We start from the raw sequence: 57,671 nt of genomic DNA on the forward strand, positions 1-57,671 counted from the left end.
ATAGAGGCGTTCTACGGTACAAATGTGGATAAAAATTCGAAGGAAATGTTTCATAGATGCGTTCTACGGTACAAATGTGGATAAAAATTCGAAGGAAATGTCTCATAGAAGGGCTCTACGGTACAAATTCAGTTAAATATTCGAAAGAAATGTCTCATAGAAGGGCTCTACGGAACAAATCCAGTTAAAAATTCGAAAGAAATGTCTCATAGAAGGGTTCTACGGAACAAATCCAGATAAAAATTCGAAAGAAATGTCTCATAGGAGGGTTCTACGGAACAAATCCAGTTAAAAATTCGAAAGAAATGTCTCATAGGAGGGCTCTACGGTACAAATTCAGTTAAAAATTCGAAAGAAATGTCTCATAGAAGGGTTCTACGGAACAAATCCAGTTAAAAATTCGAAAGAAATGTCTCATAGAGGCGTTCTACGGTACAAATGTGGATAAAAATTCGAAGGAAATGTTTCATAGATGCGTTCTACGGTACAAATGTGGATAAAAATTCGAAGGAAATGTCTCATAGAAGGGCTCTACGGTACAAATTCAGTTAAATATTCGAAAGAAATGTCTCATAGAAGGGCTCTACGGTACAAATTCAGTTAAATATTCGAAAGAAATGTCTCATAGAAGGGCTCTACGGAACAAATCCAGTTAAAAATTCGAAAGAAATGTCTCATAGAAGGGTTCTACGGAACAAATCCAGATAAAAATTCGAAAGAAATGTCTCATAGGAGGGTTCTACGGAACAAATCCAGTTAAAAATTCGAAAGAAATGTCTCATAGGAGGGCTCTACGGTACAAATTCAGTTAAAAATTCGAAAGAAATGTCTCATAGAAGGGTTCTACGGAACAAATCCAGTTAAAAATTCGAAAGAAATGTCTCATAGAAGGGTTCTACGGAACAAATCCAGATAAAAATTCGAAAGAAATGTCTCATAGGAGGGTTCTACGGAACAAATCCAGATAAAAATTCGAAAGAAATGTCTCATAGGAGGGTTCTACGGAACAAATCCAAAGAAATTTCAAAAGAACTGTCACATAGATTCGCTCCACAGGACAAATCAAGATAATCTTTCGAATGCTGCCCTTTAATAGCTGCTCTATAGCACAATAAATACGAAATACTTAATAACCCCTGTAAAAAGCAAAGATAAATCCATTCTTAATAGTAAAATATGGTTCACTTAAGATTAAGTTAAGACTCCAATTGTAGTATAGAGATATAAATAAGCAAACACATAAAGGAGTCGTTACGATGAGTGCGGTTATAGAGATAAAAAATATCAAAAAAAGCTACGGAAATGTGAAGGCAGTCGATGACATTTCATTACAAGTAAAGCGTGGAGAGGTGCTTGGAATAATTGGGGCAAATGGCGCGGGTAAATCGACTACATTAGAAATCATGATGGGTCTACGTAAACCAGATGAAGGGACCGTTACAGTACTAGGCATGGATATCGCAAAAGAATCGGAGCAAATCAAACAAAAAATTGGCATTCAGCTCCAGCAAACAGCACTTTATGATCGTATTAAAGTAAAAGAAGCACTAGAGTTATTTAGTTCTTATTATGAGAAAAAGAGAGACATAAATGAAATTATTGAAGTACTGGGGCTAAGACCGTATCTTAACAAATTCGTGAAAAATCTATCAGGCGGTTGGCAACAACGTACATCTCTTGCACTTGCATTAATCAATGATCCAGACATTATTTTCTTAGACGAACCAACAACAGGATTAGATCCCCAAGCAAGACTTGAACTTTGGGGTTGCATAAATCGCTATCGAAAAGAAGGAAAAACAATTATTCTTTCCACTCATTATATGGATGAAGCTCAAAAGCATTGCGATCGCATTGCGATCATTAAAAAAGGAAAACTTATTTCTGTTGATGAGCCAAAGCGTTTAATTAGTACTTTAGAAAATGACGGTGCGACGTTAGAAGACGTTTATTTACAATATGCGGTAGGAAACTAAAGGAGGAAAACTATAATGCAATCAATTTTAACTCATACAAAAATGGAAATGAAATTATTCTTTAGAGAAACCCTTGCTTTATTATTTACATTTATCGTACCTGCTGTAAGTTTTGTCGTGTTTGCAATTATGTTTAAGGGAACTTCGTATAAAGGAGGATTAGATTATTTCCAGGCTTATATCCCGAGCATGATTGCCATTATTATTTTCACAACAGCTTTTTTCTCGATGGGACTTCAAGTTGTCATTGATAGGGAGAAGGGAGTATACAAACGACTGAAAGGTACTCCACTTAATCAACGCGCAATTTTTACTGCAACGATTATTAAAGGTTTCTTTGCGATTTATATAGGTGCAATTGAGATTCTCCTTATTGCAAAATTCGGTTTTTCAACAGATTTAACAGGCCATGCTTTACAGTTTTTCCTGGCGTTAACTTTTTGTTCCGTTACATTCTTTTCAATTGGATTTATCGTATCGAGTTTGGCTAAAAGAATGAATACTGCTTTAGGGATTGCATTAATTGCTATGTATCCTATGATGTTTCTATCAGGAGCAACTATTCCAATTGAGGCATTTCCGGAAATTTTACAAAACGTATCACATATCGTTCCTTTGACATATGTTGTTAATGTTTTAAGAGATGGCTGGAACGGTACATTATTTACTACTGATGCATTAGTCGATATAGCAATATTGGTAGGAATATTAATCATTTCCACAATCATAAGCATGAGATACTTTAAGTGGACGGATTAATACCCTAGTAAAAAGTAAATAAAAAAAGTGATCAGCACTGTTACTTGGCTTGATCACTTTTAAATTTATTTATTCTGCTTCGCTACCAGAAATCTCACTTGTTTTAACGTTCAAGCCAACATCTACCTTATCGCCTTCAACAGTTTCAACAAGGAACTTTTTGCCCTCTAATTCGCCTTTATCTACAGAGGCGTATCTTCTTGCAACTTCTTTATCAGTTTTAGTGTCATCTTGTTTAAGACTTACAACAATTTTAACTATGTCATCATCTATTTTTTGTAAAGCTTTGAAGTCCATACTATGATCGATATACTTAGGGTCATTTACTTGAACAAGTAATAAGTCCTTTGTTTCCCAGTCAACTGTGCTTTCATATCCAGAAGGAATTGTTTCTGATGTGTAAACCCAAATGCCACCTGTTGGTTGACGGTCTGGGCTTCCCCAGAACCAGTTTATATTTTGGAATGTAATCTCTGGATAAACGGGAGATGTTTCAACAGCTTCGATTAAATCAGAGTCATCATATGATTCTTCGTCATTTTCTTTGGAGCTTTCTTTGTTCTCTTTGTTGGATTCTTGATCGTTATCTTTTTCTTGTTCTGATGTAACCTCTGATTGCTTGTCATTTTGTGCTTCAGTTTCATTAGATGCACTGCATCCCACTAATAATAACATCAGAAGAAAGGCATAAAATAACGATGGTAAAAACTTAATTTTCAAAATAAAACCCTCCTAAATAATTGATGGTTCCAAGTGCCTTCGAACCAAAAAACGCTCCACCTTATCATAACTGTTCCATTCAATAGTAATAAATTGGTTAAAGGCATCAATTTTATTGAAAAAGTTATAGTGATAAATAACTAAACTTTTAAGGTGTTCACTCAAAAAAGCTATTGCTTATGAAATAAAACAATTAAGACACAATGGTACAATTGCACTGTTGAAAACATCTAGAGGAATTCCAAATTTTTCAAATGTTTTCAGAAAACTATTGCTTAGGATGAAAAAAAGCAATTATACTTAGGGAGATATTATTTAAAGAAGGAATGAGTAAATGGAAATCATAAAAGTAAGAGATTATGAAGAATTGAGCCAAAAAGCCTCTTCATACATCTTAAGTAAAGTAAAACAAATTGAATCTCCAGTATTAGGACTTGCAACTGGTTCAACACCAGAAGGATTATATAGTCAACTAGTGGATGAATATAAAAAGGGCAATATTTCATATAAAAACGTAACGACTTTCAATTTAGATGAATATACAAATATCGATTCAACTGATCCAAACAGTTATCATTTCTTTATGAATAAACATTTATTAGGTCATATTGATATACCTAAAACGCAGATCAATCTTCCAAATGGTAGTGTGCAAGATTTGGAGGCTGAGTGCCTTGAATATGATGAAAAAATTACTCGTGCAGGTAAAATTGATCTTCAAATATTAGGAATTGGTGTAAATGGACATATCGGATTTAATGAGCCAGGCACACCTTTTACGAGTAGAACGCATATTGTGACATTGGATGAATCTACACGTGAAGCGAACTCAAGATTTTTCTCTTCCATTGATGAAGTGCCAACGCATGCAATCACAATGGGGATTGGAACAATTATGGAGAGTAAGGAGATTTTATTGCTTGTATCAGGAGAGCAAAAAGCAGACACGTTAAATCGTTTGCTAAATGGTGAAGTAAGTGAAGATTTCCCTGCTTCAATTTTACACAATCACAGTAAAGTAACAGTTATTGCAGATGCTGCTGCTTGTAGTAAATTAGCTGAGTAAAATTAAAATAGAAAGCAAGCCAACTATTCATTTTGATGTGTAGTTGGCTTATTATTTTTGTGGACAGCGGTGGATAGATTAGGAAATACATAGCTGTAAACTCTTTGCTTAATAATGTTAAACCTTGTACGATAAAACTAACTAACCGAACGTGAAAATAGGTGATCACATGTTACCAGAAATAAAGCTCTCTGTCAGAAATCTAGTTGAATATGTATTTAGTAGTGGAAGTATTGATAATAAATTTCGAACAGCAACTACGATGACCGAAGGAACGAAAGCCCATAAAGCAATTCAAAGTACATATGAAGAAACAGATCAAAAAGAAGTTTTTCTAAAGACAGAAATCCGACATGAAGATATGAATTTTGTTATTGAAGGTCGTTGTGATGGGTTGCTTTTTCGAGGTGATGAAATCATTATCGACGAAATCAAGTCTACTTCAAGAGAACTAGCGAGTATCGAGGAGGATTCTATCCCAGTACACTGGGCTCAAGCGAAAGTGTATGCCTATATTTATGCTAATGATACAAACAGAGATTGTATGAGTGTTCAATTAACTTACATACACATAGTAACCGATGAACAAAAGAAGTTTCAAAAACGGTTTACATTTCATGAGCTTGAGCAATTTGTTCTTGAGTTAGTAAAAGGTTTTTATCCCTATGCACAATTAATGTACAAGCATAAAATACGTAGAGACAAGAGCATATCAGATTTACCATTTCCTTTTGAAACTTTCAGACAGGGGCAACGAAAGTTTGCAGGTGCAATTTATAAAACAATAACAGAAGAATCTAATCTTTTTGCAAATGCACCTACTGGAATAGGGAAAACAATTTCAAGCATTTATCCGACCATAAAAGCCCTTGGAGAAGGAAAGCTTGAACGAATGTTTTATTTAACTGCGAAAACAATTACGAGGCAAAACGCTGAGGAAGCTTTTTCGGAATTGAAGAATAAAGGATTAGTTTTTAGTGCAGTTACCATTACAGCAAAAGATAAAGTGTGCTTTAAAGAAAACACCCTCTGTCAAAAAGACTACTGTGAGTTTGCAAATGGTTACTACGACCGAATAAATGATGCAGTATTAGACATATTCTCCCATGAAACATTTATTAGCCGAGCAACAATTGAAGATTATGCGAGGAAGCATACGCTTTGCCCATTTGAATTTTCCTTAGATTTAGCTTTTGTAGCAGATGCAATAATATGTGACTATAATTATATTTTCGATCCGAAAGTATCTTTGAAACGCTTTTTTGATGAGCATAAAAGAAACTCAGTTTTATTAATCGACGAAGCGCATAATTTAGTGGACCGTGCTAGGGAAATGTATTCTGCGGAATTAACAAAAAAGCCTTTCCTTACATTGAAACGTGACTATAAAGGCTCTCAATTGTCCGTTTCTTCAAATAAAGTAAATAAATATTTTATTGAAATAAAGAAAAAATGTACAGAAGACGGACAGCTAGTTTTGAAAGAGTTGCAAGAGGATTTAGTTGAGCTGATAGATGAATTCGTAAAGTGCGCGGAAATAGAATTGCTGCAACCAGCAAAATTAGACGACCAACAATTGTTGTTAGATACCTATTATGCCGCAACTGCTTTTGTCCGAACATCAAAGATTTATGACGAACGATTCGTAACTTATGTAGAAGCTGATAATCAAGAGGTTCTACTTAAAATGTTTTGCCTAGATCCATCCTACCAATTACAGCAGATTCGAAAAAGGTTTCGCGCAACTATTTATTTTTCTGCTACACTATTGCCATTCCAGTACTTCATGGATATGCTTGGAGATTCAAAAGAGGATTATACACTAGCAATTCCTTCACCCTTTGCAAGGGAACAAACAGAAGTATTCATTCAACCAATATCTACACGATATAGAGCTAGAGAACATTCAAAAAAACAAATACTCGATATGCTTGCTAGGCTAGTAAATTCACGACAAGGAAACTACCTAATTTTCTTTCCATCCTATCAGTATATGAAAAGTGTGTATGAGGAATTTAGAACAGCTTTTCCAGATATCAAGACTATCATTCAAAATAACAGCATGGACGAGTTAGAACGAGAACAATTTTTAGAAGAATTTAAGGAAGATAACATTACTACATTAATAGGATTTGCCGTATTAGGTGGCATCTTCTCGGAAGGTGTGGACTTAAAAGGAAACAGATTAAACGGTGTAGTCGTTGTCGGGGTAGGCTTACCGCAACTATGTCTAGAACGGAATATTATAAAGGATTACTTTCATTCAACAGGGAAAAACGGATACGATTATGCATACACCTTCCCAGGGATGAACAAGGTACTTCAAGCAGGTGGCAGATTAATACGGTCTGAGACGGATACTGGTGTTATTGTTCTGGTAGATGATCGATTCCTAACACCAAAATATCAAAACCTTTTACCTGTGGAGTGGAAGGATTTTGAGATAGTTCAAAATTAAAAAAGGGAATGAGGTGCAATAAACCTCATTCCCTTTTTGGATCTTTGTTATTGCAGTTTCCCTCTTGCTAATACTGGAACAGTCTCCACTACCTCATCACCAGAAACGAGGTACGCAACGTCATATAGGTTACAAACTGGACAGATGTGGTTTGGAATAACTTCTACTTTATCGCCAATCTTTACTTCATTTCTAAACTTTTCATTGTAAATAATCGCATGCTCATCATACATTTGACTAATATGCACTTGATCGTAATGTTTCAATGTACCAACACCTGTTGTAGCACAAATTCCTTCACTACGGGACTGCATTGTTAGCCCCTTGGCACCAACATCTGTAATAACACGCTCGGAAGTAGGTTTACTAATTACAGTAGTTAGTACTGTCGCAGCACAGCGGTCGTATGTTCCAATAGCATTGCCTTGGGATACGTCCATAAGGATATAAGTACCTACACGTAACTCAGTAACGCCCGCCATTACGTCAAAACCAAACATGAAGGGAGGGGTAGACCCAATACTAACAGTTTCTAACTTACATCCTAAATCTTCTGCTAAACGTGCAAAATGAAGTGTGCGAGTTTGCGCGTAATTATAAAGTTCTCGGCAATGCTCAACGTCTTTTGCTTTGTACGTATTACCATCATGGGAGAAGATTCCTTTTAGGTTCACATGAGAGCAATTCAAAATGTATTTCACTAATTCGATATAATCATGTTCTTCGATAACACCCGAACGATTTTCACCAACTTCAATCTCAATTAGCACTTGTGCAGGTTTGTCGCTATCACTAAATACTTTTTCAATTACTTCGATTTGTTCAATATTGTCAACACCAAATGAAATATCAATCGTTTCAGCTAATTTCTTAATACGATTAAGTTTTATTTCTCCAACAACTTGGTTCGCAATGAAAATATCATTAAGCCCATTTTCAGCCATTACTTCTGCCTCGCCAACTTTTGCTACTGTAATTCCTTTGGCGCCAGCTTCGACTTGTAGCTTAGCAAGTGCAGGCATTTTATGTGTTTTCGTATGTGGACGTAGAGCTACATTATGTTTATCCGCAAAGGATTGCATAAATTGAATGTTATCCATCATAATATCTCGATTGATTATTAAACTTGGTGTATCTAAATCTTTCACTTTCATTTTCAATTTCTCCTTCATTAAATTAATCTATAAAAGGTCTAATAGATAAATCTATTAGTTACTCTTAATTCCTGCACCACAAAGTGGCAAAACTACTTTTTGATCTATTAATTCAGGGTATTTAGCTACATATTTTGAATATGCTGCGTAATTCACAGCAGAAGTGATTTCGACATAAAATCCTTTTAGTGCTAGTTCTTTTCTAGCTTGCATTGTTTCTTCATCGGTGATTGTAATAATGTCGCCATTTGTTTCGCGGACTGCTTTCAAAATTTCTGATCCTCTAGCAGGTGCTGCAATAGCAATACCTTCTGCTAAAGTGCCATTGTTTTCAACAGGCGATACTAAATTTTCTCCCTCTAAGAATGCTTTTTGAATTGGTGCACATGCAGTAGCCTGTACAGCAAGAATCTTCGGCATTTTATCGATTTGGCCATTATCTAATAGTTCTTTAAATGCTATGTAAGCGCCAATTAGCAACGTTCCATTACCTACTGGAATGATAAATGCCTCAGGTAATTTGCCATCCATTTGCTCATAAATTTCATAGACATATGTTTTTGTACCTTCCCAGAAAAGTGGATTGAAAATATGACTCGCATAAAAGACTTGCGTATCTTCAACCATAGCGATAGCAGCATTTGCAACGTCTTCTCTCGTTCCAGGAATTTTGTGAATGACAGCACCATGAGCTTCAATTTGTTTTATTTTTTTATCAGAAGTTGAATCAGCTACGAAAATATCACATTGGATTCCTGCTCGCGCTCCAAAAGCAGCAATGGCCGAGCCGGCGTTTCCGCTACTATCAGCTACTACTCGATCAATCCCAAGTTTTTTTGCCATAGCAATAAGGACAGCAGCACCACGGTCTTTGAATGAAAGAGTCGGCATATAGTATTCTGCTTTGGCGTAGAGATTTTCAGCAAGTTTAATAAGTGGTGTATCTCCTTCGCCCATAGTCACTTCCTGCCAAACGTCTGCTTCCTCAAGCGGTAATGTATCGATATATTTCCAAAGTGAATGATTTTTTGAAATCGACGTTTTAGAAAAATCGACCGGTTTTTTATCGAATTCTAAATTTAAAAGCCCACCACAATCACATTTCCATTTATGACTTTCTAAAGGGAATGTTGATTTACATTCAACACATATATAGTTCATGACCATCATTCCTTTTCATCTTTGTAAGCAATTGCTTCAAGTTCAATTTCAAATCCAAAATGTAATTCTTTTGTTGGAACAATCGAACGAGCAGGTTTATGATCACCGAAATATTGTTTGTATACTTCATTAACTGTGTCCCAATGGGAAATGTCAGAGATAAATAGAGTGACTTTCATTATATTCTCTTTTGAAGTTCCAGCAGCTTCTAAAACGGTGTCTAGATTTTCTAATACTTGTTTTGTTTGTGAAACTATATCTCCTTGGCATTTTTCGCCAGTAAAAGGGTTAACAGGAAGCTGACCAGAGATAAATACGAAGTTACCTTTTTCAGTCGCTGGGGAGTAATGGCCACCATTTGGCTTTGCACCCTCAATTGTAATGAATTCCATCTAACATTTCTCCTTAATATATAATTTGTTCTATGACTTGTATAAAAAAATATATGCACACTTCAAAAAAATAGGACAGGTGAGAGGACCTATCCTTTATGATTTTTTTCCTTTATTTCGTCAATATAACTATATACTGTGACTTTTGAAATGTTCAACTTTTCGGCGACTCGGTCGATTGTGCCACGAATGAGAAAGACCCCTTTTTGTTCCATAAATCGGATCATTTCAATCTTTTCCTCTCTTCTTAGCAAATCGACTGGTTTGTTGCCAATCGTCTTATCAATTAAATCATTTGCAATTTCATTGATATGGTCCATTTCGTTCGTATTTTCAAAGGGTAAAGTAGATTCAGATAATTTGTTAGGTACATGGGGAACTAGGCTACTAAGCCAATTAATATTTTCTGTAATTTTTGTTGTATCAATATTAATGCACAATGCCCCTTTTACCTTTTTATCATGATCTCGAATAAGTACTGTGGAAGATTTAATCAAGCGACCATCATCTGTATGAAAATAATAATTTGCTGAATAATCATTTGTGAAATTTTGTGAAAGCAATACGTCAGTGATTAAATGATTAAAACTCTGACCAACTTGTCTTCCCGTTACATGATTGTTAATAGTGTACACGACTGAATTCTGAGGAATCGTCAAATCGTGAATAACAACCTCAACATCTGAACCAAATGTTTTGGCAATAACATCAGCGACAGGAATGTACTGTTGTACGTTAGAATCCATAGATTTTTCCTTTCAGATAAGAAAATTTTATATAATTAATTTAATTATATAAAAAATTATACGAAATACAAATAAATTTTTATATAGCAATTAAAAAGACTCTATTCATAAATGTTGGGACCTACTGCATAGTATGTTTTAAACAATAGAGATTTTGTACTGGCAATAGTTAATCATCACCATTTAGTTACAGAAGAAATTAATATAAAAATTTATACATTAGAATCACACACTTATTCATCGCATTTAACCAAATGTTGAAGGGAGTGAGTGGACGAATAAAAATTGTATTAAAAAATCGTTAATTATAGGAAGTTAGTGTTTCGAGATTTATTATCTTGTATTTCAATGCATTTTTGGATAGCGAACTTATAAATTTGTGTTCTATTTTTACTTTAGGATGTTATTTTAATAAAATTGGGGGTTAAAGATGAAGAAGATTGGCTTGCTCTCGCAGATTTTAATAGCATTTGTCATTGCCATTATTTTAGGTGCCATTATTGGACCTAATATTGAGGTTGTTAAACCACTTGGTGATCTATTTTTAAGACTTATTAAATTTATCATTGTTCCTTTAGTTCTTGCTTCTCTAGTAATTGGTATAGCTGGCGCAGGTGACTTAAAGCAGATTGGTAGAATGGGTGGTGTCTCATTTACTTATTATCTCGGAACTACTGCAATTGCTGTAGTCATTGGACTAGTGCTAGCAAACATATTTAGACCAGGTGACGGAGTAAATATGACACTTTCAGGGGAAGCGGCTGAGCCTACAGCAGCTCCAAATGTAGTTCAGACGTTATTAAATATTATCCCAACAAACCCCATTGAATCCCTTGTAACAGCGAATATGCTTCAAATTATCTTCTTTGCGCTTTTCCTAGGTATTGCAATTTCTATGATTGGTGATAAAGCGAAACCTGTATATAATTTCTTTGAAGGTTTAGCAGAAATTATGTACAAGATTACTGGAATTGTTATGAAAGTTGCACCAATTGGGGTATTCGGTCTAATTGCACCAATCGTAGGACAGTATGGAATTTCAGTACTTCTTCCTCTTATCAAATTAATCTTAGTCGTTTATGCAGGATGTATTCTCCACGCATTAATAGTTTATTCAGGTTCAGTTAAACTATTTGCAAACTACAATCCACTTAAATTTTTCAAAGGTATTGCACCTGCGAGTTTAGTAGCTTTTAGTACTTCAAGTAGTTCTGGAACATTACCGATTACGATGAAAAGTACTGAAGAAAATCTAGGTGTTTCTAAAAAGGTAAGTAGCTTTGTCCTACCATTGGGAGCAACCATTAATATGGATGGAACGGCATTATACCAAGGGGTATGTGTATTGTTTGTAGCCCAATTTATGGGGATTGAATTATCTATTATGCAACAATTGATTATCGTATTAACAGCTACACTTGCATCAATCGGTACAGCTGGTGTTCCTGGAGCTGGATTAATAATGTTATCAATGGTTATAACAGCAGTAGGTCTCCCTTTAGAAGCGATAGCATTAGTTGCTGGAGTAGATCGAATTCTAGACATGATACGTACATCTGTGAATGTTACTGGTGATGCTTCGGCTGCAATTGTTGTGCAGGCAATAGAAGATAAACGGGATCTAAAAGCTTCAAGTTAATGAAAGCGCTTAAAGAGCGAAGTATATGAAATGTTAAAAAGGTTGTTGAATTGGGATACCTAATTCAACAACCTTTTTTATATACTTGAGTTATCTGTTATTAGGGTAAAAATCATTATAAGATATTTGTCTAGTAAAATGACCAAATCTTATAGATAACTATCTCGTAAACTTTACACTGATGAAAGAACCTAAGAAAATATTTATTCTAGTTTTTTATAAAAAATTAATCTATTAGTCTAAGCGATATCTTAACAATCTCATATCTTATAGTAGTCAATTATGAGAGGGGGGATTGTTAATGGGTTATCGCAAATGTAATTGTGGCAAAAAGTACAATTGGGAAGACTTTATGTCAACAAATGAGGAAACAAGTAATGAGACTTCAATGGCAGATTTAATGGTAGAAATGGCTGCGATATTAAGGCCATGTCAAAGTACTTGTGCAAAAATTTGTAGTGATTTACCAGGTCCTTTAAGAGGGGCTTGTATTCGTGATTGTATAAATCGCTGTGTTAGATAATATATTCAAGAAACGGGATAGATTTTTTTCTATCCTGTTTATTTTTGCATCCTCTTATTCTCTGTATTAATAGTTTCATTTACATTAATAACACTACCACTATTAAATAAAACGTCCTATATCCGTATATTAGTAAATATGTAATGATTTTATATATCTATTAATTAGTGTGGAATAGTTTTTTATTACATGAATATAAATGAAGTAAACCTAGTAACATGAAAAGGAGTTTTTATAGAATGGTAGTGAGTCTTGAAGTAGGCGAGAATTTCTTAGTTGAGAAAACACCAGCCAATTTATTTAAGGGATTAGAGGCAGTAGGTGGTCATTTAACAATTACAGATAAAAGGTTAATCTTTAAAGCTCATAAGTTGAACATACAAGGTGGAACGACGGAAATTTTATTTAGTGATATTGCTTCTATTGATAAAGCAAGTACTTTGAAAATAATACCAAACCGAATGATCGTGAAAATGAAAGATGGTAAAGAATATAAATTTGTCGTGTATAAGAGGGATAAATTGGTACAACTCATCACGGATCAACTGCAGTAAAAAAATAATAATATATAAATGGGTTCGGTTTGAAATTAGCCCTTTTACAAACCGAACCCAATCTTTTTTCTAACAATTAGTTATAGATCATTTTTCCATATCAATTGTCCATATCGTGTATCAATCCATATCAATTCACCAACACTACTAGCATCTAAAATCTTAGGTTGGTGTAAATATGATACTCAGATTCGGATATGTCTCTACTGCGCTTTCTTTATGGGAAGCATCTCCTTCTCGAACGTTAACCTTTACAAATTGGAAGAAACAAGACGAAGAAAGTAGGATGGAAAGATTATATTTTTTGACGGAGCAAAATTTAAAGAATACGCTACGAATTCTTCATTATAATATCGCACATGGGATCGAAGTTTATAGAATGTCATCTTCACTTGTCCCACTTGCTACCCATCCAGAGGTAATGTGGGATTTTACTACCCCATTTGCAAGTCTTTTTAAAGAGATAGGTGACTTGATACAACAACATCAATTAAGAGTAAGCTTTCATCCAAATCAATTTACATTGTTTACAAGCCCAAAGGAGCACATTACGAAGAATGCAATTATTGATATGACCTATCACTATAAGATGTTAGAAGCGATGGGTATAGAAAGTTCTGCGAATATGAATATTCATGTTGGTGGGACATACGGAGATAAAGCAAAAGCCATCGCTTCATTTAACGAAAACTTTGTGAAGCTTGATAAACATATTCGAATGCAAACAACACTTGAGAACGATGATAAAACTTATACTGCGGAAGAAACTTTGAAGATCTGTGAGCATCATGATGTTCCATTCGTTTTTGATTATCACCATCATTGGGCAAATTCTGGAGATGTAGATTTTGAAGAATTATTACCTCGAATATTTTCCACTTGGAAGCGTACAGGAAAAGTTCCAAAATTCCACTTATCCTCACCAAAATCAGAAAGCTTAATACGAGCACATGCAGATTATGTTGATTTAGATTTTGCTGTCCCTTTTATACAAGCGTTAAAGGATTATGGAGAATCAGCAGATATTATGATTGAGGCAAAAGCGAAAGACTACGCAGCTTTACAACTTGTAGAGGAGCTAGGGAAGATGCGCGGGTTTAAACGTGTTAATGGTGGTGCAATTGAAATATAAAGGTAAAGGTATAAATCCTCATAAATCAGAGGGGATATACCTTTTTTATTTTCTAGATAATAAGTAAGCAGATGAGTGTCTATTAAGTCCTTGAAAGTGTCTATTAATTATAATGAATTGTCTATTATTGGGACAAAGTTGTCTATTATCAGGACACCTGTCTATTATACGCACGAAAGTGTCTATTATCTCTAACTGAATTGTCTATTATCCGGATATAAATGTCTATTAACCAACCTTAGTTGTTCATTGGCCAAAAATATTGGGTAAAATAATGTAGATACAGCATATTATGTGGAGGTATTTAAATGAAAAGTGCAAGTCCTTATGTTTTTGTAGACAACTGTCTAGAAGTTATTGAATTTTATCGAAATATACTTGATGGATTAATTCAAAATGTTCAAGAGAGTGAAGATGGTAAATGTCTTCATGCTGAATTAGAAGTTGGAGCTAGCATTATTCATTTTTCAGATACTTTTGGTCAAACACAGCAAGGTGATAATGTTCGAATTTCTTTAGAATTCGATAGTGAAGAGGAAATTAGAAGGGTCTATCAATCACTCATTGTAGATGGGGAAATTACACATGAACTACAAGATACTCCTTGGGGTGCACTGCATGCAAACCTTGTCGATCAGTTTGGTATTGGTTGGCTATTAAGTTACCAAACATGATATGGTTAAAGTAAGAATTCGCAAGTGCGAGATAAAGGATATGAGTGACCATAATGAGTAAGTTTGAATGGAGAAAAGAATTAAAGGAGCTCTATTTACCTAAAAAACCGATGACAATTGAAGTTCCTGAAATGAAGTTTTTCACAATTGAAGGAAGTGGAAATCCAAATAGTGCTCCTTTTAAAGAACATGTAGAAATCCTATATGGATTGTCGTATGCCATACGAATGATGCCTAAAAAGGGAATGACTCCAGAGGGATATTTTGAATACACTGTTTTCCCTTTGGAAGGACATTGGGACTTAGATGAAGAAGGCAGGAAGCTAGACTATTTAAACAAAGACCACTTAGTCTATAAGTTAATGATTAGACAACCGGATTTTGTAACAGAGGATTTGTTTCAGTATGCATTAAATACTGTTAGACAAAAAAATCCATCTGCGAATTTAGATGCAGTTAAATTCGAGTCTATTACAGAAGGATTATGTGTCCAAGCAATGCATGTAGGTAGCTATGATGACGAGCCGAAAACTTTCGAGTTAATGGAAAGGTATTGTTCCGAAAATAATTTGCGAAGAGCAGAAAAAACACATAGAGAAATTTATATTTCTGATGCTAGAAAAACGCCACAGGAAAAATTAAAGACAGTACTGAGGTTTAAAGTTACAGAAGATAAGTGACATTAAAACAGAGATTTTTAATAAAGTAGCGACCTAACGAAAAGGTGTTAGGTCGCTTCTATTGTTTTCTATTGAATACTCTTTAATCTATTTTTACTAATAATCGCTTGGATCACAAAATATTCAATATCACCATCTAAAGCTTCCCAAACTGGTTTGAGCTTATCTGTATCTAGTTCAATCATTATGTCTAAAACCTTTTTCTCTATTTCTTCATCGAATATTTCATTCCAATTTATTTTATAACCTTCTTCAGAACTGCGAATGATATGGTTTTGAATGGTTACTTTAGAAAGATTTCTTTTTCCGGATATTTCGTCAATGCTAGTACCATCTATAAACATTTCATATGAAATCACATGACTTGGTTTATCATTTGTTTCTTTCGCCACTGTTTGCGTCATGTTTGTTTGTATAGATTTTTCAGGGACCGTTATTTCATTACCCGATACAAACTCTTTTATTTCATCAATAAATGCTTGCCCGTATTTTGCAAATTTACTTTGCCCTACTCCTTTAACTTGGAGCATGGAAGGTTCATCAATTGGGAAAAAGCGACACATTTCTTTTAATGTAGCATCTGAAAAAATAACAAAAGGCGGTACATTTTCTTTCTGAGCAAATTGTTTTCTCAGGCCTCGTAAAACTTCAAATAATTCTTCATTTTCTTCAACAGCACGAGCCTCTTTAACAGGTGTTTTACTCTTTTTCATCCAAACAGTCGTTTCACCTTTTAACACAGGAATGCTTTTTTCAGTTAATAATACAACTGGATATTTACCATCCGTTAATTGCATGTAATCTTCAGTTAGTAAGTAATTAATTGTATCAACAATTTCTTTTTCAGATTGGGAACGAAGTAAGCCATAAGTAGATAATTGGTCAAATCCGAGTTCTCGGATCCGTTTCTGATTGGAGCCTTTCAAAACTTGAGCAATTAATGTAGTACCGAACCGTTCACCCATTCGCTTGCAACAAGAAAAAATCATCTGAGCTTCTCGGGTAATTTCCACTTTTTCACGCGTATCTTTACAGCTACTACATTTTTTACATTTCATTTCTGTTTCGTTCGGGTCAAAATATTGAATGATATAGGATTGAAGACATTCTTCTGTATGGCAATACATAATCATTTGGTTCAGTTTATTATAATCCTGTTCGCGTATTTCTGGATCGAAAGTAGATTGTTCTATTAAAAACTTTTGTAACTGAATGTCCTGTTTAGAAAATAGTAGAATACATTCACTTTCATCACCGTCACGACCTGCGCGGCCTGCTTCCTGGTAGTAGGCTTCAAGATTCTTTGGTAAGTTGTAATGAAGAACAAATCGCACATTGGACTTATCGATTCCCATTCCGAAGGCATTTGTTGCTATCATAATTTGCTTTTCATCATAGACGAATTGTTCTTGTGCTTGTTTTCGCTCAAACTCTGAAAGCCCTGCATGATATTTTGCTACTGAAAAGCCTTGTAGTGATAAATAATTATATAGCCCATCTGTTTCTTTTCTACTTGAAGTATAAATGATTCCTGATTCCTTTGAATGCTCTTTTAAATAGGAAAGAATATAGTCTCGCTTATTGGCACCTTTGATAACATTGAAGCTTAAATTCTCACGAGCAAAGCCGTTTTTGAATGTATCTTGTTGACCTATATGTAATAGATTTCGAATCTCGTCTGCTACATTTTGTGTTGCTGTAGCAGTTAAGGCAACAATCATTGGTTGCTGATTTAATTTTTTTAAGGATGAAACGATGGACCTGTAACTTGGTCTAAAGTCGTGTCCCCATTGAGAGATACAGTGTGCTTCATCAAAAGCAATTAATGGAATTTGAATGGAATTTAATACATCAATAAAATAATCAGAATCAAAACGTTCAGGAGCAACATATACAAGTTTGTAGACACCGTGGCGTATATCATATAGACAATCTTGAAGTTCCTTTTGGGTTAATGAACTATTAATATATGTAGCTGGTATATCTGCGGCAGTAAGAGCATCAACTTGGTCTTTCATAAGAGATATGAGAGGGGAAATGACGATTGTCGTTCCTTGGAAAAGAAGTGCAGGTATTTGAAAACAGATTGATTTACCTCCGCCAGTTGGGAGAATTCCAAGCGTGTTCCGTTGATGTAATATATTATCGATTATTTCCGCTTGTCCACTTCGAAAATCAGTATAGCCGAAATATTGATTTAATAAGTTCTTTGCTTCATTGATCAAAGAAAAACCACCTCTTATTTACTATTGGTTTATAGTTAGTATAGAAGAGATATAGTACTTTTTCAATTGTATCTAATTCAATTAGAGATTGTAATATGGTTTGTCCGAATAAAATTAATAAGTACCATTACTTGTTATAATCAATTGTAATGAATGTTAGGGGGCTTTTATGATTAAAAAACTTTCTTCACATCAACATAAGCAGCCTTTCAAAGGGCCATTTACAATTACTCGTATTCAACCAGGTCGTATTTTGGGAGATGCGATTGACGATTTTGCTTTTGGTCCTTTGAGTATTATTGACCATGCTGTGATGAAAAAGGGATTAACGATAAAAATGCATGAACATGTGAACGATGAAATATTTAGCTATGTTTGGAAGGGAACTATGTATCACAGAGATTCAGCTGGTATTGAAAAGGCGGTGTCCCCTGGAAATTTGATGATGATGAATGCCGGCAAAAGTTTTTGACATGAAGAAAAGGTAAAACAAGATGAAGTTGAGATGCTTCAAATTTTTGTTCGACCTAGGGATACAAACCTTGAACCAATGATACAGTTTTATGAGAAGACTTCTTTGTCACACGGTTGGTATGTGGTGGTTGGCCCAGAAAATAGTGATGCGCCCCTTAAGGTAAGGCAAAATGTGTTTATACTAGATGCTCATCCCAAAAAGGGCGATCAGCTAAAGATACCTGATTATGACGGTATGCAACCATGTCAATGGCTGGTACAATTAGTGGGTTGTCGAAATAAGGAATAGTTTAAAAAGATGGTGGCTTGAATATTACAAATATGAATATAACCGGAATGATAGGCCCGTTTTATTAGACAACTTTTTTGAAAATGTAATGTACAGAAAGCTGTCTAAAAAAGCCTGTTATTAGACAGCTTTCGAAAAGTACTGTGTACTGTCGTGATTTATTATGGTTGTAAATATTTAGCGCCAGTCTCTCATATCCCTATTTATAATCACTGAAAACGTTCTAAAGAATAATTTAAAAATCTTACAATCTTTTTATCTTCCTTTATTTCAATACAATGGAGACCTAGATCTGCTGTAGGGAAGATCATACCACCCGTAATAGAATAGCCCAATAATATATTTAACAAGTGTGAAATAGTACCACCGTGACTCACAATTAATATTTGGTCGGAATCTTTATATTGCTCTAGTATTTCATAAATAGCTTCTTCTACACGGTGACGAAAGGCAAGTTCCGATTCACCTTCTTCAATTGCTTCTGTAAGTGGACGTCCATTTGGAGGCATTGGATACCTTTTTAATGCTTCTTCTCGTTTTAAACCAGCAAGGACGCCATTATTCCATTCAACCAATCTTTGATCATAAACTACTTGTGTACTAAGAGATTTAACAATATGTTCTGTTGTTTGTTTCGTTCTTGTCATAGTACTTGAAATAACAACATTTGGATTAAACTTGCTAGAAATGTACTGCGCCATTTTTTTAGCTTGTTTATGACCAGTCTCAGTCATTTCATAATCTGCTCGTCCTTCATGTACATTTAGGATGTCTGCCTCAGTTTGTCCATGTCTCAAAATTAATAGTAGCAAAAAAATACCTCCCCATTTCCCCAATTAGAAACTAATTTCCTATCGGTGTTGGTCGATTAGAATTTGGTTGCCATCTGGATCTTCAAGCGTGATATATTCAGGGCCTTCTGTTTCCGTATTTGCTTCTCTTGTTAGTGTAATCCCTTTTTCCAAAAGTTGTTTTTGTATCTCGCGGACATCTGTAAAAGGGTCAATGTTTTGAGCGTTTTGGTCCCACCCTGGGTTAAAAGTCAAAAGGTTCTTTTCAAACATTCCTTGGAAAAGGCCAATGACTGTGCTTCCATTTTTTAAAATCAGCCAATTATTTGCAATGTCTCCCCCAAGTGTTTCAAATCCTAATTTCTCGTAGAATGCTTTTGATGCATGAATATCCTTTACTGTTAAACTTACTGAAAATGCACCTAGTTCCATGCTATATTCCTCCATTTTAGTTAAGATCAAATCTTCAACAGTATTTCTAATATGAGTATAAATTAACAATTTTTGTTATACAACAGTTCTTTCTACTTGAATCGAGGATCTTTCTCCCAATAATATGTAAATATAATAGTGATTCTAAAGTTGGATTCTATTACAATGAGAATTGTAAAAAGTGTAAACGAAATGTTAATAGTCCGTTTCATTAATAGATAAACATAGTAAATTCAAACTGGAAAAGAAGGGATATGTATATATGAAAAAGAGAAATAAAATAATTATTTCTGTAGCATCAATTTTTGTTGTGCTTTTAGTAATTGTCTACTTTGCTGTAGGAAATTATTTTTATGAATATGCACTCGATGCAAACGATGACAAGGAATTTATGGACGACAATCCTCATTTAGAGGAAAGTATTGCAGTAAATGCACAAGTGGCTGAAGAAGCTGAGCTAGCAGATGCTAAGTTTAAGGAACAGTATCCATTAGAACCAATGACCATAGTTTCAAATGATAAACATAAATTAAAACTTGAAGCTGATTTATATGAAAATGAACAAGAGAGTAGCAAGTGGGCAATTGTTGTCCATGGGTATACAAGTAAAGCTGCGAAAATGACTCGCTATGTTCGTAACTTTCACGAGCAAGGGTATAATGTGCTAGCACCAGATCTTCGTGGGCATGGGGATAGTGAGGGAGATTATATTGGGATGGGTTGGCATGACCGCCTTGACTTACTCCAATGGATTGGTGAAGTGATCAAAAAAGATCCAAATGCAGAAATCGTGTTGTTTGGTGTATCGATGGGTGGGGCTACTGTTATGATGGCTTCAGGGGAAGAACTACCTTCGAATGTTAAAGTGATCGTAGAAGATTGTGGGTATTCATCTGTAAGTGAAGTATTTACATATCAATTAGACGATTTGTTTGGACTTCCAGAATTCCCAATTATAAATGCTGCTAGTACTGTTGCAAACTTCCGTGCAGGCTATGACTTATATGAGGCTTCAGCTGTGAAGCAGGTTGCAAAAAGTACAACACCAATGCTGTTTATTCATGGAGATGCAGATACATTTGTCCCTTATGAAATGTTAGATAAGGTATATGAAGCGGCAAATGTAGAGAAGGAAAAGTTAGTGATTGCAGAAGCAGGTCATGCAGATTCTGAGAAGGTTAATCCAGAACTTTATTGGAATACTGTATGGGGATTTGTTGATAAGTACATTCAATAGGAAGATTTTGCACCTATCTGTGAAGGCGGATAGGTGTTTTTTAGATTTGGCTCGTAGCTTACGGATTTGCTGCTTTAAGTATAAAATTTGTTCTATACAACATAGAACAGAGTTGTTATAATGTATCTAGAACAGATTTGTTCTAATTCCAATAGAACAGTTTTATTGAAATACAAATCAATCATCACAAGAAGTTGTTTAATTTAATAAATAATATGGAGTGAGAACGTATGGTATCCAAATATATTCATGTGAATGAGTTATACAAGTCGTTTGATCAGCAGGTAGTATTACAAAATGTAAATTTCCAGGTTAAAAAGGGAGAAATCATTGGGTTAATAGGTCCCAATGGTGCTGGTAAAACGACTTTTATTCGTATTTTGAATGGTGTAATAAAGGCGGATAGGGGCTCGATAGTGATTGCTGGGCTTGACCCTGTAAAAGATGGTGATGACATTCGAAAAAAGTCAGGTATTGTGACTGAAAGTGCAGGACTCTATCATCAAATGAGTGGCGAGGAAAATTTACGCTTTTTTAGTGATCTATATGGAGTGCAAAACAAAAATCGTATCATTGAATTGTTAATGTTATTTGATTTAATTGACCATAAAGATAAACAGGTTGGTAAATACAGCACAGGGATGAAAAAACGACTTGCACTAGCGAAAGCACTTCTTCATAAACCAGATATCCTTTTCTTAGATGAACCGACAAATGGCCTGGATCCAGATGGCATTAAGTTAGTTCTCTCCTATTTAAAAAAATATAATGAAGAAACCGGCACAACAATGATTATTTGTTCGCATGTACTACATCAATTAGAAACGGTTTGCCAATCATTTGCATTTATTGATCATGGAACGATAGTGGAACAGGGGACAGTACCAGAACTTGCACAGAAGTATATTGATGTTCTGAAGGTAGAAGTGGAAACTACTTTAAAACCAATTACACCTAAATATCAAGGTTATAACTATACAGTAGATGGAAATAAATTAATTTTTGAATTGCCATCAAAACAAGAAATCTCAAAGCTACTAAATGAAATTCTAAAGACAGATGAAGTGTTCTCTGTAACTACTCTAAATACTGATTTAGAATCAATTTACTTTAAAGTAAGGGAGAATGGTCATGATAAGTAAATCTATCATTCGAAAAGATATCATTGACATAACGAGAAGTAAAACGCTATTAACGACATTAATTATTATCCCTATCCTTTTTTCAGTTGTGTTTCCACTACTAATTGTTGGAAGTGCACTAATTTTTGATATAGAAAAAGTGACTGGTAATGATTTAAATATGATGTTAGACAAATTTGTAAGTGTGATGGATCCAGTGGTAGCGACCTATTCTGTGGAACAACAAATTGTTTATATTTTTATAAATTATCTACTTCCAACTTTCTTTTTACTTGTTCCAATTATCACAGCTATGACAGTCGCTGCAAACAGTTTTGTTGGTGAAAAGGAAAGAAGAACGTTAGAAAGCTTGTTGTTATCGCCTATTTCGATTAGAAATCTTTATTTAAGTAAAATAATAGCGTCAATTATTCCACCACTATTTGTTTCAATTATAAGTTTTGTAGTTTGTGGAGTGATTATTAATGCACTAGGATATCCTTTATTTAATACACTAATATTCCCTTCAACAAACTGGCTTGTTTTGATTAGCTGTCTGTCTCCAATGATTATTTTACTGGTTGTCCTTGTAAATATTTTAATTTCGTCGAAAGTTAAAACTTATCAAGAAGCTCAAAATATTGCGGGAGTTATTGTTCTTCCGATTGTTGCCTTAATCATTGGGCAAATCAGTGGTGTATTTCTGTTAGGTTTAGAATTGATTTTAATTATTTCTGCTGTATTACTAATTATTAATTTAATTATTTTGTTTAGAATTTCTAAACTAAATGACCGTTCTGCTTTATTTGAAAAACAAATTCATTAATCCTCAATGCCTATTCCTGTGACTTGGAATAGGCATTATTTTTTCAAAAAAATTCTCAAACAAAAAATTATTTTTACTAGAATAATATTTCATAATAAATAATAAATTTATGAGTAATGAATTAGTTAATATGTCATGGTACTAGTCTAAGTGAAATGGCAAAAGGCACATATAATACATACATTATTCATAAAGGAGGACATCTTTGAAAAGCTTTAAATTACTCTTTGTTTTCATTTTGTGCCTTGTATTTTTAACTGCTTGTCTACCAGGTGCAGGACCAGGTCCCGGTCCAGGCCCAGGTCCAGTTCCAGTTCCAGTTCCAGGCCCAGTAATTCCAGAAGAACCACAACATGCAGATGACGAATCAGTCTTTGGGGATTTTATCATTGAGAATGTTGGCTATGGTGTATTTGAGGGGAAAGAATATATATTTGGTGATGTAACAAATACTTCTACTAATAATACTTATGCTTGGGCGGAGGTTGAAATTGTTTTAGCTGATGATGACATGGACCATATACAATACGTTCATGTTAATACTGATCAACTAGGACCTGGCATGAGGTGGGAGTTTCTCGTTGCTTTACCAAACGTTAGCTTTAAATATTATTATATTCGTAATGTTTATGGATCTATTCAAGAGCAATTAAATAAGCTAAATGCCAAAAAGGACTTGGCGATAGTTGAACACACAGTCATTAATAATGGTACGAATTATCAAGTTGTAGGGACTGTTCAAAATATTACACAAAACCGATATGCATATGTTGATATACTTATTCATGTGTTTGATGAGGATAAGAATATTGTGGAACAATTACAGCCTTCAACAATTGATCTCGGTCCTAGTGGGATATGGAATTTTGAAGCTACCATTACTGCGCAAAATGCATCGAGCTATGAGATTATAGAAATTTACGGATATTAATTGAATGAGAAGATAAAAAACTTTCCTCCGATTCTTGGGGGTTTTTTATTTGGAAAAACTTCCACTTAATTTTACCAAAAAATGAATGATTCGTATGAAAAATGAATAGCATAAAATTAATGCTAATTTTTGGTGGACATGTTGTTTGCTACTTGGTCTTTTAGAACAATTGCATTACCCATGTCGAAGCTCTGAAATCTACGAAGTGGAGAGTCTTACAAACTATGAAATTTAGAAAAATTATAACGTTTTTAATAATTGTTATACTGCTATTATTAACGACGTTAATTTTTACTACATCAAAATATATAAATGAAAAATACGTTATTGATGAAATTCTCTATTATTTAATGAATGATATTGGTGGAATATCCGAGGGAATCGTTAAGTATTGGATAGGGGAAAATGTATTACCCTTTATTGTAATATTCTTGGTTATTGTAACACCACTCTTGGTATCATACTCTACTAGTAAAACTTTTAAAATTCGTATACGCAAAAAGAAAGTTCAATTTACTTTATTTCCACGTTCAAATAAATTCCGTATTACTTATTCATTGTTTATGTTAGCCCTATCCGCAGTTGTGGGTTTTTTCTTACTTGGAATTGATGAGTTTTTGAAAAGAACATTTGAAAATTCAATGTTTATAGAGGAGCATTATGTGGATGGAAGAAAAACGATGATACAATTTCCTGAAGCAAAACGTAATTTAATTCTCATTTATTTAGAGTCAATGGAAAATGCTTTAATAGATGAGAAAAATGGTGGGGGATGGCCATATAAGGTAATTCCTGAATTAGAAATCTTAGCACGGGATAATATAAATTTTTCTAACACAAATCAGATTGGTGGCGCCTATCCTATCAATAATACAGTTTGGACTGTTGCTGCAATGGTCGCAACTACATCAGGTTTACCACTTAAAATACCGATAGAAAGAAATAGTTATACTTCTTCTGAAAATTTTCTTAAAGGGGCTTATACATTAGGTGATGTGCTAAAAAAAGAGGGATATAACTTAAAGTTAATGGTAGGATCGGATGCGCAATTTGGTGGTCGTTTAAATTATTTCACAAATCATGGTGAATATGAAATCTATGATTATAACACCGCTATACAAGAAGGAAAAATGACAAAGGAAGATAAAGTGTGGTGGGGATTTGATGACAGTCATTTATTCACCTGGGCAAAAGATGAAATTTTAGAATTAGCAAATGAAAAAGAACCATTTAATTTTACTATTTTGACAGTAAATACACATTTTCCCGATGGTTACTTAGAAGAAAATGCAGAACGATTATATGATACACAATATGAAAATGTATATGCTCATTCCTCGAAACAAGTAGATGAATTTATTAGATGGTTAAAGCGACAAGACTTTTATGACAATACGACAGTTGTCCTAATTGGAGATCATTTAAGTATGCAAGACTCTGCTTACTACGAAGGAAAGTTAAATCCCGAATTTGTAAGAACAATTTACAATGCATTTTTGAATGTCCCTATTACACCTACAAAAGCAAACTATAGATTGTTTACATCACTTGATATGTATCCAACGATTCTTGCAAGTATTGGCGTTAGAATTGAAGGTGATCGCTTAGGACTTGGAACAAATCTATTTTCTAATAAGAGGACTTTAATTGAACAGTATGGCTTAAATTATGTTGATTTAGAGCTGAGTAAGAATTCACATTTTTATAATGAAGTGATATTAGATAACGATTATTTTGATTTAATTAAACAACGAAAAAAGGATTAAGGGGAAGCCATATTATTTTGGCTTCTTTTTTCGTGTCGAATGCTCAAGAGAAAGGAATGTTTGTAGGCGAAATTAATAGTTTCGTGTAACAATAGGTAGAATTTCATAGATAGGAAATAGGAACTTTTAAATATAGTTTAATAGAAATTATAAGAGTATAGTTAAGATAGAATGAGAACGAAATAGGTTCCTCATTTGAAAAAGGCAAATCTATCGAAAGGTAGAGACGCAAAGTCACAGATCTAAGGGAAACTAGGATGGCTGGTCTACCAAATGAAGAATCAAGAATTTGCTCAAAATATAGAGAGTAAGTTTTGAGATTCTTCCAAATTATAAAATGGAGGGATTTTTTATGAATAGTAAATTCAACAAAAATGTACGCAACGTTCTAGCAACAGGTTTCTTAATGGCAACATTTACATTCGGTACTGGACAAGCTTTTGCAAACGAGGATCCAACAAAAACCGATGCTGATGCTATAGAAGAAAATGTAATTGAAACTACTGAAACTACTGAAGCTGAAACAACTGAAACAGAGGCTACTGTCGAAAATCAAACAAATGAGGGCGAAGAAACTACTACACAAGAACAAACTGAGGAAGAAACAACTGATACTGAAAATGTAGAAGAAAGTACAACTCAAGAGCCCATTTCTATAATTGATTTCTTTAAAAAAGTACTGAATAATATTCAAGTTGCTATAGAAAACAATGATGCAATCGAGGCCATTGTATTAGCAAAAGATGCACAAGCTAAAATAGATGATGCAGAGGCTCTACTTAAAGCTGGCAATGAAGAAGAAGCTAGCAAATTACTCGAAGAGGCAATTGCACAACAAGAATTAGCGCTACAAAAATATGAAGATGCAACTTCAAATTTAGAAGATGATGCGAATGAAGAAGTTACTACCGAAGAAGAAGTTGAAGAAGAAACGACAAATGAATCGGAAGTAACTGGTGAAGTTGAAGAAAAAGTAACAGCTGAGTCAGTTCGTGCTGTACTAGAAGCAAAATTCTCATCTAACCTAAATGCACTTCAAGCTGCCCTAGATAAAGTTGGAAACCCTAAGGCAAAAGCTGCTTTAGCTAAAAACGTTGAAAAAGCAAAAGCACGTCTTGAAAAGAAAGTGAATAAAGAACTAGCAAAACTTGAGGCAAAAGGTTTATTCACTACTGAAGAAAAAGAAGAAGTTAAGAACGAACAAGATGTAACAACTGAGGAAACTGCTAAAGATAAAGAATCTGAGCCATTGGTGATAGTAACAGATGCTCCTAAAGCTGAACAAGAGGTAACTAGTGAAACGAAAACAGATAAAGTCGAAACAACAAAAGTAGTAGAAAAAGAAAAGGCAAAAGCTATTACAGAAACTAAAACACAACAAGAGGATCATTCTAAAAAAGAAGAAAAACAACTTGAAAAGGCTGAAAGAGAAGCTGCAAAGCAACAAGAAAAGGCTGAAAGAGAAGCAGTAAAGCAGCAAGAAAAGGCTGAACGTGAAGCTGTAAAACAACAAGAAAAAGCAGAGAAGTCAAAAGAAAAAGGCAATAATGGAAACGGCAATAACGGAAACGGAAACAATAAAGAATAATTATTTTAGAAAGTTAAGGGCTATGGCAAACATAGCTCTTTTTATTTTTGTAATACTGCCTTTCACTTACTAAAAATTGCATAGTTTTAAAAAGGTGAAATGTCGAAGGCTTCTAAAATACGAGCGAAATTCAAAGTAAATGGCAGTTATAATAAAAAAATTATGAAAACAATAAATTTCCATGAAACTTATTCGAATGTTGGAACGACAAATGGAATGCTTTGATAATTTAACCACAATTTAGGGGGATATTATGAAAAACGTAAAAAGATTATTAATCTTAACTACTATAACTGGATCACTATTAGTTGGCGGAATAGGTGCTTCTGCTGCAGCAACTTTTAAAGATGTGAAAGATGGATTTTGGGCTGATGATGAAATAAATTATTTAGTTGATGAAAAAATTACCGCTGGTTATCCAAATGGTAAATTTATGGTCAATAAACTGATTACAAAATCAGAAGTCGCAGTGATGTTAGCAAATGCATTAAATTTAAAACCGAGTAAAAATTCAAAAATTGAGTTTTCTGATGTGACGAAAAAACACGCTGCTTATAATGCTTTTGTTGCCGTTGTTGAAGCGGGTATTTTCCCAAAAGAAGCAAAGTTTAAACCAAACGATACGTTTACAAAAGCTGAAATGGCAGAAGTATTAGTTAATGCGTTTAAACTAAGTGGCGTTGGTACAGTGGAGCTAAAAGATGTATCAAAAAAATCCGAAAGCTATGAAGAAATTTCAGCATTAATAGAAAATGACATTGCTGCAATCGGGAAAAATAACAAATTTAGCCCAAATAAAAAAGTTTCAAGAGTAGAATTTGCAGTTTTCCTTGCAAGAGCATTGAATCCTGATTTCTTACCTACTCAGTACAACATTGCACAAAATATGAATCCAGTTATTAAATTATTTGATTTACTACTGAAAAATCCAAAAGAAATTCCTTCTTTATTTACATTAAAAAATGACTTTGGCTTTACTGATGTAAGCAATCAGATTATAAAACTTGAAGTAAGTGAGTTGAAAGAAGTAGCAAGATTAAATGGAACGACTGAATTTGTTGTCCGTTTAAATGTTGACTTAAAAGGAGACAAAGCTGGGTTATTGCAAGATGGCGAAAATGTTTTATACTTCTTAGTGCAAAAAAATGATTATATGGATTTTAGTATTGTTTCTGTAAGTAAAACACCACATATAAAAGGTGATGACTCAATTTTATTTACGAATGCTTCAGCACTTAAATTAATAAGTGACTCAAGGAAATCCTATTGGTATGTTGTCAGTGGTGGAGAGAGTAATGGCGAAATTCAAACATTTACTAAAGGTGGATTAGAATATCGATATATGTCAGAATCCCTAAATACAGAAAGTAAATTAAAAGCTTATTTAGGTCAAACGCATACACCTGAACAAGTTGAGAAATTGTTTAAGGATTTAGGCTTTATTACACACAACGGTAAATTAGCACAACCAAATGCAGATGGTGGAAGTATTTTAAACTTTGAAAAAGCTACTGTAAAACTAATTTCGAGTTCAACAACTGTGAAAAAATATGAATTAAAGGTGCCACTAGGAGATACAAAAGAAGTTCAAACAATGGTCAGTGAATTACGTTTTGTTGAAGGTAAAGGTTGGCGTGTTCATAGCTTAGTGGATGCAAGTCAATACGATATATCCAATGACACAGCACTTGTTTTATTTGGAGAATCCAATAAAGCATACTGGACAGCAGTAGCAGGTGGCGAAGGTGATGGTGAGATCCAAACATTTATGAAAGGTAATATGGAATATCGTTATATGTTGGAATCACTTAATACTGAAGAAAGATTAAGAACGTATTTGAGCCAATATTACACTCCAGAAAGAGTCAATCAATTGTATAAAGATTTAGGCTTCATTACACATAAGGGAAAATTAGCTCAACCTAATGCAGATGGTGGAAGTATCTTGAATTTTGCAAAAGCAAAGATTGCGTTAGTTTCAGATTCAGGTAAAGTGAAGAAATTTACATTAACAATCCCTCTAGGTGATACTGGTTCTGTTGAAACTATGCAAGGTGAACTGCATTTTGTAGAAAATGAAGGTTGGCGTGTGCATAGTTTAAAATAAGTGAATAATTTAAAGCCCCTTACAAGAATAGTATAGTTTCTTGAAGGGGCATTTTTATTATTACTATGTCCTGTTCGTCAATATTACTCCACCAATGACCGCTAGACCTCCAACTATTTGGGCGAGATATAACTGTTCTTCTAGAAATACTGTTGCAAAAAGCGTTGCAAACACTGGAATTAAATTTAAGAAAATTCCTGCGCGGTTTGCACCGATAGCCACAACTCCTTTGTTCCAGCATAAAAATGCAACAATTGAAGCAAATATTCCGACATAGAGTATGGCACCAATAGTTTTCACTGACCAGATAATGGGTGTATTTAAAGTAGCTAATTCAAATGCTGTGAAAGGTGCTATTATAAGGATACCAACTCCAATAGAAACTAGAAATGTTGAAAACCCTGGTAGTCTATCAGAGTACTGTTTTACAAGTAACGAATAAATACTCCAGCAGATTACTGCAACAATAACGATTAAATCCCCGATATTAAATGAAAAATTTATCAGATTCTCAAGTGACCCTTTCGTAAGAATGAATAGTACCCCTATTAATGAAATGGCTGTTCCAATAATTTGATTGCGGCTCACGTTTACTTTTAAAAATATAAAAGATAATATGTATAAAAAAATTGGAGTTAATGAATTCATCAATGAAGCGTTAATTGAGGTTGTATAGTAAACTCCTATATAAACTAATGCATTAAAACTAGCAACACCAGTAAGAGCAAATAAAATAACAATTTTCCAATGCTCTTTTATCTTTGGCCAATCTCGTTTTACATATTTAAAGGCAATTGGCAAAAAGATTAAAAATGCGAGACACCATCTTAAAAGCGATAATGTAAGTGGGGGAATTTCTCCAGTAACAGCTCGCCCAATAACAAAATTTCCTCCCCAAAGAAGTGTTGCAACAATTAATAATAAATGTGGTGGAAACCTCAATGAAAGAACCTCCTTTTTGCGAATATTATTTCAATTATAAATATTAAATTTAAAACTTCAATTCAATCTTCACTATTAAGAGGATTATGGGTTGAATGTAGAAATAAAAGAGAGTATCCCACAAGTGGAATACTCCCGTACATAACGACTGTCTGAGACAGAAAAACTATTAGTATTTTTTACTTTTGCTTTGGTTGGTTATTAGTCATCGGTAAAAATGTTACAGGTAATCGGTCATCGGTTTACCAATTCAGAAAATTAGGTATGCACGACAGGCATTTAGACAGTACGTTATGCCTCGGATTGGAGTCTCACCGCACCGAGAAATTGATTTTAGAAGTAATTTGAGTCATCGAATTCAATTTGAACCTGATAGTTTTTTGCATTGATAAGGTTCGATAATCGATGTGCTTCCTTTTCCAGTTCATTCGCTCTGATTCGATATTCTTCAGGATCGTATAGTGTTACTTGATAGAAAATAACATTATCCCCAGTACTATGATAAAGTCTTTCCTTTTCAGTTCTGCTCATATCTTTACAGAGGGAGCTTTCCGCCCGGAGTTGACTTGCAAGTTCGATTGCTTCCACAATTGGTAAATCTTCACCTTTAAAAATAATTGTATTATCGATGTTCGCACGATAGATTAATCTGTCCAATGTTCGTGAATCTTTTCTCACTCGGGCAAGCTCAGCTTCAACTTCTGATAGTACGCGACCATATGATTTTGGCGTTTGACCTTTCTCTACAATTGCTTTACTAACGGATTGAATTTCATTTGTTAGTTCAGAGATTTTTTTCGTTAATACACTTTTTAATTTTACACCTTCTGCAAGTGGTATTTTCTTCATCTTCATTCGCCCCCTTGTATGAAAATAGTAGGATCATTTACTGTTAGTAAGAATGGATTATAGTCACCACCGCTTACTTGGCAAAACATTTTCCCCGCAGCTTGAAGTAGTGCGTGACACTCATCATCAGCTAATGATGGTCTTAAATAGAATAGTTGAATTGCATTTGTCGTATCTTCTGTTACAGCAGTACGTTTAGAATCTACAAATGGACTACCAAACGCGCTTGTTTCGTCCTTCGAACATAGGATATTCTTTAAAGAGTTATAACGTCCATTTAATCCTTCATAACCTGTGTCATCATCACCAACAGTAATAATGACATCTCCTTCAATAGTAGAAAGATCGTAAATACCAATTGGATTCTCATATTGTAATGAAAAGAAATTATTTAAATCAACAGCGAGGTGAAACGGTTCTAAATAATTTTCTTTAGCAATTCTACGCATTAGACTTTCAGCAGAGTGACGGTATCTGTTTGGATCAGCTCCAAATGACTTCCAAACTTTTCTCCATTCAGCTATTCCAGGTCGTTCGGTGACAGGAGTTTCTTGTAGTTCTAAAAATAGGTTTTCTTGATATAATCTTGTGCGTCCTTTTATCATTTGAGGAGATTCTGATACAACAATTTTGGTATAATGGATAATGCCGATTTTAAATTGGGTGTTTACATCAAAAACTGATTGATCGATTGAAATTTTCAAATTGAGTCACCTACTCACATTTTTTATATATAGTAAAGTTTACCAAAGAAAGGAGCGGAATGCGAAGGTGAGCATCGAACAACTACAACTAGATTTAATTGATTATGCAAAATCGATTGGCGTCGATAAAATCGGGTTTACTTCCGCATCGCCGTTCAATGAATTAAAGAACCGTCTAAAGCGGCAACAAGAACTTGGCTACCAATCTGGATTTGAAGAATCAGACATAGACAAGCGTACAGAGCCTATTAAATTACTAGATGGAGCTGAAAGTATCATCGCGATTGCACTTGCATATCCATCCAAAATGGAAGATGCCCCTACTGGTAAAAAGGGAGCAAGACGTGGAATCTTTGCACGGGCTTCCTGGGGGATTGACTATCATGTTGCCCTTCGTGAACGATTGAAGTTATTGGAAGAATGGTTAGTAGAGCGCGTTCCAGGAGTTAAGTTTAAATCGATGGTTGATACAGGAGAACTTGTTGACCGAGCAGTTGCGGAGCGTGCGGGAATCGGTTGGAGTGGTAAGAATTGTTCTATAATTACTCCTGAATTTGGCTCGTATGTTTATTTGGGTGAAATGATTACTAACATTCCTTTTGCCCAAGACTCTCCAATAGAAAATGAATGTGGTGATTGCCGACTATGTTTAGACGTTTGTCCGACAGGTGCGCTAGTTGAGGCTGGACAATTAAATGCTAAGAGTTGTGTAGCATTTTTAACTCAAACAAAAGACTTTTTACCAGATGAATTCCGTGGGAAAATCGGCAATCGTGTGTATGGTTGTGATACTTGTCAAACGGTATGTCCGAAAAATAAAGGGAAGATCAACTGGATACATGATGAGTTTAAACCTGATCCAGAAATTGCAAAGCCTTTATTGCAACCGTTACTGCATATGTCAAATAAAGAATTTAAATCGAAATTTGGACACGTTTCAGGGAGTTGGCGAGGGAAAAAGCCAATTCAGCGTAACGCAATAATAGCTTTGGCACATTTTAAAGAGGAAGCTGCGGTACCTGATTTAATTAATATAATGAAAAAAGATGAGCGTCCTGTCATGAGAGGTACAGCTGCATGGGCTATCGGGAAAATTGGTGGGCCTTTAGCTGAAGATGCTCTTGTTGGTGCGAAAGACGTGGAGAAAGATGAGGAAGTTCTTAAAGAGATTGAGAAAGGGCTCATGTTAGTTATGGAACGATAAACGTTATATTTCTCTTTAAGAGTACTAGATAAGATTGTTTATTAAGGGAGCTTTTAATTTTGGGGACGAAATAAAACCGAAGTTACGTGCTGTTTTCCCGAAGTATTTCGCATTAATTCCGAAGTATTTCGTGATAATCCCGAAGTTTCAGTTTTCAGTGAAGTAATCCCGAAGTTACGTGCTATTTTCCCGAAGTAATTCGCATTAATTCCGAAATATTTTGTGTTAATCCCGAAGTTTCAGTTTTCAGTGAAGTAATCCCGAAGTTACGAGCTGTTTTCCCGAAGTAATTCGCATTAATTTCGAAGTATCGTGATAATCCCGAACTTTTCAGTTTTCAGTGAAGTAATTAAGAATTCTCTCATTTATTCAGTAACATATCGCCTTTATTCTATAAAGAAACAAGTTTAACTATTAAGGAAGTGTCGATTTTGCCATTGCATATTGTTTTATATCAACCAGAAATTCCAGCAAACACAGGTAATATAGCAAGAACTTGTGCTGGAACAAATACATCATTACATTTAATCCGCCCACTTGGATTTTCAACAGATGATAAAATGCTAAAACGTGCTGGGCTCGATTATTGGGAACATGTCAATGTGGTTTACCATGATTCATTAGAAGATTTTCTTGAATACTCAAAAGATGGCGATCTCTATTTAATCGAAACATATAGTGATGATCCATATACAACCCACGATTTCAGTGATCAAAACCAGGATATATACTTTATGTTCGGAAAAGAAACAACTGGGTTACCAAAGGACTTTGCGTACGAACGTCGGGATAAATGCTTAAGGATACCACAAAGTGAACATGTACGATCATTAAATTTATCGAATACGGCAGCAATCGTAATTTATGAAGCTTTACGACAACAAAATTATCCGGGGTTAAAATAATTAATAATAATAGGGTGAGTCTGAAAGAGTAATTCAGGCGCATCCTTTTTATATGTTGTTAAGGGGATTCTCTTAGACAAAAATAAGAGGGAAATTAAAAAACTGTTCTCGATAGGCGTTCTCGCGGACAAAAAAGTGAAGAAACCGAGAAACCTGTCCTCGACAGGCGATCTCGAGGACAAAAAAGTGAAGAAACCGAGAAAGCTGTCCTCGACAAACTGTATCGAGGACAAAAAAGTGAAGAAACCGAGAAACCTGTCCTCGACAGGCGTTCTCAAGGACAAAAAAATGAAGAAAATGAAAAACCTGTCCTCGATAAGTCGTTTCGAGAGCAAAAAGGGAGTGCTCAGGTCCAATATGTAAAAAAGGTGACGTCAAAAAATTGACGCCACCTTTACTATTTAAATTATTCCCCGTCAAAAGTAAACACAATTCGAATACCTGATGGATCTACAGTAGAGAATGCCTGACTGCCACCGAACTTCGGAGCACCAGCAAATTCTTCAACTACTGCACCAATTCCACGTAGGTTATTTTTAATTTTCTCTGCTTGCGCATCATTGTCTAACACAAGTGTGTAAGATTTTAATCCAACGCTATTTTCTGGAGCAGGGCGACCATTTGCACTATTCCATGTATTCATACCAATATGGTGGTGATATTTACCTGTTGAAAGGAAAAGCGCTTGGTTACCATAGCGTGTAACTACGTCAAATCCTAATGCCTCTGTATAGAATTTTTCGGAAGCAGCTAAATTAGAAACAGATAAATGGATGTGTCCCATAACTGTCCCTTGTGGTAGGCCATTCCAACCTCCATCAGCCTCAGCAAGAACTGAAGGGATGTTCACTTGTTCTGTTGTCATGTAAACTAAGTCGTTTTCCCAAATCCAAGTTTCTTCAGGGCGGTCAGTATATACTTCAATACCATTTCCATCTGGGTCGTTTAAATAAAGTGCTTCACTCACATGGTGATCTCCAGCACCAATACGAACATTAGCTTCTACAATATTTTGGATAAAATTCCCTAAATCTTTACGAGTAGGTAATAGAATAGCGAAATGATAAAGGCCTGTTTGCCCACCTTGTAAACCTTGTGCATTATCTACTTGTTCTAAAGACAAAATACTAGTAGCTCCATCAAATGTTAATACAGCCGTATTACCTGATTGTTCTAAAACATCAAATCCAATAACTTTCTTATAAAATTCAACAGATCTTTCTAAGTTCGAAACTTTAACTTGAACGTGTGAAACGTACATATTTGGTTTTTTATGAAAGTGTGTAGTCATGGCTTTTTAGCCCCCTTGTAAAAATATTAAATCCATTCACTTACTTTATGTAACTAAGTATATTTTAGTTACTTCAAGAAGTCAAGGATATAAATTTAATATTGATTTTGTAGGTTTTTATAGTGGTTTTCTTAAATCTATTCCGTAAAAAATAAAAGAACAACCATATAAAATATGGTTGCCCTTTTATTTGTAGATATGCGCCAAAACGATTATGTATGGCATTTGGACTTTAAAGATTAGTCTTCTTTATTGTAGTTACCTTCATGACCTGCAGTTAAGATTGCAGTTAAAATAGAAAGACAAATCATAATCATTAAAAAAGTATTCATGGAAGAATCCTCCTCATGTAAATAGACTATCACTATTAGTATAGACTAAATAAAATTTCTTTACTACACAAAATTTATGACGGATTTGGTTCGATTCATGGAAGTTGGGAATATTACTTTTGAGAGGAGTGATCAGATGGAAAACGAAAAAATGGAACCTAGTGGGCACATGACAAACAATATGGCAGATGTCATTTGGCTCGGAAAACAAATGGAAAGAATGCGTGAAGGTTCACAACTAGCTGAAGATATGCGATTTCCAGATCCAATTCAATTTGATGCAGTAGATAATGATAATGATGAAAAGTATAACAAAAATAACTAACCTAAAATTGGCCTCACTCGATTTTCATTTACGAGTAAGGCCAATCTATTTAAGCGTTTACTTGATAACCTTTAAGTTCCTCACGTAATTTTGCTTTTAAGAATTTACCAACTGATGTTTTCGGAATCTCATTTAAAAACACAATATCATCTGGTAACCACCACTTAGCAAACTGACCTTCAAGGGAAGCTAATAATTCTTCCTTTGTTACATTTTTGCCCTCTTTTAAAACAACACATGCAAGTGGTCGCTCTAACCATTTTTCATGTGGAATTGCGATAACTGCAGCTTCAAGAACTGCTTCGTGTGTCATTAGTGCATTTTCTAAATCAACAGAAGAAATCCATTCGCCACCACTTTTAATTAAATCTTTCGTACGATCTGTAATTTTAATGTAGCCTTCAGGTGTTACGACAGCTATATCGCCAGTATATAACCAACCATCACGGAACGCTTCAGTAGTACGCTCATCTTTGTAATACTCATGAGCAATCCAAGGACCGCGAATACGAAGCTCACCCATTGTTTTGCCGTCCCAAGGAACTTCGCCTTCATCATTCACCACTTCTGTATCAAGTAGGGAAACAGTTAGACCCTGTGTTGCGCGGATATTTAATTTATCTTCACGGGACCAATCTTCCATCGCAGAAGTATAGGTTGATAAGCTTACAATTGGAGTTGTTTCCGTCATTCCATAGCCGACGATAAATGGCACACCAAACTTATCTTCGAAGGTTTGAATTAATCCTTTTGGTGATGCAGAACCGCCACATACAAGAGCTCTTAACGATGATAAGTCACGAGGATTTTTTTCTTGTTCCACAGCAACACCCATCCAGATGGTTGGAACTCCTGCAGTTAACGTAACTTTCTCTTGTTCTATTAAATCTAGTAGTAACGGAGGATTAAACATCGGTCCAGGTAAAACTTGCGTTAATCCAAAATTGACCGCTGCAAATGGCATTCCCCAAGCATTTACGTGGAACATTGGGACAATTGGCATGATGACGTCAGTTTCACGTAGACCCAGACTATCTGCTAAACCAAGTGCCATACTATGAAGAACTAATCCTCTATGTGTATATACAACTCCCTTAGGCATACCTGTTGTTGCACTTGTATAGCACATTCCTGCTGGAGAATTTTCATCTAGATCAAGAGGGAACTCAAACTCATCTGAAGCTTCTTCCAATAATTTTTCATAGGAATACACATTTGGGAAACTAGATTCTGGAACTTCTTTATTATCTTGCATAACGATAATGTGTTTTACCGTTTTCAAAAATGGAATCGCTTTCTCAAATAAAGGGAATAAATCTCCATCAATTAATAAAATCTCATCTTCCGCATGATTAATGACATAAATAATATGCTCTGGACTTAAGCGAATATTAACCATATGCAATATCGCTCCAGCACATGGTACAGCAAAATATGCTTCAAGATGACGGTGGTGATTCCAAGCAAATGATGCAACTTTCGTCCCGCGTTTCATACCTAACTTTGTTAATGCATCTGCAAGTTTTCTTGTACGTTTTACATAATCTTTGTAAGGAATTCTGTGAATTGTTTCAGGGCTTGTACGTGAAATAATCATTTTTTCTGGGAAGTATCTCTCTGCACGCTTCAAAAAACTGGTTAACAATAACGGCGTATCCATCATAACGAACCATCCCCCTAAAATAAGATGAATTGTCAGTATCATGACAATTTAACTACTTACTTGTATATATTGAAGAAGTAGTTTAAATAGAACAAAATTGATAAGGAAAATAAAAAAATGAGGGATGTTTAATATTTTAAAAATAATACAATCACTGACAAATAAAATAAATCTGATTCTAAGAAGATAGTTTATTGAAATCGCAGAAATTGGGGATACGACATATGTAGAATTATGTGCAAATAGTTTAAACTTGCACATATATTTAGATATGTCGTATGTTGAAAAGTTACAAAATCAATTTCTTCAATATTTATTGCTAGGTTAATTTAATAGTTTTAAAACAGTGATAAATAGCAAAAAATTTTGATAAGTAGATTTAAATCGTATAATGAATTTAGTTTAGAAAAGGAGTGATTGCATGAACAAAATCCCAATGAAGACATTAGAAAATGGCGTGAAAATGCCTTACTTAGGTTTAGGAGTCTATAAAATGACTGACCATGAAGAAGCAATACACGCTATGACAAAGGCACTAGAAGTTGGTTATCGTGCAATAGATACTGCTGCGCTATATGGAAATGAAGAAGAAGTTGGTGAAGTCATTCGTGCATCGAGTATTCCTCGAGAAGAAATTTATATAACAACAAAAGTATGGAATTCAGATCAAGGCTATGACAACACATTAAGAGCGTTTGAAATTTCTCTTAAAAAACTAGGACTAGAGTATATTGATTTATATTTAACTCACTGGCCAGTGAAAGAAAAATTTGTGGAGACCTATCGTGCAATTGAAAGGCTATATGAAGAAAAGCTAATTCGAGTGCCAGGTGTCTCGAATCATCATCAGCATCACTTAGAAAAAATCTTTGTGAAAGCTAATGTAAAACCAATGGTGAACCAAATAGAGCTACATCCGTATCTGAGTCAAAAGCCTTTACTAAATTTCTGTCAAGATCAAACTATAGCAGTAACAGCATGGGGACCACTTGGTAGAGGGAAGATAATAGAAGATACAACAATTGAACAATTATCTGCGAAATATAATAAAACCGCTGCACAAATTATTTTACGTTGGCATTATCAAAATGATGTCATTACCATTCCAAAATCAGTGACACCAAGTCGTATCGAAGAAAATATGAACGTATTTGACTTTGAATTGACTCAGGAAGATATGCTAGCGATGGAAGGACTAAACAAAGATTTCAGAACTGGTCAGGATCCCGATCATTTTCAATTTGATTTCTAAATTTCCAAAGTGGTTAGTGGACTCAGTGCCTTAGTGAATTCGAAATTGATGTAAAAGGTAACAGAGAAGCGCTCTCAGTGCCCAAACGATTATGAACTTAATGAGAAAGGTAACAGAGAAGCGCTCTCAATGCCCCAACGAGCATGAAAATAATGAGAAAGGTAACAGAGAGGCGCTCTCAATGCCCCAACGAGCATGAAAATAATGAGAAAGGTAATAGAGATACTCTCTCAGTGCCCAAACGATTATAAACTTAATGAGAAAGGTAACAGAGAGACGCTCTTAGTGCCCCAAGGCAATAAGAAATATAGCGAAAGGTCACATAGAAAGGCTCTATGTGCCCCAAGGCAATAAAAAATATAGCAAAAGGTAACATAGAGAGGTCCTATGTGCCCCAAGGCAATAAAAAATAAAGCAAAAGGTAACATAGAGAGGCTCTATGTGCCCCAAGGCAATAAGAAATAAAGCGAAATGTAACATAGAGAGGTCCTATGTGACCAAAGGCAATAAAAAATAAAGCAAAAGGTAACATAGAAAGGCTCTATGTGCCCCAAGGCAATAAGAAATATAGCGAAAGGTCACATAGAAAGGCTCTATGTGCCCCAAGGCAATAAGAAATAAAGCAAAAGGTAACATAGAGAGGCTGTATTTGCCCTAAGACAATTAAAAATAAAGTAACGGGAACATTGGAGCTTTTATGTACCTACATTCCATTTTTAATAAAACTACTCAACTCTACAGTAAAACAAAGAGCATATTTAGTGAATTGCTCTTTGATCTTTCACAGTAAACACCTTATTTAAAAACGGATGTTCAAACTCCAATTGAATAGCATGCAGTTCATAATCGTCCTTAGCTGTTTTTCGTGCATTATACATCGTATCACCAACGATTGGGTGTCCTAAATGGGCCATGTGTACACGAATTTGGTGTGTGCGGCCAGTTTCTAAAACTAAGTGAACAATCGATGTGTATTTTAGTCTTTTAACAACTTCATAATGGGTAATTGCATGTTGCCCAGTTTTAGAAACGACACGACGTGTTGCATGATGTCTATCTTTTCCTATGGGTTCATTAATTGTCCCATGGTCTTGACGAACTATGCCTTGTACTTCTGCTTCATAGGTACGAATAATCGATTTTTCCTCAATCATTCGATCAAAAATTGACTTCGCAATGGGATGCTTTGCCACAAGTAACAAACCTTTTGTTCCACGATCTAAACGATGAACATGCTCAGCATAATCTCCACCATTCGCTTTTATATGGGCCAACACATGATTCATACATGTATCACGATCCCAAATATCATTTGGGTGTGTCGCCATCCCTTTAGGTTTAGATACAATAATGCAATGTTCATCTTCATATTGGATAGGGACTTCACATTTAGCTGTTGGTACATAACTTGAACTTGGAACTTCGAAAACAAACTTTAATAAAGTGCCTTCTTTTAATTTATCGTTCCATAAAACTGGCGTATCATCCTCGTACATAACTGCCTTTGCCATTCTTAGTTCATGAACTAACTTTTTCCCGAGTCTCCACTTCGTTCGTAGTAATTCCTCAACTGTTAAACCATCTTGTACTACTTCATATTGAAACATAGTTATCCTCCTTAGATAGACACAGTTCGATCAATTAATGATCAAAGCCTAAGAGCGCCACTTCCTGTGGCAACGGCTTCGAGCCAAACAGCAGCCAAAAAGGCGACTTGTCGTTGAGAACGCTATTTATCCCCGAAAACGCCACGTCCTGTGGCATCGGTGACATGACCAACATCCTGTTGGCCTCTGTGGCGTTGACTGCATGACCGACATCCTGTCGGCCCTCGTGTTGGCCTGAACTGATGTCTTTCTTATGCGGATTTCCGCAAAGTATATTATTTATGATCCGCAAATAAAGAATCGTGTTCAGTATGAACACGATTCCCTTATTTTATATTTATTGTTTCGCTTGTGCTAAAAATGCTTTAACCCCATCAATCTGTTGTGAATAGTCACCTTCAATACGTTGAACTTCTTTCCCTTCATTGAAGAAAATTAAAGTTGGTGTACTTGTTATGCCATATTCAGCCCAACCTGCTTGGTATTCTAAAATGTTTAATTGGTCGATATGAACACCAACTTCTTTAGCAGCTGGCATTAAATTTGGCGTAAAGTTCATACAGTGAACACATTCAGGACTAAATAGGTATGCTACCACAGGTTCACCAGAAGCAATTTTTTCTTGTAGTTCTTCCGGTTGAATAATATTTTGGTAATTTTCATTATCTAATAAATCAATTGTAGATTGTCTTAAGTTATCTGTACCGTAAGGATTATTTTCTAATTTACTTGAATTAGAAATGTTCGTTAAAATAATGACTGCAGCAAATAATACTACAATTACCGCACCAATAATACCTAGTTTTTTCAAATTATTTTTCCCCTTTCAACACTTTAAGCATATAAAAACTTGTTATAGCGATTAAAATAAATGCAGTTAACGCTAAGAATGGAATAGTAATAAATCCTAACCAGTTAATATACTGACCTGTACATGGAACTTGTCCACATGATGGTGCATTTGCGCTTAAAAAATCAATTTTTTGAATGCCATAATGATATAAAGAAATAAAACCACCAACTACGGAAAATACCGCAGTAGTTAAAGCTATTCTTGCATTTTTTTGTATGTATGCAATGGTTGTCATAAGGACAATTGGATACATTAAGATACGTTGATACCAGCAAAGTTCACATGGAGTATAACCACGCACTTCTGAAAAATAAAGAGATCCTAACGTTGCTACTAATGAAACGATCCATATAAATAGCAAACTATTCTCAAGCTTTTTCTTCATTTAATATCTCCCTAGCGAAAATATGTATTCGTATTTTTGATTATAGATTGTGTTAATAGATAAGTAAATTGTTTTGATTTCGAGGTAATCTTAAACTTTTGTAAGGTTCAGAACGATATACCAATATAAAGTATCCCAATTTTTTCTCTTAATTACAATATTACAATATTACAATTAGCTAGATTTTGACTATATTCAGACAAAAGTATGAGTAATCAAGAAATGAAAGAAACATGGTAGAGTGATATGATGAAAGAAAGACACATCTAAACTAGAGGTGTAAACAACTTATGAATGAACAAACCAATATAACATTGCTTAAAGAAATAGCAGAATTACTGAATGAAGAAACTGAAATGATCCCTATGTTAAAGGGTGCATTAAGTAAATTTCTACATGGGACAAACTTTGAAACTGGGTGGATTTTCTTTATAAACGAAAAAGGAAAATCCCAATTAGTAGCACATGAACAATTGTCAGAAGCTCTTTCCTATAACGACTGCCAATATTTAAAAAAAGGTGGATGCTGGTGTGTTTCTAAATTTAGAAATAAGCAGTTGAAAAAAGCATCTAATATTATTGAATGTCAAAGGATTGAAAGTGCTATAGAAGATCAAGTTGGGGATCATGCTGGAATTACACATCATGCCACAGTACCACTTCAATCAGGTGGCGAACGCTTCGGAATTCTTAATGTAGCAAAGCCAAATACAGTTAGTTATTCAGATGATGAACTGGAACTTCTCGAATCAGTTGCGTTTCAACTAGGGTCAGCTATTAAACGAATCTATTTAACAAAACAGGAACAAGAAATGGCGTTAGTGAAAGAACGTAATCGACTTGCAAGAGACCTTCATGATTCTGTCAATCAATTATTGTTTTCTGTGACTTTAACTTCTAGAGCTGGCATTGAAATGACCGAACAACAGGAACTAAAAAGTACATTCAGGGATATCCAACAATTAACCCAGGCAGCGTTAACAGAGATGCGTGCTTTAATTTGGCAGTTGCGACCTAAAGGATTGGAAAGTGGATTAATAGACGCCATTAAATCTTATGCAGAAATGTTAAATTTGTCGTTGGTTGTCAATGTTTCTGGGGTACTGCAATTCCCTTCGAGAGTAGAAGAAACATTATTCCGTGTTGCTCAGGAAGCACTAAACAATGTAAGAAAACATGCTGGCGTTAGAGAAGTAGAAATGTTTATCACAATTACAGCAACAGATATTTTGTTTGTGGTGAAAGATGAAGGTAGAGGGTTTGTTAATGATCCAGATATGAAGCTACCATCTATTGGGATGCAATCCATTAGAGATCGTGTTCAGGCCCTTAGTGGAACAGCAGATTGGGTAAGTGAAATTGGTAAAGGTACGGAGCTTTTAATTCGAATACCTTACTAGGAGGGATTTGAAAATGATTCGTGTATTAATCGCAGATGATCATCACGTCGTACGAAGAGGGTTAATCGTTTTTCTAAAAACACAAAAAGATATTGAAGTGGTTGGGGAAGCGAAGAATGGGTTAGAAGCAATCGAATTAGTAGAGAATCTACAACCCGACATTGTGTTAATGGACCTAGTTATGCCGGAAATGGATGGAATACAGGCTACAAAAAAAATAAAATCCAAATGGACAAATGTTGAAGTACTTATGCTTACAAGCTTTTCAGATAAAGACCATGTTCTTCCTGCTATAGAAGCAGGTGCAGCAGGATACCAATTAAAAGATATTGAACCTGATGATTTAGTAAATTCAATCCGAAAAATTATGCGTGGAGAAAGTATTATCCATCCAGTTGCAACAACTACATTACAAGAAAAAATTCGGGAAGATGAAAACTTACCTCACATGCAAAATCCTTTAACACCTAGAGAACAAGATGTCCTTGCTGAGTTAACAAAAGGAAAAAGTAATCGTGAAATCGCATCAACCCTATTTGTAACTGAAAAAACAGTGAAAACACACATATCAAATATTTTCAATAAATTACATGTTCAAGATCGAACTCAAGCAGCTCTTTATGCAGTGAAACATAATTTAACTGAAAGTAGTGAAGGTGGCGTCTGAAAAATTTTTTTGAGACGCCACCTTTGCGACGAGGATGGTGACAACTCGTTGTGACCACCGCAGGAGCACAATACTTAAATGGATACTAATCAGCAATATAAAAGGCTATCATGAAACAAATTTCATGATAGCCTTTTATATTGCTGATTATTAAAAATGATAATCATCTTCTACTGGATGTGGAAATTCGTGAGGTTCAATATGCACAACAACTGTACAGTATGGTTTGAACCGTTTAACGGTTGACTCTATGTTCTCTGTAATTTGATGGCTTTCCCACACATTTAAATAAGGATTGACTGTAACAGTTACCTCAATAAACATCATGTTTCCGTGAGTACGTCCTTTAAAGTCGATTAAATCGATGACACCATCTACATTGTGAATAAGAACAGACAATGTTTCCGATTCTTCAGTATCAAATGCGTCTGTTAATGTTTGAACTGCTTCCCAGAAAATTTCAATTCCAGTCTTAATAATAATGATCCCTACGATTAATGCTGTAATCGTATCTAGCAAAGTGAAGCCGAGAATGGCTCCAAAGATACCAATAGCAGTACCGATACTAACAAGTGCATCTGAACGATTATCGTATGCTGCCGCTTTAACCGCAGAGCTGCCGATTTTTTTTGCAAGACTTAAATTATATCGGTAAACAAAATACATAACTATTGCACTTCCAATAGCCACATAAGCAGTTAATGGAGAAGGTGTTTCGCGAATTGGATTCCATAAATTTGTAATTGAATCAACTAATACTTGTAAGCCGACAACCATCATGATGAAGGATGCTATTAATGAAGCGATTGTTTCTGCACGTAGATGACCATATTGATGGTTATCATCAGGGGGGCGTTGAGAAATACGTAAACCAATTAACACTGCTATGGAGGCAATGATATCCGTTGTGTTGTTAAGACCATCTGCCTTTAATGCATCAGATGAACCAAAATAGCCGATAATCAATTTTGCCGCACTAAGTATGATATATGTACCGATGGAGAGCCAAGCTCCTTTTTCCCCTGCACGTAAGTTTGTATATAGTTCCAAAAAGTTTCCTCCTCGCAAAACATCCAGACATTATAAAACGACCTTCCGTAGTACGGAAAGTCGTTTATATAATTATTCTTCGATCTTTTGTTTTAATTCATCAAGTTCCTCAGATTCTCCGTCTGTAGGTTCTTCTAGTTGAATGATTTCGATATAAAGAATGTGATGACCATCTAATTCTTTAATCTTAAATTCATAGCCATCAAATTCAAAACTGTCACCTTCAACAGCATCGAATCGCTTTGTTAAGAACCAACCTCCAAGTGTATCGATATCTTCTTCTTGGATATTAGTACCTAACATGTCATTTACTTCAACTAACAACATTTTTGCATCTATAATATAATGACCTTCACTAATTTCTTGAACTTCTGGAATTTCATCTTGGTCAAATTCGTCTTGAATATCACCGACGATTTCTTCGATAATGTCTTCAATAGTTACTAAACCTGAAGTACCACCATATTCGTCCATTAGAATAGCCATGTGAATTCGTTCTTGTTGTATTTTTAATAATAAATCACTAATTGGAACTGTTTCAAACACTCGAATGACCGGCTGCATATAATCGACAACAGGTTTATCCCCATTTGTAGGATTTTTAATGTATGCAGTTAATAAGTGCTTCAAGTTTACAAGTCCAATTACATGGTCTTTGTCACCATCAGTAACTGGGTATCGTGTATACTGTTCCACACCCATTACTTCAAAGACTTCTTTTACAGTTAAGTCTTTATCGAAGCTGATTATTTCAGTACGAGGCACCATAATTTCTTTTGCTGTTCGGTCTGCAAATTCAAAAATACTGTTAACGTATTCAAATTCTGAATGGTTAATCTCACCGCTTTTTAAACTATCTGCCATAATCATACGAAGTTCTTCTTCAGTATGTGCGTTTTCACTTTCAGTAACAGGTTTTAAACCAAATAATCTTGAAAGCCCGCGTGCAGATAAATTTAAGAAGTGAATAAATGGATACATCACTTTATAGAATGCTACTAGCAACCCTGAAAAGTTTAATGTAACCCATTCAGCTCGTTGAATTGCTAACGTTTTTGGTGCTAATTCACCAGCAACAACATGGATAAATGTTACAATTGAGAATGCGATAATGAAAGAAATAACAGAAACTGCTGTAGTTTCTATGTTTATCCCCATCATTTCAAATAATGGGTGTAACATTTTAGCTATTGTAGGTTCCCCTAACCAACCTAAACCTAATGAAGTGATTGTAATCCCAAGTTGACAAGCTGATAAATACTCGTCTAGATTATCAACTACTTTTTTAGCTCGAATTGCTTTTTTATTTCCTTCTTCTACTAATTGATCAATGCGTGTTGATCGCACTTTAACAATTGCAAACTCTGTTGCAACGAAAAATCCTGAAAAGATAATAAGGATAGCAAATGTTGCTAGCCTAATGGTCAGCTCTACTATGTCTCCGTCCAAATACGTCCTTTGTTCCTAACCCGAATGAGGGGAGCGAACAAAGAATACACCTCCTATAATAAAAAATTAGATAATAATTCAATCATAAAATATTTTCTTGAAAAATACAAATTATGAATGACTATTATTATTGAGTGGTAAAAATTACAGATTAAAAGATTTTCTTCAAAAAAAATGTTAACTGGTGAAATATACACATTGGAAATTTCGAATTCAATTTTCTATTAATTGATACTCAAGGTTATTAACCTCATATAAGTGATCAATCTAATTATAATGACAGTCTATGAAGTGCATTTAAAACAGCAAAAGAGTTCAAAAAAAATAAATATTTAGAAAATTGTTGACAAGAAAATTATGGGTATGCTACCATCTAGTGGTGATGTAAAAATCGAAAGGGAGGTAAGGATTATGAAAATGTTAATTCATTCAATTATTGATACAAATAAAAATTATAATCCAAGCTTCCGTATACTGTTTACTTGCTAATTTTTTGTTTTATTTTGCAAATACTCGGTACAGGTTTGGATACTTGTACCTTTTGGGCACTTATCCCTAAAAGGGATAAGTGTCTTTTTATTGCCTAAAAACGGAAGTTAATGACAAAATTAGTAAAAACAGTAGAGGGAAAGAGAGAAGGTGTAACAATGTTTAATGTTTTATTTAAATTAAAATGGTTTTTTAAAACCCAATGGAGAAGATACACTGTAGCGATTCTATTGTTAGTATTAGCGAGTGTACTTGAAATTTTACCTCCATATATATTGGGGATGGGGATCGATGATATTGCTTCAGATACAATGACTTCTGAAACTCTAAATACGTACGTCATCATACTAATTTGCATTATCGTAGGTGCTTATGTAATGAATTTTATATGGCAGTACCAATTATTCGGTGGTGCAATTAAATTAGAACAAATTTTACGAAGAAGACTTATGCATCAGTTTTTAAAAATGACACCAACGTTCTATGAAAAAAATAGAACTGGTGATTTAATGGCTCGTGCAACAAATGATTTGAACTCAGTTTCATTAACAGCTGGGTTTGGGATTATGACTTTAATTGATTCTACATTATATTTTGGTGCAATTATTTTAGCGATGGGATTCTTTATTTCTTGGAAATTAACATTGATTTCAATGATACCAATTCCAATTATCGCTATTTTAATGCAGGTTTTAGGGAAAAAAGTACATGAGCGCTACATGATAGCACAAGAATCATTTGGGGAATTGAATGATAGTGTTTTAGAATCTGTGGCAGGTGTACGTGTAGTTCGTGCATACGTTCAGGAAAAGAAAGACGAAGAACGATTCCACGGCATGAGTGAAGAAGTTTTTCAAAAATATATAAGAGTTGCAAAAATTAATGCATTATTCGGACCTATTACAAAAATTGGTACAGGGATTACTTATGTAATTACATTAGGATTTGGTGCAATTCTTGTTTCAAATGGTGAAATGTCAGTAGGCCAAATTGTATCATTTACCATCTATTTAGGGATGGCAACATGGCCAATCATTGCTATTGGAGAGTTAATTAACGTAATGCAACAAGGGAATGCATCATTAGACCGTGTTCAAGAAACATTAGACTATTCACCGGATATTCAAGATCCAGAACGACCAAATGAAATTTCGACAGTAACTTCAATTGGGTTTAATGATTTTACATTCCAATATCCTCTTTCCCACATTAAAAATTTACAACGTATTTCATTGCAACTTCAAAAAGGGCAGACCCTTGGAATTGTTGGGAAAACTGGGGCAGGTAAAACGACGTTTGTAAAGCAGTTGCTAAGAGAATATCCAATCGGGGACGGACAATTTAGGTTTGGTGATATTGATATATCAAAACTAACTAAGGAACAAGTTCTTGAATGGATTGGTTATGTTCCTCAGGATCATGTGTTGTTCTCTCGTACGATTCGAGAAAATATTTTATTTGGTAAAGAAGATGCTTCAGAAGAAGATATTCGCGAAGCAATTCGATTAGCTTATTTTGAGAAGGATTTAAAAAATCTACCATTAGGAATAGAAACACTAGTTGGTGAAAAAGGTGTTTCTTTATCGGGTGGTCAGAAACAGCGAGTTTCGATTGCAAGAGCTTTAATTAAAGACCCAGAGATATTAATTTTAGATGATTCCTTATCAGCTGTTGATGCGAAAACAGAAACAAGAATAATTGAAAATATTCAACAAGAGCGTAAGGGGAAAACAACAATTATTACAACGCATCGTCTATCTGCAATCCAACATGCAAATTGGATTATTGTATTAGATGATGGGGTCATTGTGGAAGAAGGGACGCATGAGGAACTCACTACGAAAGGTGGCTGGTATAAAGAACAATTCGATCGCCAGCAATTAGAGGGGGTGTCTTCTGAATGAGTACAGGAAGACGATTATTTCAATACACTAAGAAATTTAAGAAACCAATATTAATAGGTTTATTTTTATTAACTTTGTCAGTATTAACTGATTTATCAGGACCGTTAATTGCGAAGCATATTATTGATAACTATATGATTCCAGAATCTCTATTGTTTGAACCATTAGTAATCTTATTAATCATTTTTATAACTTTAGAGATATCAACAGCGGTTTTACGTTATTTTATGTACATTAATTTACAAATTGGTGCAAACCGTATTATACAGAAGCTGCGAATCGATGTTTTTGGGCATATTCAGAAAATGCCAATCAATTACTTCGATAATTTACCAGCAGGTAAAATTGTAGCTCGAGTAACAAATGATACAGAGGCGATTCGCAATTTATTTTCTCAAGTATTAGTGCAATTCGCCATGAGCACGATCTCAATATCGGGTGTTTATGTTGCATTATTTATACTAAATTGGAGAATGGCTTTAATTGCATTATTGGTAGTGCCAATTGTGTATACTTGGATGATTGCTTATCGCAAATATGCATCAAAATTTAACCATGTTGTCCGAACAAAAATTGCAGATATTAATGCGATGATTAATGAATCAATCAATGGTATGACAATTATTCAAGCGTTCAAACGGGAAGATCAAATGAAAAAAGAATTTGCTGAAATGAACAATGAACACTATGAATATCAACGTAAGTTATTATTTTTAGATTCAGGTACAGCTCATAATCTTGTGAATGTATTACGCTTAACTATCTTAACAATTTTTATCTTTTACTTTGGAACGCAGTCAATTACAACAACAGATATCATTACTGCAGGTACATTGTATGCATTTGTGGATTATACAACACGATTATTCAATCCAATTGTGAATATTGTAAATCAGTTCTCTCAAATGGAACGTTCCCTTGTGGCTGGTTCACGTGTATTTGAATTGTTAGACCAAAAAGGTGAAGACGTGAGTGAAAAATCCATTCCTCGTTATGAAGGAAACGTGACATTTGATAAAGTATCCTTTGCTTATAAAGATGATGAGTATGTACTAAAAAATATAAGCTTTGAAGCAAAAAAAGGTGAAACAGTTGCACTAGTTGGTCATACGGGCTCAGGGAAAAGTTCGATAATGAATTTATTGTTCCGATTCTATGATCCTCAAAAAGGAAAAATATTGATTGATGGAAAAGATGTAACAAAGACTCCACGTCAAACAATCCGTGAGCATATGGGTATTGTGTTGCAAGACCCGTATTTATTTACAGGTACAATTGCAACGAATGTTAGTTTAAATGATCCTCGTATCACGAGAGAGACGGTTGAAAAGGCACTTGAAGCGGTTGGTGGCGAACGAGTATTGAAAAACCTTGAAAACGGGATTGATGAACCTGTAATTGAAAAGGGAAGTACATTATCATCAGGTCAACGTCAGTTAATTTCCTTTGCAAGAGCGTTAGCCTTTGACCCAGCAATCTTAATACTGGATGAAGCAACTTCAAATATCGATACGGAAACAGAAGAGATAATCCAACATGCGATGGACGTTCTGAAAAAAGGACGAACAACATTTATCATAGCTCATCGATTATCTACTATTAAAAATGCAGATCAAATATTAGTGTTGGACCGTGGAGAAGTGGTTGAAAAAGGTACACACGAAGAATTAATTGCTCTTGGTGGTCGTTATGAAACAATGTATCGCTTACAATCTGGGGTTCATCAATAGGAAGCTTTTGATTGCCTAGGAAAAAGTTAACATACTAAAAAAAGTTGGTCCGATTTCTGTCGGGCCAACTTTTTCCATATTATTATTGATTTTTCGTATCAATACTCGTATAGTAATCTCATAATTTATGAATTTTTTTTGACAATTTATGAGGGAAAAAGAGATGAAGGCCTATGACCAGATGGCTACGCAGCTGGGTGTTAACAATTAATTCTTTCAATAGAAATATTAAAATGTTTATGCTAGCGAATGTACTTATTCAAATTGGAATGGGTATTTTTATGGTGATGTACAATTTATATATTCGAGGACTTGGATATTCCGAATCAGTAAACGGAAGTGTCATTGCTATTAATTCGCTTGCAACTGCATTAATGCTTATCCCTGCTGGCTTGTTGAGTGATAAATTTGGACGGAAAAAAATTCTAATCATTGGGACATTATTAACTTCGTTTGTTCTTTTTGGACGAAGTATAGTTACTGTTGAACAGCCAATATTAATGTTTGGATTTTTTGCAGGAATCGTTTGGGCATTAGCCCAAGTATCAGGTGTTCCATTTTTAGCTGAAAACTCTAAGCCAAACGAGAGAATGCATTTATTTAGCATACATTTTGCAATGGTCACTGTTGCAAATGTTATAGGAAACTTGGCTGGAGGATTTATTGCAGACGGCTTACAACATTTCCTTAATATTGGTATTGTTGAAAGTATCCGTATTTCGCTAATTTTTGGTGCTGTCATCTTTAGTATGGGGTTAATTCCGCTCTTTCAGTTGAAACCTGTACCTAAACCACAAAGTAACTGTCAGACAAAAGTTTTAGATTCAAATAGGTTGGCTTTAGCAGCAGAAGAAGAAGGTTTTAAAAAGAATTTTAAGATGATCGTTTTATTTGGATTATCAAGTTTAATGATTGGAACAGGTTCAGGCTTAGTTATTCCTTACTTGAATTTATACTTTGCCAACAGGTTTGGTGCTTCAAATTCGTATGTAGGGTTAATCATCGCATTAGGCTCAGCAATGACTGCTGTTGCTATGTTAATAGGTCCGATTTTAGTTAAAAAAGTCGGAAAAGTCCGAGCATTGGTAATTTTCCAATTCGTATCGATTCCGTTTTTATTTATTACTGGATTTACGAATTCATTACTTATAGCCTCTATAGGATTTTTGTTGCGTCAAGCGCTCATGAATGCTGGAAACCCGATAACAAGTGCGATTGCCATGGATGTCGTTCATGATAAATATAAAGGTCTTGCTAACTCAGTCAATCAAATGGTTTTCAATTTAGGTTGGGCGATGATGGGGTTACCTGCAGCTTGGCTCGTAACAACTTACGGTAATTATTGGGGCTATGCTTTCACATTTTCTATTACTGGATGTCTATATTTAGTAGCTTCAACGTATTTCTATATTATTTTTGGCAGGAAGTTTCGATTGAAGGAAGATTCGTAGATTCATACTCTAGTTAAAGTGGGGTAAAACAGTGGAATTGAATTTTAATGAGTTATTAAATGAAGAATTGACTATTAAAGAAATCCAAAATGCTATGAACAATGGTGAATTAACATCAAAAGAACTCGTAATGTACTATTTATATAGAATAGCAAAGTATGACCAGGATGGCCCTAAACTGAATTCTATACTAGAGATAAATCCAGATGCTATTTTTATAGCAGAGACTCTAGATCATGAAAGGAAACTAAATGGTCCAAGAGGTATACTGCACGGGATCCCTGTATTATTAAAAGATAACATAGAAACAAATGATTTTATGCATACGAGTGCAGGCAGCCTTGCACTTGCGAATTATAATAGTAGAGATGATGCATTTCTAGTTAAAAAGCTAAGAAAAGCCGGTGCAGTGATTCTTGGAAAGACAAATATGACTGAATTTGCAAATGGGATGTCTTCACAGATGTGGGCGGGTTATAGTTCAAGAGGTGGACAAGTACTAAACCCATACAGTGCCTCCTTTTTCGTCGGGGGGTCTAGTTCAGGCTCTGCTGTAGCTGTTGCGGCAAATCTTACTGTGTTATCAGTAGGTACAGAAACAGACGCTTCAATATTGAGCCCTGCAATAAATAATTCAGTAGTAGGTATTAAACCAACTGTCGGTTTAATAAGTAGAAGTGGTTTGATTCCTTTTACATATTCCCAAGATACTGCAGGTCCATTTGCAAGAAATGTTACTGATGCAGCAATTTTGTTAGGATCGATGGCTGGGGTTGATGAAGTGGATGTTGCTACTCATCGAAGTATCAATCGAACAGTTGAAGACTATTCGGTATTTTTAGATCCGAATGGTTTGAAAAATTCTAGAATAGGTGTATTTACCGATGTAAGTAATGAATTTAAAAGTTCAGATGAATTTGATGAAGATTTATATCAGAATGTTATTGAAACACTTAAAAGTGAAGGCGCAGAAGTAATCGAAGATATAGAAATTCCATCTATGAATAGAGAATGGAGCTATGGTGTATCTTTATATGAATTGAAACATAGTCTAGAAAATTTCCTTTCAGAGCTTCCTAACAATATGCCGGTTCATTCGATTAGCGAACTAATTGACTTTAATAAAAATAATAGTGAAGCTGCTTTAAAGTACGGCCAAGATAAATTAGAAAACAGAGCAAAATTATCTAATACATTGAGAGAACCTGAGTATATTTTGTCAAAACTAGAAGATATTTATTATGCACAGGAAAAAGGAATAGATGAAGTATTAAATAAATACAAACTAGATGCGATTTTACTCCCTTCCTATGTTGGCTCAACTATCTGTGCGAAAGCAGGATACCCTTCCATTGCTTTACCGGCTGGTTTTCGAAAAGATGGTAGACCATTTGGAATTACATTTGCTAGTGGGGCATTTAATGAAGGGATGTTAATAAAAATTGGATACGCGTTTGAACAAGTAACTCAACATAGAAAGAAACCAATACTCAAATAATAGATCGAAATTCTGCATGATAATTAAACGGAAGCATTGATTCTTCTTAATTGAAGATCGCAATGCTTCCGTTTTACTTTTTAAGATTATATTGTAATCACTCAATCATAAACATGATAAAGCATTAGTTCATGTACCTTTTTTTCAACTTCCACAATCTCACCCGGTATTTCCCCAATCCACTCAATGTTTCCATCTTTACTATACTCTGCTTTATAAGACTTTTGGTTATAGTAAAAAGAAACAATCCACCCCGGAATTTGTGTGTTCTCAAACATTGGCTTAAAACGAAAATGTGTAATCATATAGCTCCCCCTTTGAAACATTTTCCTAACTTCAATCGTACTAGAAGTAGTGGAAGAAGGCTATTATTATCTTGCGTAACCTTCCTTTGTTATAATGAGGAATAGTTTTAAAGGAAGTTAAGTTATTAAGCGAGCTCGAAAATCTTTGACGCAACTAACTATAGCGTTAATTTGATAAGAAGTGAGAGGTTTTATAATGGAAAATCCAATACTAACGATAATCTTTATGGCTGTAGTAGGAGCATTAATTGGTGGGTTTACTAATTTTATTGCGATTAAAATGCTTTTTCACCCGTATAATGCCATCTATATCGGATCATGGAAGCTTCCGTTTACACCTGGCTTAATCCCGAAACGTCGCGGGGAACTTGCAACACAATTAGGTGAAACGGTAACGAAATATTTACTAACTCCAGAAGTTTTTAGAAAGAAATTACTTTCTGATGATATCCGTGAATCTGTATTAAAATTTACCCAAACGAAGGTCGAAGAAGTTATATTTACAGACGAAAAAACAATCTTAGACTGGACAAAGTTTGTAGGGTTAAACAACTTGCCAAATACAATTGAAGGTAAAGTCAATGTAGTCATTGAAACTCAAGTTTTCAATGTAAGGAATACATTATCTTCGAAGTCAATAGAACAGATTTTACCGGAACAACTTCATGAAACAATTGAAAGAAAAATACCTGAACTTGCTTCCTATATTTTAGAAAAAGGGGAAGAATATTTTCAATCTCCAAAGGGCGAGGCAACTATTCGTAATATGATGGATGACTTCTTATCATCCAAAGGAACAATTGGTGGGATGCTTCAAATGTTCTTTGGTGACTCCAACGCAGTCGTAGGTAAACTACAAAGAGAATTGGTTAACATGTTGAAATCCCCAGGTACAAAAAATTTGTTAGTCAATTTGTTCGAGCAAGAATGGGATAAATTAAAACAACAGCCAATAATGAATTACTTGCAAGAAGTTGAATTCGAATCGATTATTGAAAAACTCCAAGCATATGCTAAAAAAGAGCTTGCCCTAGAGGAAAGATTAGACAAATCAATTAACTATTACTGGCCTCAGGGTAATGAGTATGTCAAAATGGAATTACTGCCAAAACTTTTAGACCAAGGATTTAATCTTGCGGAGAAGAAATTAGAAGATGTAGTAAATCGTTTAAATTTACAAGAAGTAGTAAGAGAACAAGTCGATTCATTTCCTCTTAAAAAATTGGAGGAATTGGTCGTTAGTGTTACAAATCGTGAGTTAAAGATGATTACAGTTCTAGGAGCCGTATTAGGTGGAGTCATTGGGATTGTGCAAGGCTTAATTGTTTTACTATTAAATTAATAGCTGTATTAATCGGCTAAAGAGAGTAGGAAAAAATTTTGATTAACATTTATGATGACATTAACAAATTAGAAAGTACATTACGTCAGACTCCTGAGTTTAAAACTTTAAAAGAGGCTGTTGAACTAGTACGCTCAGATGAAGAATCGAAAAAGCTATTCACAAATTTCCGTGATATTCAAATGAAGCTACAAGAAAAACAAATGAACGGTGAAGAATTGTTAGAAGACGAGTATATGTACTTACAAAAAACAGCACAACTTGCACAACAAAACCCAAAAATTTTAGCAATGCTAGAAGCTGAAATGGCTGTAAGTAAAATCATTGAAGAAATCAACCGCATTATCGTAAAACCAATCCAGTCTATGTACGATGGACTATAAGATGAAGGACCACACTTTTTAGGAAGTGTGGTTTTTTTCTTTGATTGATAGTGTGGTGCGAAATATACAAAATGATCGATACTGCCATAAAGGAGAGCGATAATGTCACAAAGTGAATCGATACGGTCACAAAGTAGGTCGATATATACAAAGTGATCGATACTGCCACAAAGTAGGTCGATTAAGATACAAAGTGGATCTATACTGCCACAAAGTAGAGCGATTAAGTCACAAAGTAGACCGATTTAAAAATCGAATGATGAACTATCCATTTGGGAAGTATTTCTTTCATCATTTGTCGCGAGACATGGTAAAATAGAAAAAGTGATTTTTGATCGACATGATCATTTGAAGAAAGAGAGTTAATATATGAAAACTATAAAAATAAATGAACAATTTAAAGAGGATTACATCCGAGTTTTAAATCATATAGCAAATTTGTTTTTTGAGGATTCTAAAATTGCCACTTCACATGATGAGGCAGATATGGTTATTCAATTTAATTATTCAATTGACGATAATTATACAATTCATACAGCAAGTGAATTAACTGTTGAAGGTCAAACATATAAAAGTAACTATTCTATTAACTACGCAACAGAAGGAACAGAAAAGGAACAAGGAATACGAATGAAACGTGCCCTTTCGCATGTTATGTTAGATGTACTTGAACAGTATACAGGCATGACACAAGAGTGGGGGATATTAACAGGTGTTCGCCCTACAAAACTGTACCACAACTATCGTAAACAAGGGTTAACAGATCAACAGATTGCAGAAATTTTAAAATCAGATTTCCGTATTTCAGATGCGAAAATTGAGCTTATGAAAGAAATTGTTGATCGCCAACTAAAAACAATCCCTGACCTAGATGGAATCGGTAAAGAAATTTCCATTTATATCGGTGTGCCGTTTTGTCCAACGAAATGTGCATATTGTACATTCCCTGCTTATGCTATTGGAGCGAATCGTAAGCATGGTCGTGTTGAATCCTTTATCGACGGACTACACATTGAAATTCGTGCGATGGGGAAATGGATAAAAGAAAATAATATGAACATTACATCGATTTATTGGGGTGGGGGAACTCCGACTTCCATTGAGGCTGAGGAAATGGATGCATTGTATAAAACAATGTTTGAATCCTTCCCAAATCCTGAAACGATTCGAGAAATTACTGTAGAAGCTGGTCGTCCAGATACAATTACTCCTGAAAAGATTGAAGTATTGAAAAAGTACGGAATTGACCGTATTTCTGTCAATCCACAATCGTATACAGATGAGACATTAAAGGCAATTGGTCGCCACCATACAGTTCAAGAAACGATTGATAAGTTCTGGCTATCACGTAATTCAGGTATGAACAACATCAATATGGATTTAATTATCGGACTGCCAAATGAAGGAATCGAAGAATTCCAACATTCATTAGACGAGTCGGCAAAAATGCAACCTGAATCGTTAACGGTTCATACATTATCTTTTAAACGTGCATCAGAAATGACAAGAAATAAAGATAAATACAAAGTGGCAGACCGCAATACAGTTTCTAAAATGATGGACATGGCAAGCAGTTGGACAAAAGAAAATGGCTATGTTCCATATTATTTATATAGACAAAAGAACATCTTAGGAAACTTAGAAAATGTAGGTTATTCAAAGCCTGGGGAAGAAAGTATTTATAACATTGTCATTATGGAAGAAGTGCAAACTATTTTAGGACTCGGTTGTGGTGCTTCTACGAAATTTGTTAATCCTGAAACAGGGAAAATAACACAATTCCACAATCCAAAAGATCCAGCGGCATACATTATGACATTTGAAGAAGCCATAGAGAAAAAAGTAGAAATGCTAGAGGATTTATATAATGTACAACTAAGTAAATAACAATAAGGGTGATTCAAAGTCTAAGCCTTTGGATCACCCTTTATTTTTATATGACTAATTCTTAATATATAAATCAAACACATGGCCAAAATCAGTATTGGAATATGAATCGCTCATATTCTTAAGCCATGTATTCGTAAACTCTGTAATAGATTTAAAGGATTCAGCAGGAGACTGTCCTTGACTGTAACCAGGCGAGGAAAGAGTTTTCTTTGCACTATCAAGGCTATCGAGCATATGATTTCTATATTTATCGTTATCTCTCATTATTTGTTCAATTGTAACGAGACTTTTGTATAAATCTTTAATCTTCTCGGCGTAGCTTTTATTAATATCGATTGAAAATGTAGTTTCACCAATAACAAATTTAATCTCAACATCTA

52 protein-coding genes and 1 riboswitch (1 of these 53 running past the window's edge) are annotated in these 57,671 nt (G+C 34.7%); of the genes, 31 read left to right on the top strand and 21 right to left on the bottom strand.

Translation table 11 applies throughout. From position 1 onward, the window contains the following. The first annotated feature begins 1,256 nt into the window (after positions 1-1,256). Positions 1,257-1,976: an ABC transporter ATP-binding protein gene (locus CD29_RS02735; protein ID WP_036182612.1), complete on the top strand. Its 720-nt coding sequence runs from the start codon at positions 1,257-1,259 to the stop codon at positions 1,974-1,976. Positions 1,977-1,991: 15 nt separating this feature from the next. Then, on the top strand, positions 1,992-2,735 hold the full coding sequence (locus CD29_RS02740; protein WP_036182614.1) for an ABC transporter permease: 744 nt from the start codon (positions 1,992-1,994) through the stop codon (positions 2,733-2,735). Positions 2,736-2,804: 69 nt separating this feature from the next. Here CD29_RS02740 and CD29_RS02745 read toward each other — a convergent pair whose 3' ends face one another. Beyond that, positions 2,805-3,455 carry a hypothetical protein gene (locus CD29_RS02745; RefSeq protein WP_036182615.1) on the bottom strand — a complete coding sequence of 217 codons (651 nt, stop codon included), beginning with the start codon at positions 3,453-3,455 and terminating at the stop codon, positions 2,805-2,807. A gap of 334 nt (positions 3,456-3,789) precedes the next feature. Between CD29_RS02745 and nagB the strand changes: the two genes are divergently transcribed. Together nagB and CD29_RS02755 are read left to right on the top strand one after the other, a co-directional pair. After that, positions 3,790-4,521 carry a glucosamine-6-phosphate deaminase gene (gene nagB / locus CD29_RS02750; RefSeq protein WP_036182616.1) on the top strand — a complete coding sequence of 244 codons (732 nt, stop codon included), beginning with the start codon at positions 3,790-3,792 and terminating at the stop codon, positions 4,519-4,521. Positions 4,522-4,690: 169 nt separating this feature from the next. Continuing rightward, positions 4,691-6,979 (top strand): ATP-dependent DNA helicase, encoded by a 2,289-nt coding sequence (locus tag CD29_RS02755; protein ID WP_036182617.1) that lies wholly within the window; start codon positions 4,691-4,693, stop codon positions 6,977-6,979. 47 nt (positions 6,980-7,026) lie between these two features. On the opposite strand, the gene CD29_RS02760 is transcribed toward CD29_RS02755, so the two are convergent. The 4 genes from CD29_RS02760 to CD29_RS02775 all read right to left on the bottom strand — a co-directional run bounded on the left by CD29_RS02760 (position 7,027) and on the right by CD29_RS02775 (position 10,432). Continuing rightward, positions 7,027-8,133, bottom strand: a complete 1,107-nt coding sequence (locus tag CD29_RS02760; protein WP_036182618.1) for a D-TA family PLP-dependent enzyme — start codon at positions 8,131-8,133, stop codon at positions 7,027-7,029. A 54-nt stretch (positions 8,134-8,187) separates the two neighbouring features. Further along, positions 8,188-9,300 (bottom strand): threonine synthase, encoded by a 1,113-nt coding sequence (locus tag CD29_RS02765; protein ID WP_088322093.1) that lies wholly within the window; start codon positions 9,298-9,300, stop codon positions 8,188-8,190. After that, entirely contained in the window at positions 9,300-9,686 is a 387-nt protein-coding gene (locus CD29_RS02770; RefSeq protein WP_036182619.1) for a RidA family protein, read from the bottom strand. Before CD29_RS02770 ends, CD29_RS02765 begins: the two co-directional genes overlap by 1 nt. An 89-nt stretch (positions 9,687-9,775) precedes the next feature. Next, positions 9,776-10,432: a helix-turn-helix transcriptional regulator gene (locus CD29_RS02775; RefSeq protein ID WP_036182621.1), complete on the bottom strand. Its 657-nt coding sequence runs from the start codon at positions 10,430-10,432 to the stop codon at positions 9,776-9,778. Between the two features lie 430 nt (positions 10,433-10,862). On the opposite strand from CD29_RS02775, the gene CD29_RS02780 reads away from it, so the two are divergent. From CD29_RS02780 to CD29_RS02805, 6 genes are all read left to right on the top strand, one after another. Beyond that, a complete protein-coding gene (locus tag CD29_RS02780) occupies positions 10,863-12,071 on the top strand; it encodes a dicarboxylate/amino acid:cation symporter (RefSeq protein ID WP_036182623.1) in 1,209 nt (402 codons plus the stop codon). Positions 12,072-12,372: 301 nt separating this feature from the next. Beyond that, entirely contained in the window at positions 12,373-12,594 is a 222-nt protein-coding gene (locus CD29_RS02785; RefSeq protein WP_036182625.1) for a hypothetical protein, read from the top strand. A gap of 239 nt (positions 12,595-12,833) precedes the next feature. Then, positions 12,834-13,148, top strand: a complete 315-nt coding sequence (locus CD29_RS02790; protein ID WP_036182627.1) for a GRAM domain-containing protein — start codon at positions 12,834-12,836, stop codon at positions 13,146-13,148. Positions 13,149-13,326: 178 nt separating this feature from the next. Then, positions 13,327-14,280: a UV DNA damage repair endonuclease UvsE gene (uvsE, locus tag CD29_RS02795; RefSeq protein ID WP_036182629.1), complete on the top strand. Its 954-nt coding sequence runs from the start codon at positions 13,327-13,329 to the stop codon at positions 14,278-14,280. Between the two features lie 308 nt (positions 14,281-14,588). Beyond that, positions 14,589-14,954 (top strand): VOC family protein, encoded by a 366-nt coding sequence (locus CD29_RS02800; RefSeq protein ID WP_036182631.1) that lies wholly within the window; start codon positions 14,589-14,591, stop codon positions 14,952-14,954. 53 nt (positions 14,955-15,007) lie between these two features. After that, positions 15,008-15,634 (top strand): GyrI-like domain-containing protein, encoded by a 627-nt coding sequence (locus tag CD29_RS02805; RefSeq protein WP_036182633.1) that lies wholly within the window; start codon positions 15,008-15,010, stop codon positions 15,632-15,634. Positions 15,635-15,702: 68 nt separating this feature from the next. Here CD29_RS02805 and recQ read toward each other — a convergent pair whose 3' ends face one another. Then, positions 15,703-17,859: a DNA helicase RecQ gene (recQ, locus tag CD29_RS02810; protein WP_036182634.1), complete on the bottom strand. Its 2,157-nt coding sequence runs from the start codon at positions 17,857-17,859 to the stop codon at positions 15,703-15,705. 169 nt (positions 17,860-18,028) lie between these two features. Between recQ and CD29_RS19530 the strand changes: the two genes are divergently transcribed. Beyond that, the gene (locus CD29_RS19530; RefSeq protein ID WP_052123969.1) at positions 18,029-18,331 is read left to right on the top strand and encodes a pirin family protein; all 303 of its coding nucleotides are present in this window, start codon (positions 18,029-18,031) and stop codon (positions 18,329-18,331) included. Between the two features lie 500 nt (positions 18,332-18,831). Here the strand turns inward: CD29_RS19530 and CD29_RS02820 are convergent, their stop codons facing one another. After that, positions 18,832-19,434 carry a histidine phosphatase family protein gene (locus tag CD29_RS02820; protein ID WP_036182635.1) on the bottom strand — a complete coding sequence of 201 codons (603 nt, stop codon included), beginning with the start codon at positions 19,432-19,434 and terminating at the stop codon, positions 18,832-18,834. Between the two features lie 39 nt (positions 19,435-19,473). Next, positions 19,474-19,845 carry a VOC family protein gene (locus tag CD29_RS02825; RefSeq protein WP_036182637.1) on the bottom strand — a complete coding sequence of 124 codons (372 nt, stop codon included), beginning with the start codon at positions 19,843-19,845 and terminating at the stop codon, positions 19,474-19,476. 262 nt (positions 19,846-20,107) lie between these two features. Here CD29_RS02825 and CD29_RS02830 point away from each other — a divergent pair, with 262 nt between their 5' ends. From CD29_RS02830 to CD29_RS19540, 7 genes are all read left to right on the top strand, one after another. Further along, on the top strand, positions 20,108-21,082 hold the full coding sequence (locus tag CD29_RS02830) for an alpha/beta hydrolase (protein WP_036182639.1): 975 nt from the start codon (positions 20,108-20,110) through the stop codon (positions 21,080-21,082). 230 nt (positions 21,083-21,312) lie between these two features. Continuing rightward, positions 21,313-22,224 carry an ABC transporter ATP-binding protein gene (locus CD29_RS02835; RefSeq protein WP_036182641.1) on the top strand — a complete coding sequence of 304 codons (912 nt, stop codon included), beginning with the start codon at positions 21,313-21,315 and terminating at the stop codon, positions 22,222-22,224. Then, a complete protein-coding gene (locus tag CD29_RS02840) occupies positions 22,214-23,029 on the top strand; it encodes an ABC transporter permease subunit (protein WP_036182643.1) in 816 nt (271 codons plus the stop codon). Before CD29_RS02835 ends, CD29_RS02840 begins: the two co-directional genes overlap by 11 nt. 205 nt (positions 23,030-23,234) lie before the next feature. Next, positions 23,235-23,960 (top strand): FxLYD domain-containing protein, encoded by a 726-nt coding sequence (locus CD29_RS20410; protein ID WP_036182645.1) that lies wholly within the window; start codon positions 23,235-23,237, stop codon positions 23,958-23,960. Positions 23,961-24,184: 224 nt separating this feature from the next. Then, positions 24,185-25,726, top strand: a complete 1,542-nt coding sequence (locus CD29_RS02850; RefSeq protein WP_052123971.1) for an LTA synthase family protein — start codon at positions 24,185-24,187, stop codon at positions 25,724-25,726. Between the two features lie 193 nt (positions 25,727-25,919). Continuing rightward, positions 25,920-26,000, top strand: a riboswitch (cyclic di-GMP riboswitch). A gap of 78 nt (positions 26,001-26,078) precedes the next feature. Then, complete coding sequence (locus CD29_RS02855) at positions 26,079-27,314, top strand: DUF5667 domain-containing protein (RefSeq protein ID WP_036182647.1); 1,236 nt, start codon at positions 26,079-26,081, stop codon at positions 27,312-27,314. A 253-nt stretch (positions 27,315-27,567) separates the two neighbouring features. After that, positions 27,568-29,421: a DL-endopeptidase inhibitor IseA family protein gene (locus tag CD29_RS19540; RefSeq protein WP_052123972.1), complete on the top strand. Its 1,854-nt coding sequence runs from the start codon at positions 27,568-27,570 to the stop codon at positions 29,419-29,421. 63 nt (positions 29,422-29,484) lie between these two features. Here the strand turns inward: CD29_RS19540 and CD29_RS02865 are convergent, their stop codons facing one another. The 3 genes from CD29_RS02865 to CD29_RS02875 form a co-directional block, all read right to left on the bottom strand. Further along, positions 29,485-30,363 (bottom strand): DMT family transporter, encoded by an 879-nt coding sequence (locus CD29_RS02865; RefSeq protein ID WP_036182649.1) that lies wholly within the window; start codon positions 30,361-30,363, stop codon positions 29,485-29,487. Positions 30,364-30,696: 333 nt separating this feature from the next. Continuing rightward, entirely contained in the window at positions 30,697-31,212 is a 516-nt protein-coding gene (locus tag CD29_RS02870) for a DIP1984 family protein (protein ID WP_036182651.1), read from the bottom strand. A 2-nt stretch (positions 31,213-31,214) separates the two neighbouring features. Next, positions 31,215-31,916, bottom strand: coding sequence for a B3/B4 domain-containing protein (locus CD29_RS02875; protein WP_036182652.1), 702 nt, complete (start codon positions 31,914-31,916; stop codon positions 31,215-31,217). A gap of 67 nt (positions 31,917-31,983) precedes the next feature. On the opposite strand from CD29_RS02875, the gene queG reads away from it, so the two are divergent. Beyond that, positions 31,984-33,120 carry a tRNA epoxyqueuosine(34) reductase QueG gene (queG, locus tag CD29_RS02880; protein ID WP_036182654.1) on the top strand — a complete coding sequence of 379 codons (1,137 nt, stop codon included), beginning with the start codon at positions 31,984-31,986 and terminating at the stop codon, positions 33,118-33,120. Positions 33,121-33,542: 422 nt separating this feature from the next. Beyond that, on the top strand, positions 33,543-34,025 hold the full coding sequence (gene trmL, locus CD29_RS02885) for a tRNA (uridine(34)/cytosine(34)/5-carboxymethylaminomethyluridine(34)-2'-O)-methyltransferase TrmL (protein WP_408056594.1): 483 nt from the start codon (positions 33,543-33,545) through the stop codon (positions 34,023-34,025). Between the two features lie 406 nt (positions 34,026-34,431). Here the strand turns inward: trmL and CD29_RS02890 are convergent, their stop codons facing one another. Further along, positions 34,432-35,316 (bottom strand): VOC family protein, encoded by an 885-nt coding sequence (locus CD29_RS02890; RefSeq protein WP_036182658.1) that lies wholly within the window; start codon positions 35,314-35,316, stop codon positions 34,432-34,434. A gap of 468 nt (positions 35,317-35,784) precedes the next feature. On the opposite strand from CD29_RS02890, the gene CD29_RS02895 reads away from it, so the two are divergent. Then, complete coding sequence (locus CD29_RS02895) at positions 35,785-35,973, top strand: hypothetical protein (protein ID WP_036182660.1); 189 nt, start codon at positions 35,785-35,787, stop codon at positions 35,971-35,973. A 49-nt stretch (positions 35,974-36,022) separates the two neighbouring features. Here CD29_RS02895 and CD29_RS02900 read toward each other — a convergent pair whose 3' ends face one another. Continuing rightward, positions 36,023-37,636 carry a long-chain fatty acid--CoA ligase gene (locus tag CD29_RS02900; RefSeq protein ID WP_036182662.1) on the bottom strand — a complete coding sequence of 538 codons (1,614 nt, stop codon included), beginning with the start codon at positions 37,634-37,636 and terminating at the stop codon, positions 36,023-36,025. Positions 37,637-38,057: 421 nt separating this feature from the next. Here CD29_RS02900 and CD29_RS02905 point away from each other — a divergent pair, with 421 nt between their 5' ends. After that, positions 38,058-38,888 (top strand): aldo/keto reductase, encoded by an 831-nt coding sequence (locus CD29_RS02905; RefSeq protein WP_036182664.1) that lies wholly within the window; start codon positions 38,058-38,060, stop codon positions 38,886-38,888. Positions 38,889-39,646: 758 nt separating this feature from the next. Here the strand turns inward: CD29_RS02905 and CD29_RS02910 are convergent. The 4 genes from CD29_RS02910 to CD29_RS02920 are packed head-to-tail and all read right to left on the bottom strand — an operon-like array spanning position 39,647 to position 41,733. Next, complete coding sequence (locus CD29_RS02910; RefSeq protein WP_036182666.1) at positions 39,647-40,495, bottom strand: RluA family pseudouridine synthase; 849 nt, start codon at positions 40,493-40,495, stop codon at positions 39,647-39,649. 34 nt (positions 40,496-40,529) lie between these two features. Next, the gene (locus tag CD29_RS20580; protein WP_211277444.1) at positions 40,530-40,787 is read right to left on the bottom strand and encodes a hypothetical protein; all 258 of its coding nucleotides are present in this window, start codon (positions 40,785-40,787) and stop codon (positions 40,530-40,532) included. 45 nt (positions 40,788-40,832) lie between these two features. Beyond that, positions 40,833-41,306 (bottom strand): thioredoxin family protein, encoded by a 474-nt coding sequence (locus tag CD29_RS02915; protein ID WP_036182668.1) that lies wholly within the window; start codon positions 41,304-41,306, stop codon positions 40,833-40,835. A gap of 1 nt (position 41,307) precedes the next feature. After that, a complete protein-coding gene (locus CD29_RS02920; protein WP_036182670.1) occupies positions 41,308-41,733 on the bottom strand; it encodes a disulfide oxidoreductase in 426 nt (141 codons plus the stop codon). A gap of 290 nt (positions 41,734-42,023) precedes the next feature. On the opposite strand from CD29_RS02920, the gene CD29_RS02925 reads away from it, so the two are divergent. Both CD29_RS02925 and CD29_RS02930 read left to right on the top strand, forming a co-directional pair. Beyond that, on the top strand, positions 42,024-43,133 hold the full coding sequence (locus CD29_RS02925; protein ID WP_036182672.1) for a GAF domain-containing sensor histidine kinase: 1,110 nt from the start codon (positions 42,024-42,026) through the stop codon (positions 43,131-43,133). A gap of 13 nt (positions 43,134-43,146) precedes the next feature. After that, on the top strand, positions 43,147-43,800 hold the full coding sequence (locus CD29_RS02930) for a response regulator (protein ID WP_036182673.1): 654 nt from the start codon (positions 43,147-43,149) through the stop codon (positions 43,798-43,800). Positions 43,801-43,950: 150 nt separating this feature from the next. Here CD29_RS02930 and CD29_RS02935 read toward each other — a convergent pair whose 3' ends face one another. Further along, positions 43,951-44,850 (bottom strand): cation diffusion facilitator family transporter, encoded by a 900-nt coding sequence (locus tag CD29_RS02935; RefSeq protein ID WP_036182675.1) that lies wholly within the window; start codon positions 44,848-44,850, stop codon positions 43,951-43,953. A 72-nt stretch (positions 44,851-44,922) separates the two neighbouring features. Then, positions 44,923-46,299 (bottom strand): hemolysin family protein, encoded by a 1,377-nt coding sequence (locus tag CD29_RS02940; protein ID WP_036182677.1) that lies wholly within the window; start codon positions 46,297-46,299, stop codon positions 44,923-44,925. 647 nt (positions 46,300-46,946) lie between these two features. On the opposite strand from CD29_RS02940, the gene CD29_RS02945 reads away from it, so the two are divergent. From CD29_RS02945 to CD29_RS02960, 4 genes are all read left to right on the top strand, one after another. Then, a complete protein-coding gene (locus CD29_RS02945) occupies positions 46,947-48,692 on the top strand; it encodes an ABC transporter ATP-binding protein (protein ID WP_036182975.1) in 1,746 nt (581 codons plus the stop codon). After that, entirely contained in the window at positions 48,689-50,422 is a 1,734-nt protein-coding gene (locus CD29_RS02950) for an ABC transporter ATP-binding protein (RefSeq protein ID WP_036182679.1), read from the top strand. Before CD29_RS02945 ends, CD29_RS02950 begins: the two co-directional genes overlap by 4 nt. 173 nt (positions 50,423-50,595) lie before the next feature. Continuing rightward, the gene (locus CD29_RS02955; protein WP_052123973.1) at positions 50,596-51,873 is read left to right on the top strand and encodes an MFS transporter; all 1,278 of its coding nucleotides are present in this window, start codon (positions 50,596-50,598) and stop codon (positions 51,871-51,873) included. A gap of 31 nt (positions 51,874-51,904) precedes the next feature. Then, complete coding sequence (locus CD29_RS02960; RefSeq protein ID WP_036182681.1) at positions 51,905-53,371, top strand: amidase family protein; 1,467 nt, start codon at positions 51,905-51,907, stop codon at positions 53,369-53,371. A 101-nt stretch (positions 53,372-53,472) separates the two neighbouring features. Here CD29_RS02960 and CD29_RS02965 read toward each other — a convergent pair whose 3' ends face one another. Beyond that, complete coding sequence (locus CD29_RS02965; RefSeq protein WP_036182683.1) at positions 53,473-53,676, bottom strand: DUF5342 family protein; 204 nt, start codon at positions 53,674-53,676, stop codon at positions 53,473-53,475. A 196-nt stretch (positions 53,677-53,872) separates the two neighbouring features. On the opposite strand from CD29_RS02965, the gene CD29_RS02970 reads away from it, so the two are divergent. The 3 genes from CD29_RS02970 (at position 53,873) to CD29_RS02980 (ending at position 57,288) form a co-directional block, all read left to right on the top strand. After that, a complete protein-coding gene (locus CD29_RS02970) occupies positions 53,873-55,018 on the top strand; it encodes a DUF445 domain-containing protein (protein ID WP_036182685.1) in 1,146 nt (381 codons plus the stop codon). A gap of 38 nt (positions 55,019-55,056) precedes the next feature. Continuing rightward, positions 55,057-55,401 (top strand): YlbF family regulator, encoded by a 345-nt coding sequence (locus CD29_RS02975; RefSeq protein WP_036182687.1) that lies wholly within the window; start codon positions 55,057-55,059, stop codon positions 55,399-55,401. 369 nt (positions 55,402-55,770) lie between these two features. Beyond that, positions 55,771-57,288: a coproporphyrinogen III oxidase gene (locus CD29_RS02980; RefSeq protein WP_036182690.1), complete on the top strand. Its 1,518-nt coding sequence runs from the start codon at positions 55,771-55,773 to the stop codon at positions 57,286-57,288. 54 nt (positions 57,289-57,342) lie between these two features. Here CD29_RS02980 and CD29_RS02985 read toward each other — a convergent pair whose 3' ends face one another. Continuing rightward, positions 57,343-57,671, bottom strand: partial view of a PH domain-containing protein gene (locus CD29_RS02985; RefSeq protein ID WP_036182692.1) — the 3' portion only. The gene runs 289 nt beyond the window's last position; 329 of the gene's 618 nt are visible here — the last part of the coding sequence; its start codon lies beyond the right edge, outside the window; it ends in the stop codon at positions 57,343-57,345.

Origin of the sequence: Ureibacillus manganicus DSM 26584 (assembly GCF_000772945.1) — a bacterium.
In the GTDB taxonomy this organism is placed as follows: domain Bacteria; phylum Bacillota; class Bacilli; order Bacillales_A; family Planococcaceae; genus Ureibacillus; species Ureibacillus manganicus.

Coding starts and splice junctions, on each gene's coding strand:
- CD29_RS02735 (WP_036182612.1), top strand. CDS start 1,257: ATGAGTGCGGTTATAGAGATAAAAAATATCAAAAAAAGCTACGGAAAT.
- CD29_RS02740 (WP_036182614.1), top strand. CDS start 1,992: ATGCAATCAATTTTAACTCATACAAAAATGGAAATGAAATTATTCTTT.
- nagB (WP_036182616.1), top strand. CDS start 3,790: ATGGAAATCATAAAAGTAAGAGATTATGAAGAATTGAGCCAAAAAGCC.
- CD29_RS02755 (WP_036182617.1), top strand. CDS start 4,691: ATGTTACCAGAAATAAAGCTCTCTGTCAGAAATCTAGTTGAATATGTA.
- CD29_RS02760 (WP_036182618.1), bottom strand. CDS start 8,133: ATGAAAGTGAAAGATTTAGATACACCAAGTTTAATAATCAATCGAGAT.
- CD29_RS02765 (WP_088322093.1), bottom strand. CDS start 9,300: ATGGTCATGAACTATATATGTGTTGAATGTAAATCAACATTCCCTTTA.
- CD29_RS02770 (WP_036182619.1), bottom strand. CDS start 9,686: ATGGAATTCATTACAATTGAGGGTGCAAAGCCAAATGGTGGCCATTAC.
- CD29_RS02775 (WP_036182621.1), bottom strand. CDS start 10,432: ATGGATTCTAACGTACAACAGTACATTCCTGTCGCTGATGTTATTGCC.
- CD29_RS02780 (WP_036182623.1), top strand. CDS start 10,863: ATGAAGAAGATTGGCTTGCTCTCGCAGATTTTAATAGCATTTGTCATT.
- CD29_RS02785 (WP_036182625.1), top strand. CDS start 12,373: ATGGGTTATCGCAAATGTAATTGTGGCAAAAAGTACAATTGGGAAGAC.
- CD29_RS02790 (WP_036182627.1), top strand. CDS start 12,834: ATGGTAGTGAGTCTTGAAGTAGGCGAGAATTTCTTAGTTGAGAAAACA.
- uvsE (WP_036182629.1), top strand. CDS start 13,327: ATGATACTCAGATTCGGATATGTCTCTACTGCGCTTTCTTTATGGGAA.
- CD29_RS02800 (WP_036182631.1), top strand. CDS start 14,589: ATGAAAAGTGCAAGTCCTTATGTTTTTGTAGACAACTGTCTAGAAGTT.
- CD29_RS02805 (WP_036182633.1), top strand. CDS start 15,008: ATGAGTAAGTTTGAATGGAGAAAAGAATTAAAGGAGCTCTATTTACCT.
- CD29_RS19530 (WP_052123969.1), top strand. CDS start 18,029: ATGATTAAAAAACTTTCTTCACATCAACATAAGCAGCCTTTCAAAGGG.
- CD29_RS02825 (WP_036182637.1), bottom strand. CDS start 19,845: ATGGAACTAGGTGCATTTTCAGTAAGTTTAACAGTAAAGGATATTCAT.
- CD29_RS02830 (WP_036182639.1), top strand. CDS start 20,108: ATGAAAAAGAGAAATAAAATAATTATTTCTGTAGCATCAATTTTTGTT.
- CD29_RS02835 (WP_036182641.1), top strand. CDS start 21,313: ATGGTATCCAAATATATTCATGTGAATGAGTTATACAAGTCGTTTGAT.
- CD29_RS02840 (WP_036182643.1), top strand. CDS start 22,214: ATGATAAGTAAATCTATCATTCGAAAAGATATCATTGACATAACGAGA.
- CD29_RS02850 (WP_052123971.1), top strand. CDS start 24,185: ATGAAATTTAGAAAAATTATAACGTTTTTAATAATTGTTATACTGCTA.
- CD29_RS02855 (WP_036182647.1), top strand. CDS start 26,079: ATGAATAGTAAATTCAACAAAAATGTACGCAACGTTCTAGCAACAGGT.
- CD29_RS19540 (WP_052123972.1), top strand. CDS start 27,568: ATGAAAAACGTAAAAAGATTATTAATCTTAACTACTATAACTGGATCA.
- CD29_RS02870 (WP_036182651.1), bottom strand. CDS start 31,212: ATGAAGAAAATACCACTTGCAGAAGGTGTAAAATTAAAAAGTGTATTA.
- CD29_RS02890 (WP_036182658.1), bottom strand. CDS start 35,316: ATGACTACACACTTTCATAAAAAACCAAATATGTACGTTTCACACGTT.
- CD29_RS02895 (WP_036182660.1), top strand. CDS start 35,785: ATGGAAAACGAAAAAATGGAACCTAGTGGGCACATGACAAACAATATG.
- CD29_RS02900 (WP_036182662.1), bottom strand. CDS start 37,636: ATGATGGATACGCCGTTATTGTTAACCAGTTTTTTGAAGCGTGCAGAG.
- CD29_RS02905 (WP_036182664.1), top strand. CDS start 38,058: ATGAACAAAATCCCAATGAAGACATTAGAAAATGGCGTGAAAATGCCT.
- CD29_RS02910 (WP_036182666.1), bottom strand. CDS start 40,495: ATGTTTCAATATGAAGTAGTACAAGATGGTTTAACAGTTGAGGAATTA.
- CD29_RS02920 (WP_036182670.1), bottom strand. CDS start 41,733: ATGAAGAAAAAGCTTGAGAATAGTTTGCTATTTATATGGATCGTTTCA.
- CD29_RS02925 (WP_036182672.1), top strand. CDS start 42,024: ATGAATGAACAAACCAATATAACATTGCTTAAAGAAATAGCAGAATTA.
- CD29_RS02930 (WP_036182673.1), top strand. CDS start 43,147: ATGATTCGTGTATTAATCGCAGATGATCATCACGTCGTACGAAGAGGG.
- CD29_RS02945 (WP_036182975.1), top strand. CDS start 46,947: ATGTTTAATGTTTTATTTAAATTAAAATGGTTTTTTAAAACCCAATGG.
- CD29_RS02950 (WP_036182679.1), top strand. CDS start 48,689: ATGAGTACAGGAAGACGATTATTTCAATACACTAAGAAATTTAAGAAA.
- CD29_RS02955 (WP_052123973.1), top strand. CDS start 50,596: ATGACCAGATGGCTACGCAGCTGGGTGTTAACAATTAATTCTTTCAAT.
- CD29_RS02965 (WP_036182683.1), bottom strand. CDS start 53,676: ATGATTACACATTTTCGTTTTAAGCCAATGTTTGAGAACACACAAATT.
- CD29_RS02970 (WP_036182685.1), top strand. CDS start 53,873: ATGGAAAATCCAATACTAACGATAATCTTTATGGCTGTAGTAGGAGCA.
- CD29_RS02980 (WP_036182690.1), top strand. CDS start 55,771: ATGAAAACTATAAAAATAAATGAACAATTTAAAGAGGATTACATCCGA.